Annotated in this window: 69 protein-coding genes and 3 pseudogenes (2 of these 72 running past the window's edge); 8 read left to right on the forward strand and 64 right to left on the reverse strand. The window is 41.7% G+C overall.

Annotated features, from left to right (window positions below):
- The 18 genes and pseudogenes from PRIP_RS04295 to PRIP_RS17110 all read right to left on the reverse strand — a co-directional run.
- A protein-coding gene (locus PRIP_RS04295; protein WP_036099726.1) for a right-handed parallel beta-helix repeat-containing protein crosses the window boundary here: on the reverse strand, window positions 1-450 show its start. 495 nt of this gene lie to the left of the window's left edge; the window shows 450 of its 945 coding nt (coding positions 1-450); its start codon is at window positions 448-450; the stop codon falls past the left edge of the window.
- A 106-nt stretch (window positions 451-556) separates the two neighbouring features.
- Window positions 557-2,191 (reverse strand): peptide ABC transporter substrate-binding protein, encoded by a 1,635-nt coding sequence (locus PRIP_RS04300; protein WP_077912900.1) that lies wholly within the window; start codon window positions 2,189-2,191, stop codon window positions 557-559.
- A gap of 129 nt (window positions 2,192-2,320) precedes the next feature.
- Window positions 2,321-2,935 carry a DUF1648 domain-containing protein gene (locus tag PRIP_RS04305; RefSeq protein WP_036099729.1) on the reverse strand — a complete coding sequence of 205 codons (615 nt, stop codon included), beginning with the start codon at window positions 2,933-2,935 and terminating at the stop codon, window positions 2,321-2,323.
- A 21-nt stretch (window positions 2,936-2,956) separates the two neighbouring features.
- A complete protein-coding gene (locus PRIP_RS04310) occupies window positions 2,957-3,592 on the reverse strand; it encodes an isochorismatase family protein (protein WP_036099732.1) in 636 nt (211 codons plus the stop codon).
- A 6-nt stretch (window positions 3,593-3,598) separates the two neighbouring features.
- Window positions 3,599-4,117, reverse strand: coding sequence for a dihydrofolate reductase family protein (locus PRIP_RS04315; protein ID WP_036099734.1), 519 nt, complete (start codon window positions 4,115-4,117; stop codon window positions 3,599-3,601).
- A 1-nt stretch (window position 4,118) separates the two neighbouring features.
- Window positions 4,119-5,132 (reverse strand): zinc-binding alcohol dehydrogenase family protein, encoded by a 1,014-nt coding sequence (locus tag PRIP_RS04320; protein ID WP_036099736.1) that lies wholly within the window; start codon window positions 5,130-5,132, stop codon window positions 4,119-4,121.
- A gap of 271 nt (window positions 5,133-5,403) precedes the next feature.
- On the reverse strand, window positions 5,404-6,075 hold the full coding sequence (locus PRIP_RS04325; RefSeq protein ID WP_036099738.1) for a ribulose-phosphate 3-epimerase: 672 nt from the start codon (window positions 6,073-6,075) through the stop codon (window positions 5,404-5,406).
- A 1-nt stretch (window position 6,076) separates the two neighbouring features.
- Window positions 6,077-6,730 (reverse strand): transaldolase family protein, encoded by a 654-nt coding sequence (locus PRIP_RS04330; protein WP_036099739.1) that lies wholly within the window; start codon window positions 6,728-6,730, stop codon window positions 6,077-6,079.
- A gap of 10 nt (window positions 6,731-6,740) precedes the next feature.
- The gene (gene rpiB, locus PRIP_RS04335) at window positions 6,741-7,190 is read right to left on the reverse strand and encodes a ribose 5-phosphate isomerase B (protein WP_036099812.1); all 450 of its coding nucleotides are present in this window, start codon (window positions 7,188-7,190) and stop codon (window positions 6,741-6,743) included.
- An 11-nt stretch (window positions 7,191-7,201) separates the two neighbouring features.
- On the reverse strand, window positions 7,202-7,372 hold the full coding sequence (locus tag PRIP_RS17105) for a hypothetical protein (protein WP_159101514.1): 171 nt from the start codon (window positions 7,370-7,372) through the stop codon (window positions 7,202-7,204).
- Window positions 7,373-7,389: 17 nt separating this feature from the next.
- Complete coding sequence (locus PRIP_RS04340; RefSeq protein ID WP_036099742.1) at window positions 7,390-8,421, reverse strand: zinc-binding dehydrogenase; 1,032 nt, start codon at window positions 8,419-8,421, stop codon at window positions 7,390-7,392.
- A 7-nt stretch (window positions 8,422-8,428) separates the two neighbouring features.
- Window positions 8,429-9,475 (reverse strand): galactitol-1-phosphate 5-dehydrogenase, encoded by a 1,047-nt coding sequence (locus PRIP_RS04345; protein ID WP_036099743.1) that lies wholly within the window; start codon window positions 9,473-9,475, stop codon window positions 8,429-8,431.
- A gap of 24 nt (window positions 9,476-9,499) precedes the next feature.
- Window positions 9,500-10,780 (reverse strand): PTS galactitol transporter subunit IIC, encoded by a 1,281-nt coding sequence (locus tag PRIP_RS04350; RefSeq protein WP_036087958.1) that lies wholly within the window; start codon window positions 10,778-10,780, stop codon window positions 9,500-9,502.
- 85 nt (window positions 10,781-10,865) lie between these two features.
- Window positions 10,866-11,144: a PTS sugar transporter subunit IIB gene (locus PRIP_RS04355; protein ID WP_036099745.1), complete on the reverse strand. Its 279-nt coding sequence runs from the start codon at window positions 11,142-11,144 to the stop codon at window positions 10,866-10,868.
- The gene (locus tag PRIP_RS04360) at window positions 11,141-11,629 is read right to left on the reverse strand and encodes a PTS sugar transporter subunit IIA (protein WP_036099747.1); all 489 of its coding nucleotides are present in this window, start codon (window positions 11,627-11,629) and stop codon (window positions 11,141-11,143) included. Before PRIP_RS04360 ends, PRIP_RS04355 begins: the two co-directional genes overlap by 4 nt.
- A 19-nt stretch (window positions 11,630-11,648) precedes the next feature.
- Window positions 11,649-13,735, reverse strand: a pseudogene (locus PRIP_RS04365) (BglG family transcription antiterminator).
- Between the two features lie 373 nt (window positions 13,736-14,108).
- The gene (locus tag PRIP_RS04370) at window positions 14,109-14,468 is read right to left on the reverse strand and encodes a hypothetical protein (RefSeq protein WP_149023751.1); all 360 of its coding nucleotides are present in this window, start codon (window positions 14,466-14,468) and stop codon (window positions 14,109-14,111) included.
- Between the two features lie 21 nt (window positions 14,469-14,489).
- Window positions 14,490-14,642, reverse strand: a complete 153-nt coding sequence (locus PRIP_RS17110; RefSeq protein ID WP_159101515.1) for a hypothetical protein — start codon at window positions 14,640-14,642, stop codon at window positions 14,490-14,492.
- A gap of 476 nt (window positions 14,643-15,118) precedes the next feature.
- Between PRIP_RS17110 and PRIP_RS04375 the strand changes: the two genes are divergently transcribed.
- The 4 genes from PRIP_RS04375 (at window position 15,119) to PRIP_RS04390 (ending at window position 18,653) form a co-directional block, all read left to right on the forward strand.
- A complete protein-coding gene (locus PRIP_RS04375) occupies window positions 15,119-15,991 on the forward strand; it encodes a helix-turn-helix domain-containing protein (protein ID WP_036099750.1) in 873 nt (290 codons plus the stop codon).
- Window positions 15,992-16,505: 514 nt separating this feature from the next.
- The gene (locus PRIP_RS04380; RefSeq protein WP_036099753.1) at window positions 16,506-17,381 is read left to right on the forward strand and encodes a helix-turn-helix domain-containing protein; all 876 of its coding nucleotides are present in this window, start codon (window positions 16,506-16,508) and stop codon (window positions 17,379-17,381) included.
- Between the two features lie 399 nt (window positions 17,382-17,780).
- A complete protein-coding gene (locus PRIP_RS04385; RefSeq protein ID WP_036099754.1) occupies window positions 17,781-17,972 on the forward strand; it encodes a helix-turn-helix domain-containing protein in 192 nt (63 codons plus the stop codon).
- Between the two features lie 30 nt (window positions 17,973-18,002).
- On the forward strand, window positions 18,003-18,653 hold the full coding sequence (locus PRIP_RS04390; RefSeq protein WP_277620075.1) for an Rgg family transcriptional regulator: 651 nt from the start codon (window positions 18,003-18,005) through the stop codon (window positions 18,651-18,653).
- Window positions 18,654-18,836: 183 nt separating this feature from the next.
- Here the strand turns inward: PRIP_RS04390 and PRIP_RS18180 are convergent, their stop codons facing one another.
- Entirely contained in the window at window positions 18,837-19,397 is a 561-nt protein-coding gene (locus PRIP_RS18180; RefSeq protein ID WP_036099758.1) for a VanZ family protein, read from the reverse strand.
- A 17-nt stretch (window positions 19,398-19,414) separates the two neighbouring features.
- A complete protein-coding gene (locus tag PRIP_RS04400; protein ID WP_036099759.1) occupies window positions 19,415-19,864 on the reverse strand; it encodes a lipase chaperone in 450 nt (149 codons plus the stop codon).
- Between the two features lie 352 nt (window positions 19,865-20,216).
- Between PRIP_RS04400 and PRIP_RS04405 the strand changes: the two genes are divergently transcribed.
- Window positions 20,217-21,086 (forward strand): helix-turn-helix domain-containing protein, encoded by an 870-nt coding sequence (locus tag PRIP_RS04405; protein ID WP_036099760.1) that lies wholly within the window; start codon window positions 20,217-20,219, stop codon window positions 21,084-21,086.
- Between the two features lie 79 nt (window positions 21,087-21,165).
- Here the strand turns inward: PRIP_RS04405 and PRIP_RS04410 are convergent, their stop codons facing one another.
- The gene (locus tag PRIP_RS04410) at window positions 21,166-21,993 is read right to left on the reverse strand and encodes a class I SAM-dependent methyltransferase (RefSeq protein WP_036099761.1); all 828 of its coding nucleotides are present in this window, start codon (window positions 21,991-21,993) and stop codon (window positions 21,166-21,168) included.
- Between the two features lie 135 nt (window positions 21,994-22,128).
- On the opposite strand from PRIP_RS04410, the gene PRIP_RS04415 reads away from it, so the two are divergent.
- Window positions 22,129-23,022: a tyrosine-protein phosphatase gene (locus PRIP_RS04415; protein ID WP_036099762.1), complete on the forward strand. Its 894-nt coding sequence runs from the start codon at window positions 22,129-22,131 to the stop codon at window positions 23,020-23,022.
- Window positions 23,023-23,088: 66 nt separating this feature from the next.
- On the opposite strand, the gene PRIP_RS04420 is transcribed toward PRIP_RS04415, so the two are convergent.
- Genes PRIP_RS04420 through ulaG form a run of 10 tightly spaced genes read right to left on the reverse strand, consistent with a single transcriptional unit; the run spans window position 23,089 to window position 31,878 of the window.
- Window positions 23,089-23,346, reverse strand: a complete 258-nt coding sequence (locus tag PRIP_RS04420; protein ID WP_036099763.1) for a hypothetical protein — start codon at window positions 23,344-23,346, stop codon at window positions 23,089-23,091.
- 49 nt (window positions 23,347-23,395) lie between these two features.
- A complete protein-coding gene (locus PRIP_RS04425; protein WP_149023752.1) occupies window positions 23,396-24,226 on the reverse strand; it encodes a Cof-type HAD-IIB family hydrolase in 831 nt (276 codons plus the stop codon).
- The gene (locus tag PRIP_RS04430; protein ID WP_149023753.1) at window positions 24,223-26,277 is read right to left on the reverse strand and encodes a BglG family transcription antiterminator; all 2,055 of its coding nucleotides are present in this window, start codon (window positions 26,275-26,277) and stop codon (window positions 24,223-24,225) included. Before PRIP_RS04430 ends, PRIP_RS04425 begins: the two co-directional genes overlap by 4 nt.
- A 51-nt stretch (window positions 26,278-26,328) precedes the next feature.
- On the reverse strand, window positions 26,329-27,048 hold the full coding sequence (locus PRIP_RS04435; RefSeq protein WP_036099765.1) for an L-ribulose-5-phosphate 4-epimerase: 720 nt from the start codon (window positions 27,046-27,048) through the stop codon (window positions 26,329-26,331).
- Entirely contained in the window at window positions 26,996-27,904 is a 909-nt protein-coding gene (locus PRIP_RS04440; RefSeq protein ID WP_277620076.1) for an L-ribulose-5-phosphate 3-epimerase, read from the reverse strand. The genes PRIP_RS04435 and PRIP_RS04440 overlap by 53 nt, the downstream gene beginning before the upstream one ends.
- A 1-nt stretch (window position 27,905) precedes the next feature.
- Window positions 27,906-28,544, reverse strand: coding sequence for a 3-keto-L-gulonate-6-phosphate decarboxylase UlaD (locus tag PRIP_RS04445; RefSeq protein WP_036099815.1), 639 nt, complete (start codon window positions 28,542-28,544; stop codon window positions 27,906-27,908).
- Between the two features lie 9 nt (window positions 28,545-28,553).
- Complete coding sequence (locus PRIP_RS04450) at window positions 28,554-29,033, reverse strand: PTS sugar transporter subunit IIA (protein ID WP_277620077.1); 480 nt, start codon at window positions 29,031-29,033, stop codon at window positions 28,554-28,556.
- Window positions 29,034-29,035: 2 nt separating this feature from the next.
- Window positions 29,036-29,326, reverse strand: a complete 291-nt coding sequence (locus PRIP_RS04455) for a PTS sugar transporter subunit IIB (RefSeq protein WP_036087982.1) — start codon at window positions 29,324-29,326, stop codon at window positions 29,036-29,038.
- A gap of 24 nt (window positions 29,327-29,350) precedes the next feature.
- The gene (locus tag PRIP_RS04460) at window positions 29,351-30,775 is read right to left on the reverse strand and encodes a PTS ascorbate transporter subunit IIC (protein WP_036099769.1); all 1,425 of its coding nucleotides are present in this window, start codon (window positions 30,773-30,775) and stop codon (window positions 29,351-29,353) included.
- Between the two features lie 38 nt (window positions 30,776-30,813).
- Complete coding sequence (gene ulaG, locus PRIP_RS04465; protein WP_036087984.1) at window positions 30,814-31,878, reverse strand: L-ascorbate 6-phosphate lactonase; 1,065 nt, start codon at window positions 31,876-31,878, stop codon at window positions 30,814-30,816.
- A gap of 399 nt (window positions 31,879-32,277) precedes the next feature.
- Here ulaG and PRIP_RS17905 point away from each other — a divergent pair, with 399 nt between their 5' ends.
- Window positions 32,278-33,789 carry an LPXTG cell wall anchor domain-containing protein gene (locus tag PRIP_RS17905; RefSeq protein WP_052008710.1) on the forward strand — a complete coding sequence of 504 codons (1,512 nt, stop codon included), beginning with the start codon at window positions 32,278-32,280 and terminating at the stop codon, window positions 33,787-33,789.
- Between the two features lie 41 nt (window positions 33,790-33,830).
- On the opposite strand, the gene PRIP_RS04475 is transcribed toward PRIP_RS17905, so the two are convergent.
- The 7 genes and pseudogenes from PRIP_RS04475 to PRIP_RS17375 form a co-directional block, all read right to left on the reverse strand.
- The gene (locus tag PRIP_RS04475; protein WP_036099771.1) at window positions 33,831-34,334 is read right to left on the reverse strand and encodes a hypothetical protein; all 504 of its coding nucleotides are present in this window, start codon (window positions 34,332-34,334) and stop codon (window positions 33,831-33,833) included.
- A 75-nt stretch (window positions 34,335-34,409) separates the two neighbouring features.
- On the reverse strand, window positions 34,410-35,201 hold the full coding sequence (fdhD, locus tag PRIP_RS04480) for a formate dehydrogenase accessory sulfurtransferase FdhD (RefSeq protein WP_036099772.1): 792 nt from the start codon (window positions 35,199-35,201) through the stop codon (window positions 34,410-34,412).
- Between the two features lie 60 nt (window positions 35,202-35,261).
- A complete protein-coding gene (locus PRIP_RS04485; RefSeq protein WP_036099774.1) occupies window positions 35,262-35,738 on the reverse strand; it encodes a helical membrane plugin domain-containing protein in 477 nt (158 codons plus the stop codon).
- A pseudogene (fdhF, locus tag PRIP_RS04490) lies at window positions 35,738-38,724 on the reverse strand (formate dehydrogenase subunit alpha). The gene PRIP_RS04485 and the pseudogene fdhF overlap by 1 nt, the downstream one beginning before the upstream one ends.
- A gap of 375 nt (window positions 38,725-39,099) precedes the next feature.
- The gene (locus PRIP_RS17365; protein ID WP_052008711.1) at window positions 39,100-41,829 is read right to left on the reverse strand and encodes a putative mucin/carbohydrate-binding domain-containing protein; all 2,730 of its coding nucleotides are present in this window, start codon (window positions 41,827-41,829) and stop codon (window positions 39,100-39,102) included.
- Between the two features lie 28 nt (window positions 41,830-41,857).
- A complete protein-coding gene (locus PRIP_RS17370) occupies window positions 41,858-42,613 on the reverse strand; it encodes a M60 family metallopeptidase (protein ID WP_052008712.1) in 756 nt (251 codons plus the stop codon).
- On the reverse strand, window positions 42,594-42,857 hold the full coding sequence (locus PRIP_RS17375) for a hypothetical protein (RefSeq protein WP_206538183.1): 264 nt from the start codon (window positions 42,855-42,857) through the stop codon (window positions 42,594-42,596). The genes PRIP_RS17370 and PRIP_RS17375 overlap by 20 nt, the downstream gene beginning before the upstream one ends.
- 245 nt (window positions 42,858-43,102) lie before the next feature.
- Between PRIP_RS17375 and PRIP_RS04505 the strand changes: the two are divergent.
- Window positions 43,103-43,414, forward strand: a pseudogene (locus tag PRIP_RS04505) (FtsW/RodA/SpoVE family cell cycle protein); the annotation flags it as partial.
- A gap of 21 nt (window positions 43,415-43,435) precedes the next feature.
- Here PRIP_RS04505 and aroD read toward each other — a convergent pair.
- The 26 genes from aroD to rplB all read right to left on the reverse strand — a co-directional run.
- Window positions 43,436-44,197: a type I 3-dehydroquinate dehydratase gene (gene aroD / locus PRIP_RS04510; RefSeq protein WP_036099779.1), complete on the reverse strand. Its 762-nt coding sequence runs from the start codon at window positions 44,195-44,197 to the stop codon at window positions 43,436-43,438.
- A 314-nt stretch (window positions 44,198-44,511) separates the two neighbouring features.
- Window positions 44,512-44,919, reverse strand: a complete 408-nt coding sequence (gene rplQ / locus PRIP_RS04515; RefSeq protein ID WP_036099781.1) for a 50S ribosomal protein L17 — start codon at window positions 44,917-44,919, stop codon at window positions 44,512-44,514.
- A gap of 27 nt (window positions 44,920-44,946) precedes the next feature.
- Window positions 44,947-45,891, reverse strand: coding sequence for a DNA-directed RNA polymerase subunit alpha (locus PRIP_RS04520; RefSeq protein WP_036088078.1), 945 nt, complete (start codon window positions 45,889-45,891; stop codon window positions 44,947-44,949).
- Between the two features lie 93 nt (window positions 45,892-45,984).
- Window positions 45,985-46,374, reverse strand: coding sequence for a 30S ribosomal protein S11 (rpsK, locus tag PRIP_RS04525; protein WP_036088081.1), 390 nt, complete (start codon window positions 46,372-46,374; stop codon window positions 45,985-45,987).
- 30 nt (window positions 46,375-46,404) lie between these two features.
- A complete protein-coding gene (rpsM, locus tag PRIP_RS04530; protein ID WP_036088083.1) occupies window positions 46,405-46,770 on the reverse strand; it encodes a 30S ribosomal protein S13 in 366 nt (121 codons plus the stop codon).
- 18 nt (window positions 46,771-46,788) lie between these two features.
- Window positions 46,789-46,902 (reverse strand): 50S ribosomal protein L36, encoded by a 114-nt coding sequence (gene rpmJ, locus PRIP_RS04535; RefSeq protein ID WP_003156543.1) that lies wholly within the window; start codon window positions 46,900-46,902, stop codon window positions 46,789-46,791.
- A gap of 100 nt (window positions 46,903-47,002) precedes the next feature.
- Window positions 47,003-47,221 (reverse strand): translation initiation factor IF-1, encoded by a 219-nt coding sequence (infA, locus tag PRIP_RS04540; RefSeq protein WP_036060296.1) that lies wholly within the window; start codon window positions 47,219-47,221, stop codon window positions 47,003-47,005.
- Window positions 47,222-47,602: 381 nt separating this feature from the next.
- Complete coding sequence (locus tag PRIP_RS04545; RefSeq protein ID WP_036099784.1) at window positions 47,603-48,250, reverse strand: adenylate kinase; 648 nt, start codon at window positions 48,248-48,250, stop codon at window positions 47,603-47,605.
- A 67-nt stretch (window positions 48,251-48,317) separates the two neighbouring features.
- Window positions 48,318-49,619 carry a preprotein translocase subunit SecY gene (gene secY, locus PRIP_RS04550; protein ID WP_036099785.1) on the reverse strand — a complete coding sequence of 434 codons (1,302 nt, stop codon included), beginning with the start codon at window positions 49,617-49,619 and terminating at the stop codon, window positions 48,318-48,320.
- Window positions 49,619-50,059 (reverse strand): 50S ribosomal protein L15, encoded by a 441-nt coding sequence (gene rplO, locus PRIP_RS04555; RefSeq protein WP_036065517.1) that lies wholly within the window; start codon window positions 50,057-50,059, stop codon window positions 49,619-49,621. Before rplO ends, secY begins: the two co-directional genes overlap by 1 nt.
- Before the next feature lie 60 nt (window positions 50,060-50,119).
- On the reverse strand, window positions 50,120-50,299 hold the full coding sequence (gene rpmD, locus PRIP_RS04560) for a 50S ribosomal protein L30 (RefSeq protein WP_003720933.1): 180 nt from the start codon (window positions 50,297-50,299) through the stop codon (window positions 50,120-50,122).
- A gap of 16 nt (window positions 50,300-50,315) precedes the next feature.
- Window positions 50,316-50,819 (reverse strand): 30S ribosomal protein S5, encoded by a 504-nt coding sequence (gene rpsE, locus PRIP_RS04565; RefSeq protein WP_036060286.1) that lies wholly within the window; start codon window positions 50,817-50,819, stop codon window positions 50,316-50,318.
- A gap of 21 nt (window positions 50,820-50,840) precedes the next feature.
- The gene (gene rplR / locus PRIP_RS04570) at window positions 50,841-51,200 is read right to left on the reverse strand and encodes a 50S ribosomal protein L18 (RefSeq protein WP_036088088.1); all 360 of its coding nucleotides are present in this window, start codon (window positions 51,198-51,200) and stop codon (window positions 50,841-50,843) included.
- A gap of 34 nt (window positions 51,201-51,234) precedes the next feature.
- Window positions 51,235-51,771 (reverse strand): 50S ribosomal protein L6, encoded by a 537-nt coding sequence (gene rplF, locus PRIP_RS04575; protein ID WP_036088090.1) that lies wholly within the window; start codon window positions 51,769-51,771, stop codon window positions 51,235-51,237.
- Between the two features lie 29 nt (window positions 51,772-51,800).
- Window positions 51,801-52,199: a 30S ribosomal protein S8 gene (gene rpsH, locus PRIP_RS04580; protein ID WP_036065514.1), complete on the reverse strand. Its 399-nt coding sequence runs from the start codon at window positions 52,197-52,199 to the stop codon at window positions 51,801-51,803.
- A gap of 32 nt (window positions 52,200-52,231) precedes the next feature.
- Window positions 52,232-52,417, reverse strand: coding sequence for a type Z 30S ribosomal protein S14 (locus PRIP_RS04585; protein WP_036099787.1), 186 nt, complete (start codon window positions 52,415-52,417; stop codon window positions 52,232-52,234).
- Between the two features lie 38 nt (window positions 52,418-52,455).
- The gene (rplE, locus tag PRIP_RS04590; protein ID WP_036088092.1) at window positions 52,456-52,995 is read right to left on the reverse strand and encodes a 50S ribosomal protein L5; all 540 of its coding nucleotides are present in this window, start codon (window positions 52,993-52,995) and stop codon (window positions 52,456-52,458) included.
- A gap of 26 nt (window positions 52,996-53,021) precedes the next feature.
- The gene (rplX, locus tag PRIP_RS04595; protein WP_036088094.1) at window positions 53,022-53,342 is read right to left on the reverse strand and encodes a 50S ribosomal protein L24; all 321 of its coding nucleotides are present in this window, start codon (window positions 53,340-53,342) and stop codon (window positions 53,022-53,024) included.
- A gap of 38 nt (window positions 53,343-53,380) precedes the next feature.
- Window positions 53,381-53,749 (reverse strand): 50S ribosomal protein L14, encoded by a 369-nt coding sequence (gene rplN, locus PRIP_RS04600; protein ID WP_036088097.1) that lies wholly within the window; start codon window positions 53,747-53,749, stop codon window positions 53,381-53,383.
- 77 nt (window positions 53,750-53,826) lie between these two features.
- Window positions 53,827-54,090, reverse strand: coding sequence for a 30S ribosomal protein S17 (gene rpsQ / locus PRIP_RS04605; RefSeq protein WP_036088100.1), 264 nt, complete (start codon window positions 54,088-54,090; stop codon window positions 53,827-53,829).
- A gap of 26 nt (window positions 54,091-54,116) precedes the next feature.
- Entirely contained in the window at window positions 54,117-54,308 is a 192-nt protein-coding gene (gene rpmC / locus PRIP_RS04610) for a 50S ribosomal protein L29 (protein WP_036060270.1), read from the reverse strand.
- On the reverse strand, window positions 54,295-54,732 hold the full coding sequence (rplP, locus tag PRIP_RS04615) for a 50S ribosomal protein L16 (RefSeq protein WP_036088101.1): 438 nt from the start codon (window positions 54,730-54,732) through the stop codon (window positions 54,295-54,297). Before rplP ends, rpmC begins: the two co-directional genes overlap by 14 nt.
- 2 nt (window positions 54,733-54,734) lie before the next feature.
- A complete protein-coding gene (rpsC, locus tag PRIP_RS04620; protein ID WP_036088104.1) occupies window positions 54,735-55,391 on the reverse strand; it encodes a 30S ribosomal protein S3 in 657 nt (218 codons plus the stop codon).
- A gap of 3 nt (window positions 55,392-55,394) precedes the next feature.
- Window positions 55,395-55,739 carry a 50S ribosomal protein L22 gene (gene rplV, locus PRIP_RS04625; RefSeq protein ID WP_036088106.1) on the reverse strand — a complete coding sequence of 115 codons (345 nt, stop codon included), beginning with the start codon at window positions 55,737-55,739 and terminating at the stop codon, window positions 55,395-55,397.
- A gap of 19 nt (window positions 55,740-55,758) precedes the next feature.
- A complete protein-coding gene (rpsS, locus tag PRIP_RS04630) occupies window positions 55,759-56,037 on the reverse strand; it encodes a 30S ribosomal protein S19 (protein ID WP_036065502.1) in 279 nt (92 codons plus the stop codon).
- 90 nt (window positions 56,038-56,127) lie between these two features.
- Window positions 56,128-56,352 carry the 3' end of a 50S ribosomal protein L2 gene (rplB, locus tag PRIP_RS04635; RefSeq protein WP_036088108.1) on the reverse strand. It continues 609 nt past the right edge of the window, so the window shows 225 of its 834 coding nt (coding positions 610-834); its start codon lies beyond the right edge, outside the window — the gene reads right to left on this strand; its stop codon occupies window positions 56,128-56,130.

Here is a 56,352-nt window from a genome sequence, read left to right on the forward strand (position 1 = left end):
GTTTAGTAGGTTGTCTTTGTAGAAATTGGTTGGATTGGTTAGGTAGTTGTATTTTGACATGTTGGGGTTGTATTGCAAGGTGAAATTTTGGAGGGTTATATCTGTTGCGGATTCTTGACTTGTTGCGGTGGTGTCAGTTGTCATCGAAGCATTGTTCATTGTGAGCCTTGTCGCTGCTGGAGATGCTGATGCTCCTTGTAAAAGAATATGTGATTTTAAAATGATTTTGCCGTTAATATAAAATGTACCTGTTGGGAGAGTCACTTGTTTCTTGCCGGATGTGGAGGCTTGATTGATGGCATTTTGGAGGGTAACTGCGTTTTGTGTGGCGATTGCTGATGTGGTTCCTTGACTTAGTGGTACAGCGCTTGCTTGTGTATTATTCGGTAATGAAAAAAGAATCAAAAAAATGAGAAAAAAACCTGTAATATACATGATGGTTTTTGACATGGAAACCACCCCTTACTAAATTCCTATTGATTTACGCATATAAATTCTATACCGCAAAAAAATACATTCCAAACTCGTTTCCTAGGTTTGAAATGTATTCTTGATATTACTTATTTTTTGACATCCATTTGTAATTTTCGGAGCCAATTGGGTACATGATGTAATTCTTTAGCGTGTCTCGTTGCATGTAAGCGCGACCACCTTGGTAAAGTGGGACAAGTGCGGCATTATCTTTGAGCAAAATTTGTTCAGCTTTTAGTAATGCTTGCCAGCGTTTTTCTGGGTCATTGGATAGACTTCCTTTGGCACCTAAAACGAGTTTGTCGTATTCGGGGTTAGAGAAGCCTGTGTGGTTTCCTGGGCTGTCTGTTAGAAATAGGTTCAGGTAGGTTAATGGATCGGAATAATCACCGCTCCAGCCGCCCAGAAGCATTTCGTAGTCTTGGGTTACGTCTGCTGTGAAACTTGCTTTTTGTGTAACTGTTTTAATGTTGATTTTTAAGCCTGGCAGATTCTTTTGTAGCTGGTCTTGCATGAATTCGGTTTGTTGTTTTTGTAGGGAGGAATCGCCTGCTGTTAGGGCAATCGTTAGGTCTTTTTTGTCAATTTCTTTGAGACCCGCTTCCCAATACTTCTTCGCCTCGGTTGGGTTGTAACTCAGTAAATCACCATTTTGTGTGCGAAAGTCTTTGTTGGTTTCTGGGTCGAACATGATTTTAGCTGGGACATTGCCGTTCAGGGCAGATGAACCGTTGGCTAGAAGTTGGTCGACCATTGTTTGTTTGTCGATGGACATTGCTAGTGCTCGTCTGATGTTGAGGTTGGCTAAGTCTGTTTTTCGGCCATCTTTGCCTTGATTCATTTTCAGATAGACGGAGCGGCCTGTGAAAGTTTTGTGGAATTCTGGTTCGTTTTTGTATTTGTTGACAAACTCGCCGTCTAGTTCGATGTGATCGAGTTTATCGGTTGTGTAGAGATTGATTGCTTGGTTGGTGTCTTTTACTACTTGGACGTTGATTTTGTCGGCTTTAACGTTCTTTTTGTCCCAGTATTTGTTGTTTTTGACGTAATCCCATGTTTTTTTCGTGGCATCCCAGTTTTCTAGTTTGAAAGGACCGTTGGAAATAAGGTTGTCGCTGGATAGTGCGTAGCGATCGCCTTGTTTCTCGACGAATGCTTGATTTTGTGGGAAGAATGTGCCGGTTGTTAGTAAGTCTTTGAAGATTGGCACTGGGTTTTCTAGGTCGACTTGTAATGTTTTGTCGTCTAGGGCTTTGACGCCTAGTTTGTCAGGGTCCATTTTACCATTTAGGATGGGGGTAGCATTTTTGATGATTTCCTCCATTTGTGGACCGTATGCTGCGACGGATTTTGGGTCAACGACTTTTTTCCACGCGTATTCGAAATCAGCGGCGGTTACGGGGGTTCCGTTTGACCAGTTGGCGTCATCGCGAATTTTAAAAATAAGTGTTTTGCCGCCGTTCTTTTCTTCTGGTTCTGCGGCTGCCATCGCGAGTTCTGGCTTGCCATCTCTATCTAAACGATATAATCCTTCGTAAATTTGATTAATTGCTCGAAAACTTACGCTATTGTCTGCGGTTGTTGGGTTAACTCCTGGTATTTCTCCTGTTTCCATCAGATGAATCGTACTGGTTTCTACTTTCTTTGTTTCGTTGACTGCATCTTTTGACTGACAAGCGGCAAGTAATAATAGTCCTAAAAGCATTAGAACTGCTAGCATTTTTTTGCGCAAAATCATGTCCCCCTTTAGTTTTGGCCTCGAAAAAAAGCCAAAGATTAGTCTGTTTTTCAAGACTTCTCTTTGGCTTTATTAAACCATAAACTGTACCTGTTGTAAATATGAACTGTACTATTTCTTGTTTAAGTAGACGCCTGATCCGATGATTATAATTGTCATCGATAATAGCGCTGCAAGCATGAAAATAGATGGGTCGTTGAACATGAAAATACCAAGTAATAGGAATGTGAAACCCACGACAGACAAGGTTATAACAGTTATCTTTTTCAAAATATTACGTGATCTTGCGTCTATCTTTTTAAAGCCGATGATGGTGAGCCACAGGAAGACTTTTTTTGAGTTTGAGAGGTATAGTGCTGTTAGAACTAGTAGTGCGCCGACAAGTAACAGACTGTAGCGACCGGTCGGTATTTCGTAGCCTAGACTAAAGGCAATAATGGTTACTTGAATAATGGCTAACAGGATTAGTAATGCATAAAACATGTACTCAAACTCCAAGCGATTATCGGGTTTTACCTTCTCTTTCCCATAATATTCTGTACCGGTAAACATGACCATCAGGAAAGGAATTAAAATCAAGCCAAGCCACTTTTGGACGAACATATCTGGTGAAAAATCCGTTCCAAAATGTACCGCTACTTCGCTTGGTAAGAGTGGGTACGTTGCTAAGGTTAAAACAACTGTCGAAAAAATAACCATGCTTGGAAACATTCCAATTCTTTTCATTCGTCTCGCCTCTTTCCTAAATTAAAATTGGCGATACGTAGCTAAGTCAGCTCGGTCCTTGGCTATCCTGACATTTTTTAAAGTTCCAAGATGCGCTGCTGTGTCGTGATAACCGCGCTCTGTCAAAGCACGCGTCGCAGGCAAATAGACAACAACCGCGAAACCGGCTCGTGAAAGCTGTTCCACCGTCGTCTTTACACAAAAATCAAATGCTAAACCACCAACAATAACAAGGTCCACTTCTTTTTCTCGCAAAAATTCAATGACTCCTGTTGATAAATTTTCGCGAATATCGTGATAACATGCGCCGTATGGGTGTAGGTCGGGTTCCATACCTTTCCAAACGAATAAATCGTAATCGGAAGGGTGCGGCATGCCGTCTAGTAGTTCAAATCCGGTCGTACCTGAGACGCAATGTTTTACCCAAGTGAGATCTGCATCAGGAAATGTGAGTGGTGCCAGCATCTCATCGGGGCTTGTAACTGTCCAGACGGCTTGTTCGGGATGGGCATCTTTACTACCGATGCGAATCGTTCCGAAACTCGCCATATACTGTAGTTCAGGGACGATGAGATGTCCTTCTGGTACGGGTAATTCGTCTGGACAAAGTGGTGTAAAACCTTTTTGTACGTCAACATCAAAAGTTGCAATTTTCATGATTCATTACTCCTTTTTGCGATAAGTCATTTGTGTGAATTGGCCGTATTGGGTAACTTCTTCGAGATATAATTGTTCGCGAGTACCTTTTTCGAAAAGCGGGATGCCGTCGCCGAGAATGATTGGAGCTACAGTGATAATGAAGCGGTCGATGAAACTTTCTTCTAGGAATTTCTTGACTAGTTGCGCGCCACCGACAAGCCAGATGCTTTTGCCTTCTGTTGTTTCTAGCCAGTTTTCAACGGAGCCGTTAACGAACGCTGCATATGCGTCTTTTGTACCCGCTTTTTCGTTGGAAAAAACATAGACGTGTTTTTTGCTATACGGGAAAGTGTCGGTGAGTGTGAACAGTTGCTTATAGGTTGTGTGCCCCATCACGACAGTATCAATTTCGTCTAAAAAGGCCGTGTAGCCATTGTCACCTTCTCCTTCAATTTCTTCCAGCCATCCGACGCTACCCATTTGGTCAGCGATATATCCGTCTAAGCTCATTGCGATAAATAAATCGATTCGTTTTTCTGTCATGTCATTCAAATCCCTTCACTACTAGTTTTCCGATGGATTTGCCGGATTCGATAATGCGGTGTGCTTCTTTGATTGTCGCGGCATTCATCGGCTGGAGCGTTTGGTTCCATGTCGACTTTAAAAAACCATTTTCGAAAAGTTGAGCGGCTTTTGTTAGGATGTCGTGTTGTCTGACTTTGTCTATTGTATCGTATTTGGAGCGGGTAAACATGAACTCATAGCTTACCGTCACGCTTTTGTCTTTGATAAGGCTCATGGTTACTGGGTTTTCAAGTTCTACTATAGAGCAAATATGGCCTTCTGGTGCAATAATTTCCTGCATCGTGTCCCAATAGGCATCTGTATTATGTAGGCATAAAATATAGTCCACATTCGCAAAACCTAGTGCGTTTAGTTGTGGCAAAAGGGCTTCACGATGGTTGATAATATGCGTCGCACCCTGCTCTTTACACCAGTTCACCGTCTCGTCTCGTGATGCCGTTGTGATGACTTCAAGTCCCGCCCAAACAGCAAGTTGCGTCGCGATTGATCCGACCCCGCCAGCACCATTGATAATCAAAATGTTCTTGCCTGCATCCGCATCAGGAATAAGTCGGATTCGGTCAAACAAGGCTTCCCATGCAGTAATAAGCGTGAGTGGCATGGCAGCTGCTTCTTCAATAGACAAGTTCTTCGGTTTTAGTCCAACTAATCGTTCATCAACCAATTGGAATTCGGCGTAACTGCCTTGGCGTGTAACATCTCCTGCATAATAAACTGCATCGCCAACTTGGAATAGCTCGACTTCTTCTCCAATTTCTGTAATGATTCCAACTGCGTCCCAGCCCAATATTCTTGGCGTTGTTTCGACTTTGTCTTTTGGAGCGCGTTGTTTTGTATCGACTGGGTTGATAGAAATGGCTTGTACTTGAACAAGAATGTCATGACCACTTGGTTTTGGCGTTTCAAGCGTGACATCAAGAAAACTATCTTCGGCTTCAATTGGCAAATATTCGTATAATCCTACTGCTTTCATTTTGCAACACCTCGTTGTTTATTATTCCCCGTCTTTTGAGAAATAATGCGTAAAATGCATTATTTTTTACATAAAAAAATAAGAACATGAAGGCTTATCAAAACTTTCATGTTCTTATTATTTCATACTGGCAATGGCTTCGATTGGGTTGGCGTTCTTAAAAAGATGTGAGGCTGCGACTAGAATGTCTACGTCGAATTTTGTGATGGTTTGTTCAGCTAATGTTTTTCATTGATGTCATTCCTCATTATGACTTTTCGCGTATGTGTATTTAGCTTTTTACTTGAGACCAGATTTGAACGATGCGCTCGGAATAGGCTTTATTGTCATTACGGTGGAATAAGGCGGAGGTGCCTAGCACAAATACGTCCGGTAAGCATTCGCTCATTTTGCCAATTGTTGTGGCGTTTATATTGCCATCGACCTCGATAAGTGGCGCATAGGCGTTGTTTTTCAGCAGAGCTTTTAATTCGTGTAATTTCTCCAAAACGGCTTCTTGAAAATTCTGACCTGCAAAACCTGGATTTACCGTCATCATAAGTACCATTTCCACATCATTTAGGTACGGTAAAATGGCTTTTAGTGGCGTTTCTGGATTTAAAGCAATGGCTGGTTTAATGTGATAGCTACGGATTTTTTGAATCACCGCAGGAACATCTTCGCAAACTTCTACATGAAAAGAGATGTATTCTGGCTTTATTGACGCAAAAAGGTCAATGTGCTTGATAGGATTTATGGTTGCTAAGTGAATATCTAATGGGATATTGGTCGCGTTTTTTACTTTGGCTAGCCATTCCGGTCCGATTGCAAGGTTGTTCACATAAGCACCGTCCATCACGTCACAGTGCAACATGTCTACGCCTGCTGCTTCTAGTTTTGCTAATTCATCTGCTACGTTTAACTGGTCCGCGCACATAATTGATGCTGCAATAAGTGTTGCCATGTCAGATTTTTTCCCCTTTCGCATCTTGATTAAATACATGAATGCTGTCGGCGGCTAATTTGTTATGCATAATCACTTGGATGAGATTGCTTGGAATCGTGACATCCGTTGCCCCAGCTAAAAGCGTGTCTATTACTTGCGCCGTATTTTTGAAACTCGCTCCAAGGATTTTAGTCGGTGCTTCAAGCTGTTTGAAAAGTTCCGCCGTGCTTGCTACTACTTGTTTGGCATCTAAACCTTGATTCGCCATTCGATTCACATAGGGCGCCACCCATTCACAACCTGCTAAAGCCGCTAAGTAACTCTGTTCCACAGAAAAAATCGCTGTCGCTAAAATTTCAATGTCTGGCCGTTCTTGTTTCAGCTGTGTTATGACGCGGAATCCAATTTCATCGGCTGGGATTTTCAAAGCAATGCGTGTGTCTAGCGAGAGAATCGCTTGGGCGTCATCGTATAGCGCCTCTTGCGTCTCACCTGTCGCCTGAACAAAAAGACGTTGCTCATCGTGAAGAATCGATAATATTTCCCGGGAAATAACGGCGCGTGACTTCCCAATTTCTTTTGCTAAAAGCGTCGGATTAGTTGTGACTCCAGTTAACCAGTGAAAAACTTGCATGGCTTCTATTTCTTTGACATTTGCTGTGTCTAAAAACATTGTTCCCACCTCACATTTCGTTTTTTTGCTCGAGTTCTGTAATCATTTGCAACCTGCGTTCGTGTCGTTCCCCATCAAAAGTAGCGCCTAGCCAAGTATCGACAATTCGTAAAGCTAAACCTTCGCCAACCACGCGTTCCCCAAGGCATAAAATATTGCTGTTGTTATGTTCACGTGTCGCTTGGGCGCTGAAACAATCAGAGACAACTGCCGCGCGGATTCCTGCCACTTTATTGGCTGCAATAGACATGCCAATTCCAGTTCCACAGCATAGAATACCCAAGTCTGCCTCGCCACTAACCACTTGATGTGCCACTTCTTCTGCGTAAGATGGAAAATCGACGCTAGCATCACTATATGTGCCAATATCCGCTACTTGTATATATTGTTTCGCTAAATGTGCCACGATAGCATCTTTTAACCTGCGGCCGCCATGGTCACATCCAATTGTTAATTTCATGTTTTTCACCCTCATTCTATATATTTAACCCCTTTATCGTGTATAATTAAGTAGCAACGAATCGGAAATGGTACGCCAATACCATTTTTGATTCGTTGCTTAGAAAGGATAGCGATACGCTTAAACGGGCCTGCCAGCTTTGTTTTGGGCATTTGTTGTCCTTTTTTTGTTGTTTTTAACATGTCGCCATCCTCCTTGTTTATGATTTTACTAATACTTTTATTTCGTTTCCTGCCATGACAGCATCAAAACCTTCGCGCCACGCGTCTAACTCATAAACTTTCGTAATCATTCGATCGGTGTCGATTTTGCCATTGGCTAGCAAGTCAAGCGCGATATGCCACGAACTTGGTTTTTGCGATCGGCTACCGATGTATGTGATTTCCCGCTGAATAATTGATTCTTGGTCAATTGGATTACATTTCTCAGCGAAAAGCCCGACTTGACCGAATGTTCCTTTTTTGGCAGTGAGTGGTAGGCCTTGATTTACTGCGGGTACAGCGCCTGAACAGTCAAATACTTTATCTGCACCATATCCGTCCGTCATTGAAAACACGACTTCTTCTAGGTTTTCTTGCATCGTATCAACCGTTCGGTCCATTCCGATTTCAGCAGCAAGTTCTAATCGATCACTATCCTTCGTAATCCCTGCCATAATCACCCTCGCACCTTGCGCCTTCACGACTTGCGCTAACAATAATCCAATCGGTCCTGGTCCAAAAATCAGCACCACATCTGTCGGCTCAATCGTCGTTTTCTCAAGCGCCGCATGCACACAACAGGCCAGTGGCTCCGTAAGCGCCGCAGCTTGATAAGTAATCGAATCCGCCAGCTTATGACAGCTCTCTTCCCGCGACAACACATACTCCGCAAAGCTACCATCCGCCTGCGTCCCAATTCCGCGCCGATGCGAACATAAATTATATTCCTTATTTAAGCAAAACTTACATTCCCCACATGTTTCGAATGTCGTTTCACTCGTTACACGATCACCAATTTTCAAGTCCTTCACGTCCGGTCCAACTGCTACCACCGCCCCTGAAAACTCGTGTCCCAGCGTCACTGGTATTGTCGGATTGCCATATTCACCTTTAAACGTATGAATATCCGATCCACAAATTCCTGTATAGGCTACCTTGATTTTGACACAATCACCATAAACCACTGGCTCTGCAACGTTTTCCAATGCCATTTTGTCAAATCCAGGTTCTTTTTTTACTACTGCTTTCACGCTTTTCTCACTCCTCTTGTGGTAAAATCATTACTTTGTTATAGTCTTCCTCGCGCCCTAGAATCATCGCGAAGGCATCGCCAACTTCCTCCACTTTATAGCGATGGGAAATCAATGGTTTCAGCTGAATACGGCCTTGGTTCACAAAAGCAATCGAAGTCGTCCACTCTTCACCCGGAAACGGCGCTGAATAAGAATTCCAAAAGCCTTTCAATGTCAATTCGCGTCGAAAAATGTTCTCGAAAGCTTCTTCTGGAAGCAGTACATCCGCGTAAGCTATACCTAAATAACCGATTTTGCCTTTCTTCTTCGTCACGCGCAAACATTGCTCTTGCGTCACTTTAGAACCCGCACATTCCAGCGCAATATCAGCACCACGCCCACCTGTGTATTCCAGTACTTTTTCCGCAAGATTGTCTTCGCGCGGGTTAATCGTGTAACGGCAACCAAATTTGCGCGCCTCGGCTAACTTCCCATCACTAATATCGACCGCGATAATATCCTTCACACCAGCCAGCTGCAAGCATTGCACCACGAGAATTCCAATCGTTCCTATTCCAAAGACAACGGCCGTATCACCCAATTCAGGCTGGATTCCAAGTACACCATGCATCGCCACAGCAAGCGGTTCCAACATCGCGCCTTCCTCAAAATCCATGTCACCAATATCGATCACATTCGTCGCCTTCATCACAACATTCTCCGCAAAAGCACCATAAAAATGCGAACCAACCATCCGATAATCCTCACATAAAGAAAACTCGCCGGCCTGACAATACTCACACTTCCCACAAGGTACAAGCGGAATCCCAGCAACGCGACTTCCAACTTCGACATGCGCCACATCCGCGCCTTTTTCCACAATCACACCTGAAAATTCATGCCCCATCACGGCTGGCAATGGGTATTTCCACCGCGTCTGCATTTTGTGAATGTCCGAACCGCAAATCCCGGCCGCCATCACCTTAATCCGTACTTCATCCGCGCCACACGCTGCTTGTTCCACCTGTTCCGCACGAATTTCATTATTTTCATATAAAACTGCTGCTCGCATCACGTTAACTTCCTTTCAAAAAACTTAATTTCCAAAAAGTGCTTGATAAGCTTCAGAGAATTTCAAAATGGCCCAGTTCAAGAAGTTTCCGCCTAAATCAAGACTCGATACTTGCGTCGCACCATCCGGCATCTTAAAGTCTGCCCCGTTCATCATCGCCGTATGCACATCCGCAAAATTCGTCGCCATCAGTAGCGAGAACGCGATAACAATCGTACCGGTAATCAAAGATTGAATAATATTCCCTTTCCGCGAAGCAACAATAAAGGCAATGTAAAACGGAATCGTCGCCAAATCACCAAACGGCAAAACACGATTTCCTGGCAAAATAACAGCTAAAAACAACGTAATTGGTACAAGCAAAAGCGCCGTAGACATAACTGCTGGATGCCCAACAGAAAGTGCAGCATCAAGCCCAATATACAACTCACGACCTTTGAAACGCGATTTCATAAACTCGCGCGCTGCTTCCGAAACTGGAATCAAGCCTTCCATCAAGATTTTTACCATCCGTGGCATCAAGAGCATAACGGCCGCCATCGACATACCAATTTTCAAAATTTCGCCGACATCATAACCAGCCAGCAAACCAATCGCAACCCCTAGAATCAAGCCCATCATCATTGGTTCCCCGAAAATACCGAACCGTTTTTGAATCGACTCAGGGTCCGCATGTAATTTTCGTAGTCCTGGAATTTTTCCAACGACCCAACCGATCGGAATCCCTATCGCCCCGAACGCCGCCGTAGAACCTGTTGGCATCGAAATACCTTTTAGACCATAGAAACGTTCCACCATCGGAGCCGTTTTATCCGCAATAATAAGTACGGCAACTTCATACAAAATCGCACAAAGAATCGCGAACCACCAGTTACCGCCAGTGACAACATAGCCTGTCGCCCCAGCCGCAATAAAGTGCCAATAGTTCCAAATATCAATATCCAATGTTTTTGTGATTTTAAAGAAAATTAATATTAAATTAACTATCAAACAAACCGGTATTAAAATCGCAGCAACCGGAGAAGCCCACGAAGCCGCAGCCGCGGAAGGCCAGCCCGTATCGATAATTGTCAAGTTCAGACCAAACCGTTCTACCATCTGTTGCGCGGCCGGACCAAGATTCGTTACTAATAAATTAATGACCAAATTAATACCTACAAACCCAATACCAATCGTAATCCCCGAGCGAAATGCCTTTTTAAAACCTGTCCCGAAAATCATCCCGATAATAATAATCGCAATTGGCAAAATAACCGTCGGCCCCAGATTCAACACATACTGCACACCATCTAACAGCTTATCCATACCCTTTTCTCCTCCTTAAAATGGCAGAACATCCGCTCTAGCACACGAAATTCCGTCCAGCGCTAGAGCCTTCGTTCCTCTCTCTTTATTTCAAATATTTCAAAATTTCATCGTCCAGTTCTTCCATACCAATCCCCGAAATATACGCCGTTGCAATCAATGTCGGCACACTATACGTTGTTGGCAAAATCGTTGTAGAAACAATTAAGTCCGCGCCGTCTTGCAATGACGCTGCCTCAGCAATCTTAATTTGGCGAACATCTGCATCGATACCATTGTCTTTCAATAAGTTCTCCACACGATCCATAACTACCGTCGACGTTGCGATTCCTGCTCCACATGCTACCAATACTTTTTTACTCATAATTTTTCCTCACCCTTCAAATGTAATACAACTTGCGATAACGTTTCGATGACTTCATCCTCGTTTTTCGCCGCAAGAAGTTCCTTGACATGTTTCTCATTTTGAATTGCACCCATTAATTGTTGCAAAACTGCCAGCTGACTGTGCGGTTCATTTAGCCCCAACACAAAAATTAAATTCGCCCTTGTTTCTTGGCTTGCGTCCGCCATTTGTTTGAAGCGAATCCCTGGCTCACTTGTCAAAACCGCAATAAATTGTTCCGTGACACATTCTGGATCTGTATGCGGTAGCGCCACACCATACTGCTCCAGCTGTAGCCCCGTCGGAAACACCGCTTCCCGCTCCGTCAATTTCTCTAAAAACTGATTACTGATTCTATTTTGCGATGCCGCACGTTCCGACACCATTTCAAAAAGCGCATCCTGATCTCGGCAAGGCGTCTGCACCCAAATCATGTCTTTTGTAATGAATTGTGTTAAATCCATTCCCATTCCTCCCTTTTCGTTATTTCATATCTTCCGTGTCTTTTTTCGCTAGTTCCATGATGAATTGTTGAATCGTTTGATGGATGTTTTGCGGTTCTTGTTGCTTCGCGATTTTCTTCAATGTTTTTTTTATGTCCAGCAAGTTCCATCAATTGCAGTAACGCCTGGAAGTGAGCATTTTTATCAACGGCCGCAATGACGACGACAACGTGTACCCGTCCGCCTGACGAAAGCGCCAACCCTTCATCGATATAAAGCAAGCTCATTCCAAGTTCGTTCACGCCTTTTTCAGTTTCCGCATGAGGAATAGCAATGGTTTGTCGCAAAATAATATGAGTAGAAAGTGTCGCGTGTTGCTTAATCATTTCGTGAATATACATATCTGAAATCGCGCCTTTTTGAAGTAACGGCTCTGCAGCCACCCTAATTGCAGCTTGCCAATCCGTCACTGACTGGACGCATTGAATCATTTCTGCTGGTAATAAATCCGCCAATTGTTTCTTCTCACCTACAAAGCGCTCCGTGGCTTGCATTGGCTGCGTCAAACAATCCGCTAACGCCTTGGCGAGCCTCGTTTTATCTGAAATCGTGGCATGTTTTTCAATCGTGCGTATTAACTGTTCCACGCTCACACCATTTTCACCAATCATGTAAACTGCACGCATCACACGCCGCCGCAACTCCAACCGTTCTTGCTCCCCCATCAACTGGTTAATCAAGAACATCTTCTTCTCCGTCTTCAAAGGCACCGCTGAAAAAATTAAATCATACCGCACATTCGTCCGCTCGAATTCCCGAATCGACATCGCCTGGTAAAAAAAAAATTTCGGGAAACAAACTCCGCAACGTCTTCTCCATCAAGCGCGAAATCGACAATCCGTTCGGGCAAACAACTACTGCCTTCAGTCGCGTCTGCAACCGTTCTGTCGTATCTATCAAATGCCCACCAATAAACAGTGTAATGAAAATACTCTCGTTTTCTGGAATCTTAGCCCCGATAAAATTTTCCAACGGCTTGAGAGATTGCTTCACAATATAATGTACCGCTTGAAATTCCTGATCGATTTTATCCAAGAGACTGTAATCCGTCGTCAAATGATATTTAATCCTGTAATATGCTGGCTTAATATGCGCAAATAATTTTTCCAAAAGCTGTTCTTTGTCTACAAATTGAATACAAGCTTTCTTTTCAAACTCGCTTAGCACTTTATTTACCGCCATTTTCAAACGTGGCGACGCTTCATTCGTCAAATCACTATTTGGTAACACATTCGACGTTAATAGTTGCAACGAAATATACAATCGCTCCGTCTTCGAAATATACGGCTCATCCTCAATCAACAACTGCACCGCGCCATATTCCTGCGTATCCGACAGCTCATTAAAATCAATAAAAAATTCCGTCGTAATCCGCTGTCCAGCCCGAATTCGCCTGAAAATACTCTCCAGAATATAAGGTAAAATCTGCATTTTGTTATCAATAAACGTCAAGTTTAGCCGTACCTCCACAGCAACCAACTGATCTCTAATCTTGTCCACTTGGCTCGCTTCAATCTGCATGAAATGTCGCAACAACTGCTCCCCGTGATAGCTCGCAATAATATGTTGCGCCGCATAAATCAAAGCCGACCGCTGGTTCCACTCATCCCCTCGAATCTGGTAGCCCTTCATCCGCGAATAATGAACCTCCAAGCGAAATGTATCGAATATCGCCTGCACACCTTTCAAATCCCGCAAAACTGTATTTTTACTAACTTCAAGTTCACTAATAAAATGATTTAACGACAATTCCTCTCGATTCGTAGCCAGCATTAAAATAATCAAGCTTATCCGCTCTTTCTCGGATAAAATATATGCGTCACCTTCCTTTTCACTCGCATTTATTTCGACTAACTGAAACAGATCGGGTTCTACAACGAAACGCCCATTTGCCGACCGATGAATTTTTGGATAGGCTTGCTCATCTAGCCAATGATTTACTTTCTGAAAGCTGTAATCCACCTGCCTACGAGTCAATCCGAACTTTTCTTGCAGCTTGGTATTTGATATATTAGGATGCCGCAAAATCTCTTTTAACAACAAATTGCTCCTTTCATCCAAATACATGTTATCCCTCCTGTTCTCTTTTATTATAAATTGCCTTCCACAAAAATTGTACACGCTTTCATCCCAAAATCTTGTTACCCGATTGTACAACGTGGGGCTTTACTTGTGATTTAATTAACACGCGCACCGTTCAAAAAACACAAAAAAGCCCGTCTGGCGCCCAACTTGCGTGCCACTACGAGCAAATTAAAAAACCACGTCTGCCTTAACTATACGAGGCTAACGTGGATATTTCAATAAGAATCATTTAACATGAAAAGCAAATTAATAAAACTGTGTAAAGAACGAATTCAGATTAACTAATATAACCATTAGAATGCATGTATAAGCCAGAGAATGAAGAACACAAGCGAGAGCGAAGCCACTCCCCAAATCAACTTAGAATCTTTCCAAATCGCTTTATTCTGCTGTTCCCTATATGTTTCAACATCCAGCTAGCCGTCCCATCTGTCACAATATTAACCACGATTGGCGCCTGATTATACGTATCCATTTTCTCCCGTAATGGAAAACGGTACTCCTCGCCATAAATCGTAAATTTCAGTTCACAAGCCTTAGAGTTAGAGGCAGGAAGATATAAACTTCTCTTCTCTCCAATTTGAAAATCATACCCCTGCTCACTTTGGTTTCCGCTCACTAAGTATGTATTCATGATTGTATGCCGCGTCTTATTTTCTATTTTTATTTCATGAGCAGCAACCGGCCCCACAAATAAATGCATCAAACTAGACATCGCACTCCACCCTTTCGACATTTATCCTTTTTTATTTCCAAGAGATTTGCCACCATGATGCGGGCATCTCATCTGGCACCAAATGAATAGTACCAACCAACGCAGAAACTGACCAGATAGAACAACAGCCGTTACGATTAAATCCCCTAGCGCTCCCATTAAGCTTCTCTTCATATGTATCCGTTCTCCTCTATTTTGAATCAATTATAACAAAAGAACTCGAACTAAGTTCACTACGATACATAGGAAACTTGTTGAGCTCTCTTTTTTCACGTAACCCTATTCATTCATCTCATTATCTAGTAATTCTATCTTTATTTAACAAATAAGACTTAAATATATCATTTTAGTATACTAAGTGCTAGCCGAAGTAAGTGTTTATGTTATATAATGGATTTAAGTCTTATTTTATTACTCACTATTGTGTGCATCTAATATCTCTTCATAAATTATTAACATTTAAATGATTATAATTTGTGAAATAGTCACATTTCAGTCCCCATGATTATCCAAATAAGTGGTTCTGCCATATGTGTTTCCCTCCTCTGTTTATCCGTTAGTGTTACCATCATATTATAGCTAATTTGTATAGTTTTTGTTGTTTTTGTTCCTTATTTCCATCAATCAACTACAAGTTTGGAGGCGCTATCTTGAATTTTGGAGAAACCATTAAGAAGATTAGAAAAGATAAAAATTTCACGCAGAAAGAACTATCAGAAGGAATTCTCACTCGTTCACATCTCTCACAAATTGAAACGAATAATTATTACCCGTCCTACGACAAGTTTTTCTTACTTCTAAACAGATTAAATATTGTTTTCGAAGAATTCTTATTTGTTCAAAATGATCAACAGATGCTTTTCAGTCAGCAAATACGTTCGAAAATTAGCGAAGCAGCAAATTTAAATGATACAAAACAGCTTGAGAATCTTGCCACTACAGCCCAAGATTTACATGCAGAGACAGACAATATTATGTACTATCACTATATGCTAATTTGTAAAGCTTTGATTTCGTACAGCATCAACCATAAAGTGAACGATGACATGATAACCTATGTGACACCTATCAAAGAATATTTATTTGGGATGGATAACTGGTATCTATATGAATTAAAATTGTTCAACAATATTATCTATGCTTTAACCATAGATGAAGCCCTATTATTCTCGCGTACCTCATTGAAAAGATTAGGTAATTTTCAATACTTCCTAGAGTTTCAACACATCGAGCAAAATATTTATACGAATTTATCTACATTTTGCTTGGAGTACAGAGATTTCAAAGCTGCCAAAAACTTTGCAGAAATTGCTATTGAAAAAGCGAAACAACATACATTAGTTTACCAGAAGGTCTGCTCCGAGTTAAACTATGCTATTGCTTGTATTAATCTTGGCGAAGACGGGCATCCATATGAAGTAATCAAGAAAAATATGCTTATCATCAAGTATTTAGAGTTTGATAATTTGCACGAACATTTTTTAAACTTTTTAAAGAAATTCAAGATTGAAGTAGATTTGTAAACATTTTATACGACGCACGAAAGAAGCCAATACACGTATTACTAAGATACGTTGCTGGCTTCTTTCTGTATCCCTTTTTGCTATTAACCTATTCATAGAGGTGTACATTGTTTTTCTTTCTAATCTGATTTCGTTTCACTAGGCGATGTGCATCCCGAAATTGCACCCGCAAGAACCAACGAGATCATACCAGCTACTAAATACTTCATGACATATCCTTATTCGAGAGGTTTGTTTGAATATTTAGCTGTAAAGTTACTGAAATTGGCATACATTACACTCCCACACAAATTTTATTCACTCCGCTTCTACAACCTCACCCCATAGTACGTTAGATTTAGACTTCATATATAAATTTGATATTTTTCTCAATATTTAGTATAATTAGTTAGTAATAACCATAATGCTAAATAATGATTGATATCTAGTCTATAATTTTATACTAATCGTTTTATTTACAAAATAGTCAGTGTGTTATCTATCTCTATCAAAAACTTATACTGGAGGTTTCAAGATGAAATTTGGAGAAACAATAAAACAAATTCGCACCGATAAAAACCTGACACAAACACAGCTATCAGAAGGTATATTAGCTAGAAACCATTTATCGCAAGTCGAGAATAATAACTATTTTCCATCCTACGATAAATTTTTCTCACTTTTGGATAGATTAAATGTTACGTTTGAAGAATTTCTCTTTATACAAAATGATAAAAAAGTACATTTCAAACAACGAATTCGCTCACAAATCGCAGAAGCAGCAAACTTAAATGACATAAAAAAATTAGAAGACTTGGCCATATCAGCAAAAGATCTGCATGAACAAACCAAAAACATTACCTACTATCACTATATGTTAATAAGCAAAGCTTTAGTCACCTATAACATTGATCATACTGTTAGTGACGATATGGTCAAATTTGTAACACCAATCAAAGAATATTTACTTGGGATGGATAACTGGTATTTGTATGAACTAAGATTATTCAGTAACATCATTTTCGCCCTAACCGTGGATGAAGCTCTTCTTTTTTCACGCAGAGCATTAAAGAGGCTGGATAATTTCCGATACTTCACAGAATATCAGCACACTGAACAACATATCTATCATAATTTATCGAGGCTTTGTTTAGAATTCGAAGACTTTGGCAATGCCAAGATGTTCGCTGAAAAAGCAATTGATATAGCAAACAAATATACATTAGTTTATGAGAAAGTTTGTTCAGAGATGAATCACGCAATTGCCTTAATCAAGCTCGGTCAAGATGCCTACGAAATCATCAAAAAGAAAATGCTTATCATCGGCTACCTTGAGTTTGATAACCTGTATGAGCATTACATGATTGTCTTAAAAAAATTTAATATTGACGTTAAACTTTTAAAAGCATAACAATAATCAAACTAAAGTAGGTCGTTTGTTGTATTAAAATATCAGCAAGCGGCCTATTTAGCGTAAACTATAACTCGAATTATTAGTAGGAAACCTAAGTTATATAAACCAATCTCCTAAAATGCGCCTGCAATATGCGTAAAATAGTAGCAATCTGCTCACACTTATCCCTCCAATCATTATCTCTAGCTAGGGTATACCTTGAATTTAAAATAAATTCTAAATTTTTATACTATTAATTGAATTTATTTTCACTTAATAGTATACTAATCAGAATAGCTACTTTAAATTAATCACTATGTATGCTTCCCAACTCTACTATCTAATATTAAACGTTTACGGATAATATTTGTTATTGTGTTATCTATCTCTATCAAATACATACACTGGAGAGACACTATGAATTTTGGAGAAACAATTAAAAAAATACGTACAGATAAAAACTTGACCCAAACGCAACTATCTGAAGGTATACTAGCTAGAAATCATTTATCACAAGTTGAGAATAATAATTATGTCCCAGCCTATGATAAATTTTTTTCACTCTTAGATAGACTGAATGTTACTTTCGAAGAATTCCTATTGGTTTAAAACGATCAAAAAATTTTATTTAGAAGAAAGTTGCGTTCACAAATAGGTGAAGCTGCAAGCTTGGCTGACATAGAAACACTCAATGCTCTATCCCTTGAAGCAAGTATGTTATATGAAAAGACAGATAATATTATATATTATCACTCTATGCTAATCTGCAGAGCATTAATTGCTTATAATACCGATCTTACCATTAACAACGAAATGATTGAATTTGTTACTCCTATAAAAGAATATTTATTTAGTAGGGATAACTGGTATCTTTATGAAATGGAATTATTTAACAATATCATTTATGCATTAACTATTGAGGAAGCCCTATTATTTTCACGCACGTTGCTGAAACGATTAGATAGTTTTCAATATTTTGCGGAGTGTAGACATATTGAACAAAATATTTATACCAATCTATCCACACTTTGTTTAGAGTATAATGACTTCCATTCTGCTAAAAGATTTTCAGATATAGCCATCGAAAAAGCAAAAAAATATACTTTGGTTTATGAGAAGGTCTGTTCTGAATTAAATCACGCCATTGCTTGCATCAAACTAACCGAGGATAAGACTGCATATGAAGTTATTGAGCAAAATATGCTTATTATTCAATACCTAAAGTTTGATGATTTACATGAGCATTTTTCAAACTTTTTGAAGAAATTCGAGATTGAGATAAATGTTTAAACACAATTACTTGCCTATGTGTTATTTTATCAGCACCTTATGGAAACATGAAAGAAGCCGACACACGTTCGTAGATACGTCATCGGCTTCTTGTTTTATCCCTTTTTCATTATCATTTCTAGTATACAAAACACGAGAACCTTTTGTTGTTTCTATTTTCTAACCCTCACAAATACAACTTACCTAAATAACATGCCTAAATAGTACAGGTGTTTGATTTGGTTCTCCCTTGTAGAAGTATCTAAGAACTTTCCTAAACAATATAAATAATACATATCCTATCATGCATCCTATAAAATTGAATATAATATCATCCACATCAAAAATTCTGTACATATATCCGACCATTGCACCAATAATAAATTGACTCGATTCAATTAATAATATGAACAATACACTCATAACTATCGTCTTTTTTCCCGATGCTTTCATTAAGAATGGGAGACCAAAACCAAAGGGAATTGTCATACATATGTTCAAAATATACGTCTTAACATCTACTGTAGCAAACGGAACAAGTGAAATCCCCTCCCAAACGGAGTTCCCTTGACTCACCATTGCTTCAGTTGCATAGATTGGGAATTGCGTTAAATTAACTACGCCCGCAAGATAGATATAAAAAATAGTAAAGTATATCATGAACACCCAATTTTTATGAAAAAAGAATCTGAATGCAATAACGCATAATAGATAGATAATAATGATAGAGGTTATTACTTCCCAGTAATCGAAATAAATAATCATGATTCACCTTCTGCCTATTAGTTGCTCACCGTTCCTGAGCCTTTCACATTATTCCCATCATTGCTACCCTTCCAAATGATTAAGTAGTAGTTAGTTCCTCCACCAACCGATTTCGAAAATTTAGTTTTACTAATCTTTGTTGGATAAGCTGAACTTCTACTTGGCACTGCTTTAAAGAAAGAACCGAAACTATTTCGAGTCGTTTTATTGCGCAACTCATACCCTATGGACAACGGATTTTTTGCATAACCAGAATCAGTACTATAAACATATTGTGAACCTGTTAAATATGCGTTTCCGCTAGAAAGCTTATGATATTTACCTGTAACAGAACCATCTACTACTCTATTATCCATTTTGAAAGAATAACTTGTTGATGCCGCTTCTACCAAAAGAGGCAAACTAAACACAGAAATAAACGCCAACACAAAAAATCCCATAACTACTTTTCTTAATTTATTTTTCATACTTATACCACCCTTTTATTTTTTATAGGAACTACAAATGCAGCTAACCATAAACATCACAAATATATTTTTCAATACTATATACATTGCTTTATAACTAAAGAAGCTATTAGAAGCTATTTCTCTGACTACACAATTCACCTCACTATTTTATTTTTGTTTAGAATCATATCTATCGATTCCTGCAAACGGATTAATATAGATTTGATATTATTCTTAATATTTAGTATAATAGCCGAATAATATATTTCCTAAATAAAAATGATGCCTATACACTCATATTAATCGTTTACAGATAAAAATTGTTATTGTGTTATCTATATCTATCAAATACATAACCTGGGGGAAAATTATGAATTTCGGAGAAACAATTAAAAAAATACGTACAGATAAAAACTTGACGCAGACACAGCTATCTGAAGGTATACTAGCTAGAAATCATTTGTCTCAAGTTGAAAATAATAACTACTTTCCATCCTATGATCGCGTTTTTATGCTTTTAGATAGACTAAATGTAACTTTTGAGGAATTTTTATTTGTTCAAAATGATTTGCAACCTCACGATAAGCAACAGTTTCGTGTTGAAATTAGTGATTCAATAAATCTTCATGATTATGAACAGTTAAAACATTTATCTAAAGAAGCATATAGCCATTACGAAGAGACTACTAATATCATTTATTATCACTATACGTTAATTTGTAAAGCTATGATTGAATACGGTCCTGACAATACTATAAATGAGGCGATGGTTCAGTATGTCGCGCCAATCAAAAAATATTTGCTAGATATGGATAACTGGTATCTTTATGAATTAAAATTATTCTCAAGTATTCTTTTTGCCTTGGAAGTCGAAGAAGCTGTTTTCTTCTCAAGAAAAGCATTCAAACGGTTGCATGCTTTTCGGTGTTTCATGGAATACCAGCACACGGAACAACACCTCTATTTAAATTTGTCGACACTTTGTTTGGAGCACGGGGATTTCAGGGCGGCCAAAGATTTTGCCAAAACTGCTGTCGACACCGCAACAACTTACAGGCTTATTCATGAGAAAGTCTGCTCCGAATTAAATCATGCCATCGCCTGCATTAGACTCGGTGAGGATTCAGAGCACTATGAGACGATTAGAAAAAACATGGTTGTTCTGGATTACTTAGGATTCGATACGTTGCACAGGCATTTCATGTTGTTTTTAAAGAAATATGAGATTGAGGTTAAGTAGCCATTCATAAAACTCCAACATGCCTCTAACGAAAAAAGCCAGATCCGCAAATTATCGCGTCTCTGGCTTTTCTATGCTGTTAGCTAATCACGCAACAATACGAACTCATCGGTAATAGGTCATCTAGTTGTATTAACTTGGTTTGTGTTAGTAGCAGCTCTTTAAACTTAGTGGGCAATGCTTCTTGTTTCGCGATTTCTTCTGCGATATTCTGTGTCACGAATGAAGCTTCCCAGCGCGCGTCTTGCATTTCTTTGGTCCAAATATCGCCTTCACTCGTTATTCTCCAATCTTGTTCTTGCGCCATTTCTTGGATGTCTGCTGGGGTGATGAATGTTCGGACGTTGGACTTGGTTTCGGATTTGAACGCTTCGTATTGGGCTTGTACAAGGACTGCGAGTAAGTGGGATTGTTGGCGGGAGTCGCTGATTTGTGGATTCCATTCCGCGAAGCAGATTCGCTTTGCCCATTTTTTCAAGGTTGTGAGCATTTCTAAAAACTCGGATTTGGTGCTGAAATACCAGGATGCGTACGAGATCACTGCGACGTCGAATGTGTTTGCTTCAAAAGTTATGTCGCCGCGTAAAATGTCGGTTTCTAGTTGAAATTCGATGCGGCTTCCTAATTCGGACTGTTTCAAATGTGTGGTGGATTGGGCTAGTGTGAACGGGGCGCCGTAGTCTGGGGATGCGATGTCAATGGCGTGAACGGAGCCTGATGTGCCAACGTAATGTGCTAAAACGGCGGTGGTGTCTCCTTGTCCGCAGCCGACTTCGAGGACGTGCTCGCCTTCTTTTATCTGCCAAAATTCGGCCAATTTCATACGGTGTTCGGTTTGTACTAGCTGAATGTCATCTGATGCTGCGTCGCGCAACATGCAGGATACGATTTTTTCAAGGTTTTTCATTTTTTTCACTCCTGTTTTTGTGTTTTTAACGCCTTACTTTACAATTTTAAGCAGTTTCTTAACGTTCTCTTTACTAAACCTCCAAACAAATCGGCTTTTTGATGGCTATAATAAAGCTCATGAGGAGGGGAAAAGATGAATAAATTTGTAACTGTTACTGGTGTTATTGTTGTTAGTAGTTCGTTGTTGCTTGCGGGGTGCAATCCTGGGGATATCGATTCGTTCGCGGCGAAGCAAACGCAAAATCAAGTGAAGCCTGGTGCTCAGATTAAGCTGGATGGCGCGGTGAATATTCGTGATTTAGGTGGCTATAAGGCGGCAAATGGGAAAACGATTAAGCCTCATAAGCTGATTCGTGCGGCCGAACTTACCAATCTTTCGAAAGATGATATTAAAAAGCTGACTGCTACATACAAGTTGGCGACGATTGTGGATTTCCGGACGGATTCGGAAGTAAAAGCAAAGCCTGACCCAACGATTAAGCATGTAGACTATATTCATGATTCGATTATGAAAGACAATGGCGCGTCCACTAGCATGGCTGACTTAATGAAGAGCTTGGCGACAATGGATAATCCGGAAGATTTCTTGATTGCTGCGAATAAAAGTTTCGTGACAGATCCACAATCTATCGCTGGTTACAAATTATTTTTCCAAGAGCTGTTGGATAACAAAAATGGTGCGGTTCTCTGGCACTGCACGGCTGGTAAAGATCGGACTGGTTTTGGTACAGCGCTCGTTCTGTCTGCACTTGGCGTGAAGCAGGACACGATTATGAAGGATTTCTTGCTTTCCAACAAATATCGCGCGGCTGAGAACAAACAGACGCTGGATGCCCTTGCCAAACAAACCGATAATAAAAAGGTGCTGGATGGCATGAAAGCGATTCTTGAAGTTCGCCCGGCTTATCTGAACGCGGCGTTTGACGAAATCAAAGCCAAATACGGTAGCACAGACGCATTCCTCAAAAAAGGACTCGGACTTTCCTCGAAAGATATTCAAAAACTACAAAAAATGTATTTACAATAAAGGAAAAAATGTGATTGGCAAACCCGCGCAAAACAAAGCGCAAATTGCCAGTCACATTTTTGTTTATTATTCGATTTCTTCTCCGTAAAACTTAGTTTTGGCACGACAAATTGGGCATTTTACTTTGTGTTTCTCGCTTTTGCAATGACCTTCGTTGTCTCGTGATACTAAACGATATGCTTTTTTAAGTAGCGGGATGGCGATGACTACGCCGATTAGTGTCATTAATGCGATGAAACCTAAGAAAATCAGGCTTGCTGCTACACCAATCACAAAGATTTTCTTTATTGTATGTCCTAGATCAAAGCGTTCTTCCTCTTCCATTTCGAATCAGCTCCCTAGATAATTTTTCTTCCAATTTCAGCATAACACGTTACTCCTCAAAATCAAGCAAAAACTGACCAAGGCCACCAGTATCATGATGTCCTGCGATATAATCAGCAATCGCCAATGTTTCGGGAATGCTGTTTTCCATCGCAACGCCCATTTTGGCAAGTTCAATCATGCCAATGTCATTTTCATTATCGCCAAATGCAATTGTTGTTTCTAAATCTAGCCATCCTGCTTCGTCTAAAAACGCTAATCCATGCGCTTTATCAATTCCTACGTTCATGATATCTACTAAAGTTTCACCGGAAGACATGACCGATAATGGGAGTTTTTCCAAGGCATCGCGTACTGCTTGGCGTGTTTCTGCTTCATCTGATAGTACGAGAACTTTTAGTGGGAACTCGCCTGCTTGAACAATTTCGCCAACGACGTCATCTGTAATTGTTAGTGGAACTTGTTCGTTTTCTGGAAGTGTTTTGTTCGCTTTGAGAAATCCGGCAATTTTCCCAGTTGGGGTTGGGCCTAGAATACGCTCTGTCGTGTAGACGTGATAATCGACACCATATTCGCGAACCGTTTCGATGACTTGCGCCAATAAATCATAGGAAATATCGCTTTTCATCAGGATTTCGTTATTAACAAAATCACGTACTAGCGCGCCGTTACACGAAATAACTGGCATCTTGATATCTAGCTCATGCACGAACGGCATTATCGCTAAATCAAGCCTCCCCGTCGCTAATACTAGCTTCTTGCCTGCCTTCTGCCAATCCAATAATACTTCTTTATTCAGCGGCTGAATCTCTGCTCCACCTTTTGCAAGCAGCGTGCCGTCCATATCCGTTACAACTGTCTCCATTTTCACAAAAATCACCTTCCAACACTCATTTGAAACGCCTCAAAAAGCTTCACGCCATTTTCCAAGTTTGCCAAAAACGAAGAATTTAGTAGCACATCGAGCTCGAATAAAAGCGGGACATGCGTCATTTTTTCCTCGGTCGCTAGCAAAATAAATAAGTTTACCGATTCACCGTGTATGCAAAATGGCTCCTTCACGTGCAACATGCTAATGCCTGGCTGGAAAGAACCGTTTCGATAGTCCGTATGTAACAAAATCACGCCTTGAAACAAAATCATCAAACGCTTGTCTTCCATTACGTCATGCGCGATTTGCTCCATATATTCCGTCCTGATCCACTTACGATCAAGTAGCGGTTTGGCAAGCAGCGACAACACATCCCTAAGCGACTCCACCTGCCCCTCTTCGAAAAACAATTCCTCTTTCCGAAAATCAGCTAGCGTCACTAAATCTGAATGCACCACTGCGCGATCCTCATCGGTATACAACAACTCCACTTGGTCAAGCAATCGCTCATCCGGGGCGCCATTACTACTCGAATTATAAAGCAGTTTGCGTAACTTGTCACGCCTTCCCATCACCTTATCCGGACTCTTCTTAATATTAAAAAGCCGCCGCTTATCCTCCTCAGACAGCACAGCCCCAACATAAATCGTCTGCCCCGTCGTATGAATATACTGCATATCCGTCGTCACACAAAAATTAATTTTTTGATTCAAAAATGGCGCCATTCCCGTTGGAAAAATGCCTTCCAATACCATCTCGGGCAACAATTGCTTAATTTGCGTCGCTAAAAGCGAATTTAGCACATCTGAATAATCCGACACAATAATCCATTTCGCCGGCGCCTTTTTGGACTGTTCTTTCACAATCGCCTCTTCAAAAAACAACGCAATGCCCGCAATTTCTTGTTTTGTTAAACCATAGGCAAAATATTTCTGGAAAAGCCAGTTCGGCGATAAGGTTTGGACCATTTTTTCAGTAAGACGGTATACTTTTTGATATTGTTTGGAGACTTCATGTAGGACCGGTGGGTGGATTTTGATTTGGAAAACATGGCGGTAATGAATGACTTTGATGTGGGTTTGAATGTTTTCTACCAGGCGATAGCGTAATTTGAAGTAGATTCCTGAAATTTGTTCGAAGATGGTGACCATTGTTTCGGTCAACTGGACGAGTTCTTCAAATGGGGAACTTTTGAAATGGCCGTCTACGTTTTTTTCTACGCAAAGAAGAAGCATGCCGTAATAGAGTGCCTCTTCTTGGGGAACGGGCTGCTGGAACACTTGGGAGACAACACTTAGCATCGTGTCTGCCGCTCGGTATTCTAGCCGTTCCATAATTACAATTCGTTCGGAAATTTGCCATTCTGGATGTTTTCCGGCATCACTCCGCCGCGCAAAAAGCAATATTGCCTGCGCCAGCCGCTTCACATCGTTTCCCGAAATCTCCTTGTTCAAAATCTGTTCCGTCTGCCGCAAAGCCGCCTCTAAGTCCGCCAATTGCGCACAATCTAAAGCCGCAACCCGCGCTAAAAAAGCAAAAGTCTGCTCTTGGCCACCCTCACCCATTCTGTGAATCACTTGGTAAATCTGCGTCCGCCGCTCCCGCTCCGACATATCTAAAAAATAGCCACGCGCCTTGTTCGACAACACTTCTCGGCTCTCCTTTAGCGACGCAATGTCCTTTACAATCGTATTTCGCGAAACATCGAAAATCTCCATAAAATCTCGCAAAAACCATTTTCTTAATTCCAGTAAGATTAATAATTCCAAAACTTGTCTACGTTCGCTCGTTTTTAACGTATATTGGTGCGTTTCACTTTCTGCCAGCCAGTCTTTGATTTGGTCGGCTTGTTCTGCATTAATAACCAAACCACCACCTGTTTTGCGGTAAACAGGCGGTAATTTGACATGTCGCAACATCGTATCTAATTTTTCGGTGTAGTAATAGATCATTCGGCGGGAAAGCCCTGCTGCGTTGGCCATCGCCGTAATACTCGAAATCTCTAGGCGTTCGCTTAAAATTTTAAGGAATAAGCAGTAATTCGTATCTAAATGTAGCATTTTCTTCGCCTGCCTTTGCAAGTAAGGTTTCTAACACCATCATATCACAAACTACTCCTGGCCATAGTATGCGTCCGCGCCATGTTTCCGGTAGTAATGTTTGTCTAAAAGATAACTCGGAATCGCCGTCAAATCATGCTCCAATTGCTCCGATTGGAACGCCATATCCGCTACTTCATCTAAAATCAAGCTATGTTCCACCGCTTTTGCCGCCGTTTTGCCCCATGTGAAGGGACCGTGACTGCTCACAATCACACCTGGAACCGCAGTTGGATCAAGTCCGCGATTTTTGAAAGTTTCTACAATCACGTTCCCCGTCTCCGCTTCATAATCTTGCGTAATCTCCGTCGCTGTCAATTCGCGCGTACAAGGAACTTGACCGTAGAAAGCATCGGCATGCGTTGTCCCATAAGCCGGAATATCGCGTTTGGCCTGTGCCCAAGCCACCGCCCACTTCGAATGCGTATGCACAACCGCTCCGATTTCAGGAAATTCCCGATACAAAATCACATGTGTCGCCAAGTCCGACGAAGGCGCCAAAACATCTTCCATCAGCGTTTTGCCGTCCAAATCCGTCACGACCATGTCTTCTGCCCGCATCACGTCATACGCGACACCACTTGGTTTTATCACAATCACGCCGAGTTCCCGATCAATCACGCTCACATTTCCCCACGTTAATTTCACGAGACCTGCTTTTGGTAACGCTAAGTTCGCCTCAAACACCTCTTGCTTCAAAACTGTCAAACGCTTGCTGTCCAATGTAATCATAGCCTGCCTCCTTCCATTTTGCCGTCAAAAAGGCTACTGCATCTTTGATTTCTTCCCGCGGATTGTCACTCGTCTCACTCCACATTTCAATCAAGAAAGATCCCGCGTAGTTCTGATTTTTCAGTGTTCGGAAACAGCCGACAAAATCAACGCAGCCAGTGCCGAATGGGACATTTTTAAATTTTCCAGGCGAATCCGCCGTCACTGCAAGCGTATCTTTCACATGCACCGCCGCAATTTGCGTCATGCCGAGTGCTAGCTCTTGTCCCGCGTCATTTTCAGGCCAAGCCGACAAATTTCCGATGTCCGGATAGACGAGCAACCACGGCGAATACACTTGCGTCTTAATCTCCATATATTTCGAAATCGAGCTCATAAACGGATCATCCATAATTTCGATAGCCAGCGTCACTTGTTTTGCCGACGCCCAATCACACGCTTTGCGCAAATTCTCGATAAAAAGGGCTCGCGTTGCCACACTTTTAGTCTCATAATACACATCATAGCCCGCCAGTTGAATCACGCGAACGCCGATATCACTCGCCAAATCAATCGCTTTTTTCATCAAAACAAGCCCAGCATCGCGCACCGCCGCATCATGCGAACCGAGTGGAAAACGGCGATGACCGCTCAAACAAATCGTCGGAATCCGCACACCCGTCGCAAAAACCGCGTCCACAATCGCCAGCCGTTCCTCCTGCGACCAATCAAGCCTTGCCAGCCGCATGTCCGTCTCATCAATCGACATCTCCACAAAATCAAAACCAAGCTCCCGTGCCATTTCCAATCGCGCTAACCATGTCAAATCCGCTGGTAATGCTTTTTCATAAATTCCAAGAGGGTTCACCATTCGCATCTCACCCCCAAATCCGCGCAATTTCCGCTTTGAACTTTCGAGCCGCCTGTCTAGGATCAGCCGCATCACGAATCCCACGTCCCGCAATAAACGTAAACACATCGATCCCCGCAAAAAGTGGCAATGTTTCCACCTCGAGGCCACCCGTCACCGAAACCTTGAATCCCATCTCGACCAACCGACGAATCTTCGCCAAGTCCTTCTCGCCCCAAGTCTCACCAGCCAAAAGCGCATCACGACTTTGATGATACACCACTTGCGTCAAGCCCGCCTGCTTCCATTCCGCGGCTAGCTCAAACGTCCAATCACCATAAAGCTCCACCTGCAAATCCTGCACTTCCTTCAAAGCCGCCTGCATCGTCGGAATCGTCGCACAGCAAATCACTGTCATCCAATTCGCGCCTGCATCCGCGCAATTTTTGGCCACCGTCCCGCCAGCGTCCGCACATTTCGTATCCGCCAAAATCGTTTTTTCAGGGTACAGCGCCCGCAAACAACGCACCGCTTCCATCCCTTCCGCGAGGCACAGAATCGTCCCTGCCTCAATCACGTCCACCTCATCGCCGACCTGCGAAATCGAAGCCAGCGCCTCACTTAACACGCCATTATCCAGCGCAATTTGTAATTTTGGTAAAGCCATTCCATTCACTCATCCCTTCTCCGTCACGTACTGCGTCACATCCGCATCATCAATCATCGCCAAAACCTCCGCAACATCCCGCATCGCACCCAATCGCGCAATCACGTCCGGCATCTCAAACACCGCCACAATCTGCGGAATCGCAACACCCGTATGAATCTCCGCCGACGTCGCTGCAAGCGTCACCAATACCGACACCGCTTTCCCATCCGAAAAAGTCACCGGCTCCTTCAACGTCACCAAACTAAACGCATCCCGATTCACACCATCTTCCGGTCTCGCATGCGGCATCGCCATCCCCGGCATCAACACATAATACGGCCCATAATGTTCCGTCGAATCAATAATCGCCTGCGCATAGTCCGCGTCCACCGCACCACTTTTCACAAGCGGCGACACCGCCACACGCACTGCTTCCTGCCAAGAATCCGCGTCTGCCTGCAACAAAATCGAGTCATTATCCACCAAAGCCTGCTTCAAAGACAACATCGTCACACCTCCTCACTCACCAAACCGCTCAATTTCTCCTTAATTTCCGCATCATCCATCAAGTTATCCAGCCCAACAAGCGAGCCCTGCGTCCGCCCATCCAACTCATGAATCAAATGCTTCGAAGCCACCACAATATCATAGCCTCCCGCCTGCGATTTAGCCTCGCCAACACTACAATAATCGACCTTAAAGTCCGCCACACCGATTTCCCGCAACGCCTTTTCAATCTTCATTTTAATCACCATACTAGAACCCATTCCATTCCCACAAGCCGCTAAAACCTTCAACATTTTCATCATCCTCTTTTCTTATTTTTATTCTAACCCTTGATCGTACGCATTTCTGTCTTTCGCACGCAAATATTGCAACCACGGAATCGCCAGCAAGAACACCACAACAATCAAGAACCCGAAGCGACCTAAGTAATCCATCGCCACACCAGCCCACGGCCAGAACAACTCGAAATCAATGTTCCCATGCCAACCGCCGAACTTGTACAGCCCGAAAAACACAACCGCAAAAGCACTAATCGCCACCTGCAAAATTCCCGAAACAAACGAGCAAATCATTGCAGCCCGCGTTCCACCACGCTTATTCGCATAAATCGCAATCGTCGCATTATCAAAGAACACCGGCACAAATCCCGTAATAATCAAGACTGGCGAATGAAACACCATCAACCCAATAATCGTGATAAACTGCCCAACCGCTCCAAAAATAAAGCCAAACAAAATAGCGTTCGGAGGCGCAAAATTATACGTCGCCGCACAATCCACCGCAGGAAGTGACCCAGGCAAAATCCGATTCGAAATCCCTTGGAAAGAAGTCGTTAATTCCGCCACAAACATCCGCACCCCTTGCATCAAAATCGCTAAGTAAACCGCAAAATAAAGCGACTGCGACAAAATATACATTGGAAAAGAAGTCGTCGGCGTAAACAACGGATTAATCTCACGTAAATAATCCTCACCAAGCACCGACATAATAATCCCGAAGAACAGCAACATCAACGTCCCCGTCGCCACGATATTATCATGAAAAATCGACAACCATTTTGGCAATTTTATATTTTCAAGGTTCTTCTTAGGATCACCAAGTTTTCCAGCGACCTTATCCGTAATCCAAATCGCAAACATCTGCTGATGACCTACCGCAAAACCCGCATTCCCAGTCAAACGCTGCGTCGGACCAACCGTCAAATTAGAAGCAACCGCCCAGTATAGCCCAACGAGCACACCAACCATAATCGCCCCCGTCATATTCCGATACTCAGGGAAAATGAAGAATACTATCCACGTCACCGTCGTCGCCTGCTGCACCATAATATGTCCCGTAATAAACAACGTCCGCAACTTCGTAAACTTGCGCAACAACACAACGACAATATTAAGAACAAACCCGATTAGCAACGAAATCATCGTCCACGAAGTCGTCAAACCAATCGATTCCAACGCCGCATTCACCGCATTAAGCCCGAAATAAGGATCAATAACCGCCGCGTCCAACCCAAACCGATCCGAAAGCCCCGCTAAGATTGGCCGAAACGTCGTAACAAGCCCAGCCGCCCCAACGTTCAAGATCATATAACCAACCGTCGCCTTCACAAATCCCGCAAAACACTCATAAATCGGTTTTCGCAGCAACACATACCCAATAAAAACAATAATCCCCACGAAAAATTCCGGCTTCTGCAAAATATTATTCGCAAACCACTCAAACCCATTCAACAAAAAATCCAAGCTCACCCACTCCTTTTAAGTTTCATCAAGCTGAACATTTACAAGAACGAAGGGAACGGCATATCCGCATCCACCGCAAAAACATCGTCAAAACCACGCGGATAATGGTATTCCAACTTATCCTTATCCAGCGGGAACGTAAATTTCCCACCAACTTGCCAAATAAATGGCTTAAACTGATAATCCAAGCGGTGCTTCTTCGCTTCCCACAACATCGTAATTTCTTTCGGGTCCGCCTGAAAATTCGCCCAAATATCGTAATGCACCGGAATCACGACTTCCGCATTTAGCGACTCCGCCATCCGCAACATGTCAACAGACGTCACCTTGTCCGTAATCCCGCGCGGATTCTCGCCATACGCACCAAGCGCCACATCAATTTTGTGGTCATTTCCATGTTTAGCAAACTGATTCGAATAATGCGAATCCCCAGCATGATACAGCGAACCACCCGACGTATTGAAAAGATAGTTCACCGCCACCTCATCCATATCCATCGGCATTTTGCCAGCAAGCGTCACATCTTCCGGAACCGTCACCAACGCCGTCCGATCAAACGCCTCCAACACAACGATTTCCACATCCTTCACCTTCACAACATCGCCAGGATGCACCACAATACAGCGCTCTTTCGGCACACCCCAACCAGTCCAAATATCCACACACGCTTGCGGCCCAATAAACGGCACATCCTCCGCACAATTTTGCATCACCGCAGCCGCCGTATTAATATCAATATGATCCGAATGAAAATGCGTCACAACAAGAGCATCCAAATCCTTAATCGCAAACGGATCAATCACAAATGGCATCGTCCGCAAATTCGGCTGTAACTTCTTGCACCCGCTCATCCGCTGCATTTGGTGCCCATCCTTCATCCACTGATTCTTGCGCGTCTGTTTCCCAGTCCCACACCACAAATCCACCAACAAATTCGTGTTCTCATGCGTCTTCAACCAAATCCCCGTACACCCAAGCCACCACATCGAAAAAGTCCCCTGTTCCACAACAGTCTCCTCAATCTCCTCATTCAACCAAGTTCCCCACTCCGGAAACGTATTCAAAATCCAAGACTCTCTAGTAACCTCATTAATTTTCGCCATCTTCCCAACTCCTCATCTATTTTAGTAAGCGCTTTATTTTTTGCTATACACTTATCTTACGAGAACTAGGCACACAAAAAAAGACCAACCTATACACAGTGAGGGTGTACGTGGGTGGTCTTGTATTTGTTTAAAATCAAAAAAACCAGTCTAGCAGGGGAACTAGACTGGAAAAAAGGAGTTAAGGATTGCACCTTATAAAAAAGGGGGGAAAAATAAGGTGTTCCTTGTTTACAAATACTATATTACACAATCTTTTTAACAGACGCCCAAGAAAAAAATGAGATTTCCCTAAGAATTAGATTTTATTTTTGCCATCTATAGATATTTTGACCCTAGTAAAAAAAAAATACAACACGGTATAATGGGAACTAAGCATATTAAAAAGGGGAGACACTCATGTACATGAAAGAAAAAACGATTAGCATCATGCTTGTATGTGGACTGACGTTCTCAACAGTGAGTCCCGTATTTGCCGAAGAAATGACATCCCAACAGGATACGCAACAACAACTTGTTTTGGGAAACCATGGTATTGAAGCCAAACAGAATGTTCAAATTACGCAAGATCGACACGTCACACCTACTGACTTTGTTCAAATCTACAACCAAAAATATAAACCACAACTAACTTTTAAAGACGGTGTTGTAGCCTCGACTGAGACAGTTGGAACATTCGAAACAACCATTGTAGCTGAATACAATGATGGCACTACCGAAGAATTTGCGGTTAGCTATACTATTTTAGCCGACCCAAGCATCACACCAAATCCAGACCCTGTAACACCTACAGACCCTGAAGAAGGTCAAGACCCTGCAACACCAGTTGATCCAAATCCGGAAACACCCGTGACTCCAGATCCTGAGCCTACCAATCCTGATTCAGAAACACCGGTAACACCTGAGCAACCCGTTGATCCAGATCCAGTAACACCAGTTGATCCAGTGAAACCTGATCCAAAACCGGAAGTAACCGTACTTGCTACGGCGAAAACAAATGTGACTGTAGAACTAAACGATTCTGCGCTTGACCCAAGCCAATTCGTAAGTAGTAATGTACACAATGTGAAACTAAGCTTTGACACACAACCCGTAACAAACACACTCGGTACACATTCTGTACAAATTTTAGCGTCTAAAGGTTCTGCAACACAGACAATTACAGTGAATTACACAGTTGTAGATACAACGAAGCCGTTCATTCAACCACAACAGGACATCTTCTATGTGTGGCCAAATGACGAATGGACTGCCGATGAACTTGTAACAGCAACAGATAATTCAGGATTCGTGAAAGTTTATTTCCAAAATGGTCAAACATTGTTAGACACAACAACGCCCGGCGCTAACAGCACAGTTATTGTCGCTGAAGATGCGAACGGCAATATCTCTACAATTGATTTCCAATATCAAGTTATTTCTGTAGCGGGAATGATGCTCTACTCTTCGCCAACTGTTAACTTCGACCAGAGTACAGACACAGATATCTACGGCGGTACTGAGCCAGACACAACACTTTTCGTTATTACAGAAGATAGTGAGGAATTACTAGCTGATACACGCGTTGACTATTCTGGTGCATACCATGCTGTCCTTTCTCGTCCATTACAGCCGGGCGAAACAGCATACCTAATCGCAGTAGATGATAACGGCGGTGTCAGTGACGTAACACACTACACTTACGGTTCCAAACAAATTCCAAAAGTAAAAGCAGAGTCTATCGTTAAGTCTGCCACAAATTCACAAACAACAACAACAACGACACCTAACAACAGCCCATCGAACGAAGTCGTCGCTACAAAAGTTGACAAAGACTTGCCAAAGACTGGCGATTCCAATTCGAAAGGCCTAACTGTTATCGGATTATTACTTTCCGCAACAGCACTTCTTTACTTGAGAAAACGTTCATAAGAAGTTAAAAACCTAGATTCACTCGCGAATCTAGGTTTTTTCTATGTGAAACTGCTAAGTCTTCCTACCCAATGCTCTCCAAAACCAACTGCATGCGTCTTACTCCCCATCTCATCGAAAAACAACAGCAATTCCTCTTCCTCGATGTCAACCCACAACTGTCGCTTCACTTTCTTCCGCATTAATAAAGTCGTCGTCACAACTTCTTCTTCCCAACGCAAGTTCATATGATTCGTTAAGAAAATGTACATTTCCAAACCAGAATTTTGATAAATCTCCATCAAGTGTAGCATTTTAGGATAGTTTGACGGCACATTTTTAACAAGTATGTACTTCTTTTTGAGCTGGACTTCCTCGCAATCAAGCTCTGGGAATTCCATTTCGAAGTCCGCTAACTTCCAGATTTTTGACGTGAATAAAATGGCTAAATTGCTTTCATGAAAAGTTTGTTTTTGGAGTTTTTTCAGGATGTGAGGTTCTTTGGAAACTAGGTGGAAGTGGTCTGCGGGGATTCGGAATGGGAAATATTTGTCCAATGGGTTCATCAAAAACGCCTCCTAACTTCTTTATTAGAACGAAAAAAACGCCAAACTCCCAAAAATGAAATTCAGCGTTTTAGGCTAATTTTCTATAATGCGTTCGTGCCCACTGTAAACACTGAAGCCATCCCCGCGAATAAAACCAACTGCCGTAATGTTCAGTTCTCGTGCCATTTCAATCGCGAGTTCCGTCGGTGCCGAGCGTGATAAAATGATGCCACAACCAATTTTCGCCGTCTTTACGAGAATCTCTGAAGAAATTCGACCACTAAAAATAATCGCCTTATCGCTCATCGAAATATCATTTTTCAAACAGTGTCCGTAAATCTTGTCCAGCGCGTTGTGCCGTCCAATGTCCATTCGCACGCAAATGACCTCATCACGACTGCAAAGCGCGGCGTTATGCACACCACCAGTTTGCCGAAAAATATCCGAATCCGCTTCAAATCGTTGCATCAAATCAAAAATCTCCGCTGGCCGCAACTGCAAATCCGTCTCATTCCGTGACTCCACCAATGACGCGTCCGACTGAAAATAAAAGTTCTCCCGCGATTTCCCGCAGCAAGACGTGATATAGCGCTTCGCACGGTATTTCGCATTGAATTTATTCACAAAATTCGCTGTCACCTTAACGTGCCCCGTCGCCTCAATCATCTCAATCCGATCAATGTCCGCTATCCCTCGCACTATCCCCTCTGAAGTCAAAAATCCAACAACTAAATCCTCCGTATATTCCGGCGTACAAACAATCGTCACCAACTCATCATCGTTCACATAAATCGTCATCGGGTATTCCACAGCCACCGTCGCCACATCATCAAACATATGCCCCTCTTTAAAACGCCGAATCCCAAGCCCTGCCGTCGTTTCCATTCCCATCACCGCCTATTAAAAACCCCAGATAGCGTTTGTAAGCACCATCTGGAGTCCTAATTATTTCAGTTCCTGACCGACACCCTTCAAAAATGCCAAACCATAGCGTAGCGCCCGATTTACATCAGGATCTTTCATCGCCTTCGCCAAGCCAAAAAGTCCAAGTGTTGTATCGTCCTTCAAGCTTTCGTTCGCTTTCGCTTGCGCATTTGCAAGGCCTTCCAGCAATTTCTCCGTCTGTTCCGGTTTTGTATCCGTTAATAATTTTCCGCTAATCATCAAATTATTAATTGCATTCGTTGCAGGTTCCTTACGCGCCTCGTTTAAGAAGGTCGTCGCAATGTCTTCTTTCGCTTTCAAAGCGCTAGTTATCATGTCCAGCGCACCAGAATCGTGCAGTGCCTTCACAAGCTCCAAAGCCTCTAAGAAAGCCGCGTCTTCCGTCACAATCTGATCTTTAATCGCCGCCATTTTCTCTTGTTTTACTTCATCTTCCGTCTTTTCCACTCGGCGGATTTTAGAAATCGGTTCTGCCATCACGCTTCACTCCCTTTCTTACAGCCGCAGCTACCACCACATGCACAATTATGTTTTGAAATCGGTTTATAATCCGCACGCGCCCATTTACGCTCAATTTCCACACCATTTTGCGGGAAACGTTTCGCATTACGTGGATTATGTTTTGGCAACGGATTATCGCCACATTTTTGCAATACTTCTAGGGATACTTTCGTTTGTTTATAAGCTGGCGTCTTCGTTCTCACATCGCCCGCACTAGACGTCAACAAGTTCACTGCAGTTTCATGGCTGACCGAGTGCATCGGCAAGTAAACCTCGTTTTCGCGAACCCGATCCGTTACCACCGCATGAACCTTGATATGCCCATAAGGCGAACTCAAGCGAACAAGCGATCCATCTTCCACGCCACGTTTTTGCGCAAGTTCCTTCGATACCTCAACAAAAACTTCCGGTAATTTATAATCCAAGCCCTTCGTTTTATGCGTCAAATTCCCTTCATGGAACTGCTCCAACAAACGACCATTATTCAACGTCAAATCAAATTCTTTCGGGAACTCAATCGGCGCAATGTACGGCAATACCGAGAATTTCGCCTTGCCATCAGGGAAGTTAAAGCGTTCCTCATAAAGTAACGGCATATCTACACCATCCGCCGAAACTGGCCAAACCAAGCTATCAAAGCCTTGCATTCGGTCATAGCTCACACCAGCAAAGAAAGGCGCCAAACTTGCAATCTCATCCATAATTTCGCTTGGATGACTAAAGTTCCAATCACCACCACACGCATTAGCCACTTCTTGAATAATCCACCAGTCCGGTTTCGAATCACCAAGCGGTTCCAACACTTCATATAGGCGTTGAATCCGACGCTCCGTATTCGTAAATGTTCCTTCTTTCTCAAGCGAAGGCGATGCCGGTAAAACAACATCAGCAAACTGCGCCGTCTTCGATAAAAAGACATCCTGAACCACGAAGAAATCAAGTTTTGCAAGCGTATCTTGAACATGGTTCGTATTCGAATCTACCCAAGCCATTTCTTCCCCAATTAAATACATCGCTTTAAGCGTACCTGCCTCAATTGCATCCAGCATTTCGTTATTTTTAAGACCTGGTACTTCCGAAATTTCCACGCCATAAGCTTCCGCAAAACGAGCGCGAACTTCCGGATTTAGAATCGACTGCACACCGGGTAAAACGTTCGGCAATGAGCCATATCACAAGCCCCTTGCACATTATTGTGCCCACGAAGCGGATACGCACCCGCACCATGACGACCAAAATTCCCAGTCACAAGCAGCAAATTCGAAATAGCCGCCGACGTATGCGACCCCGCAATATTTTGCGTCACACCCATACCCCAACAAACCGCTGTGCCGTCTGCTTCATGAACCATTTGCGCCACATTTTTCAGCGTTTCAATCGATAAGCCAGTTTCTTTTTCCGCGAATTCTAGCGTGAATGGCTCCAAGAACGACATGTATTCCTCTACATTCGAAATCCGTGCCTCCATGAATGGCGCATCATGCCATCCTTGGTCGATAATATATTTCGCAACCGCCGTCAACCATACAAAATCCGTGCCTTGTTTTGGTCGAATAAACAAATCGGCGCGTTCTGCCATCTCATGTTTCCGCAAATCAGAAACCATTAATTTCTGTCCGTTCAATTTCTGCGCGCGTTTCATTCGGCTCGCTAAAACAGGATGCCCATCCGCAGGCGAACAACCGACTAAAATAACAAGACCAGCCGTCTCAATGTCTTCTGCCGTTCCAGAATCCGCCCCAATACCAACCGTATTCGTTAAGCCATCCGAAGCTGGCGCCTGACAATAACGCGAACAATTATCCACATTATTCGTTTCAAAAACCTGACGCGATAATTTTTGCATCAAATAATTCTCTTCATTCGTTGTTTTCGAAGATGAAATAAAGCCGAGCGAATCACTGCCGAACTCATCACGCAAACTACCAAGACGTTCCGCAATCAAAGCAATCGCTTCTTGCCATGACGCCTCAACAAATTCATCTCCTTGGCGAATCAACGGTGTTGTCAAACGTTGACTACTGTTCACAAAGTCCCAACCAAATTTACCTTTCACACATGTTGCAAACTTGTTCACAGGGCCTTCACCAGTCGGCTCCACTTTCAAAATTTGACGCCCCTTCGTCCAAACTTCAAACGAGCAACCAACACCACAGAACGTACAAACTGTCTTCGTTTTCTTCATACGCGTATCCCGCATCGATTTCTCCATCTCAGACAACGCAAAAACCGTTTGATACGGCGGTTCCACTTTTTTAACCATATCGATCATTGGTTCCAGAACTTCCTCACCAATTCCCGTCATAAATCCAGCTTGACCAAGCATCGATTTCTCCATCATCGCGTTACACGGACAAACCGTCGAACAAAGCCCGCATGACACACACGACGAAAGGTTCGCTGGACGATCATCATCCCAAATAACACGAGGCTGCGGCCGATCCCAATCAATCGACAACGTCTCGTTCACCTGCACGCTTTGGCAAGCCTCCACACAGCGCCCACAAAGAATACACTGATCCGGATCATACCGATAAAACGGATGCGAGAAGTCATTCAAATACCCCTTCTCACGGAAAGGCCGTTCCTGCGTCTGCACACCGAGCATTTCTGTCGTATTATGTACCCGGCAATTCCCATTATTATTATCACAAACCGTACAATACAGCATATGATTTTCCAAAATCCGATCCATCGCCTCTAATTGCGCCTCTTTAGCCTTAGGCGAATCTAATTTAATATCCATACTATCTTTAAATTCCGTACTACAAGCACGCATCAATTCCCCGTCGACCTCACACATACAAGTGTCACAAGACTGAATCGCACCCATCTGCTTGCTATAACAAATATGCGGATGCGCCACGCCCTCATCATTCAAAAAATCTAAAATCCGAGTCCCTTCGTCGACCTCATGCGCCTTATCGTTAATCTTCACCGTAACTTTCACCTTCGAACCCATCCAAAATCCCTCCTCGAAAACTAAAAACTAGTACCTTCTAGGAAAACCATTAGGAAACGTTTCCACTCGCCTACCATTATATCAGTTATTGTGAAAAAGAGATAGTCAAACGTTAATTGATAATCGTTCTCAAACATACAGCTATGCGTCTTTAGCACCCATCCACCACTTTGTGAAAAAATCTCAAAAATCTTTGTTTTAGCCATTACAAAATCATATTGCATTACGCCTAATTACCGTTCAATCGCACAGATTTAGCTTTATTAGCTAGTTCCTTCCAGTGCAACATATTAACGCAAAAGCAACACGCTTCTAAACTTTATAGAAACGTGTTGCTATATTATTACTATTATCCTTTGTTGCTACTAATGAGATTCAACTCACTTTATATTCTGGACTAATTAGTTGCACTCCTGCATAAGTGGATATAGCGCGAACCATTTCTCCTCTTATTAAGGCTGGAACGGTAACTTTCCATGCTCCTAAATCGTCTGCTTTTACTGTTTTCGCTGATGTAGCGTTTCCTATCCATACCTCAACACTAGCGCCTGGCATTGCTTTGCCTTGTATGGATGTATCACCTTCTCTAAGCAAAGAGGTTACTTCTGGTGAATCTTGCGCCAGTTTGGGAACATCTGCTTCTGAAACAACTTTTATGCCATCCTGTGCTAGCTGATATCTAACGATTTTTTGATTCGCTAACCGCTTTTGGCTCTCTATATTTTGAATAATTAGTCGATGGCCTGCGCCCTCTTCATGAACAACCGTGATATAGTCGCCTAAGTTTAGATTCACTTTATCAACAGAAGCTGCGTACTCTTTCCTGCCCCAATAATTTTTCACATATTTTTTCGCTCCGTCCGCACCTTGCACAAGGACTGTAGCGTATCGTTCTGCGAAATACAAATGCGGCGCCGTTTTATTAGTATTTACGGTCAGTTGTCGCTCTTTTGTAGAAAGATTCATTGTAGCGAAAACGGCATTGCCCAATCCTTGTAAAGTAAATTTAAAATTATCTCCAAGATTCATTGGGTCGACATGGTATATTTCACTATCTGTGTAAACATCATCTATTGTCGCTCTTAGTTGAACTGTTTGCTTCAATGTCAGTGCTGGTATAGTCGCTTCCCAGTTGCCTGATGCATCTGCGGATACCGTTGCTTTTTTCACTCCATTCACCAGTACATCTATCGTTGCTTCTGGTGCTGCTGTCCCATTTATTCTTGTTTCACCAACTCCAAGCCACGATTGGATAGTCGGCATCACAATCACTTTATATATTGGGCTAACTAATTGCACACCATCATAAGTGGCTGTAAATCGAACTATCTCTCCTCTTACTAAGGCTGGAACGGTGACTTTCCATGCTCCTAAATCGTCTGCTTTTACTGTTTTCGCTGATGTAGCGTTTCCTACCCATACCTCTACACTAGCGCCTGGTGTCGCTTTACCTTGTATAGATGTATCGCCTTCTCTAAGCAAAGAGGTTACTTCTGGTGAATCTTGTGCCAATTTTGGAACATCTGCTTCTGAAACAACTTTTATGCCATCCTTCACTAACTGATATCTAACCGTTTTTTGATTCGCTAACCGCTTTTGGCTCTCTGCATTTTGAATAATTAGTCGATGGCCTGCGCCCTCTTCATGAACAACTGTGATGTAGTCGCCTAAGTTCAAATGCACTTTATCGGCAGAAGCTGCGTATCCTTTACTACCCCAATAATTTTTCACATATTTTTTCGCTCCGTCCGCTCCTTGCACGAGGACTGTAGCGTATCGTTCTGCGAAATACAAATGCGGTGTCGCTTTATTAGTATTTACGGTCAGTTGTCGCTCTTTTGTGGAAAGATCCATTGTAGCGAAAACGGCATTGCCCAGCCCCTGTAAAGTAAATTTAAAATTGTCTCCATAGTTAGGTGCGTCAAATAGCGCTTTATACTTATCTAAATATTCATTCTTATTTTTTTCATCTAGTAGATTAATAGCATGTAGTAAATTTTTCTTCTCAGTCAGATAAATCAATGCTATATCACTTATATTTTTATCTTGCACTAAAACATCACCATACGCATTGATTTTCTTTATTAAATCTTGTTGCGCATCATTTTGCAATTGATGGTTCACAAGTCCCCATTTGGTCATTGTCCAAGTGTTCATTCGTTCTCGAACACTAATCGCCTCATCTGTGGTTAAACGTGAAGGCTCCACATGTTCAATTTGGATTCGATATCCTTCTTTTAAAGAAAACTCAAAAGTCCCCGTTTTAACACCTATTCCATTCATTCTGTTTTGATAGACGACATTCCCTTGTGTATCTTTTACTTCTATAGCGGCATAAAGATTTTGACCGAAATAAACATGTGGATCAGTAGCAAAGATTGATAAAACACCCTGTTCTTTTTGCATATTTGTATTAAATTCTGCAAATTGCACATTACCTAGTCCTAGAAACTTGATTTTTTGATTTGTTAAATCCGTTTTCTTACTATTTTCGATTGGAATTTTAGCTTGATTTTTGGCTTCTTTGACGTAAACGTAATGCTGTTTCACCGAATAGTCTTTCATGATATCACCAATGAAATTAACCGTATAGACTCCATTAGGAAGATTTTTAAATTGTACTTGCTTATCCTGAATAAATTGCTCCTGAACTATGTGTTTCCCATTTTTAATTTGAATTTTTGTCCCTTTTAAATCTTGCAGGTTTTCCGTATCAAGCTCAATATCTAAGTCTCCTGCTAAATTAAGTGCAGCAATTTCTGCATTAGTTACCATTGTGAAATTGGAGCGTATCGTAACATTAGGATCAACAAGTAGACGAGCTCTCGGCAACTCATTTTCAGGTATGATATCAGCAAGAGAAGCTATCGGTGTGTATTCCCTACTGCGATTAGTTGCAGGCTGATTATCCGTTAATTTAGTTCCCCACCGTTCTAATACAGTTGTAAAATCAAAACCACTATTCTCACTATAGTAATGATTTAGTAGATTAGGCAACGTATACCGGCTAATATCAAAACCAGCCTTATTAGCATCCGCGCGATATCCTTGATACAGCTTGGTGAACGCCTCATTTCCAGCTTTTTGTTTTAATAATGCGAGCAAAATTAGTTGCTCTCTGAGACTAGCAGAACTATATGTCCCAAAATTTTTTAACCATTTTTGTGTACAAATTATTTTCTATTTGTGTCTTATAGCCTATCCCGAACATCCAGCCAATGCGGTCTGCTTCGTCTTTACCGTATGTGTCATACTCATATTGCGCACCAAACAAGTTGTTAGATACTTCTCCTGTGTACATCCCTCGATTATCAAGACTTGTTTGATACCCGTGAGCAATTTCATGTAACGCTCCCCAGCTACCTTTTGTCAGCCACATTCCAACTGTATTACTACTCTGCGCTGTCCAGTATGGACCATAGTATGCGCCACCAGCTCCATTTGCATCAGCTTTCATGAAATATCTATTTTCCCCAACTCGATTAACAGGAGAGGAATTATCAAACCCAGCCATATCATTATTCAATTTAAATATGCCATTAAAATACTCAATTAAGGCATCTAAATTAGGAAAACCACTCAAGTTTCTAGCCAAGTTTTTATCTTTTTTCGGGATAAGTAGCTGAAAATCTTTGTCTGTAATTAAACCATACTCTCCATCGTGATTATCCCAAGTGTTAAAAAATGTAGCTTGATTACCACCATATTTGTAAATTGGTAGTGGCTTTTGTTCAACATCACTATCAACTTCATATTCTAATGTAGCTCCTATTTCTCCATAAGGCGTATCAACAAATGGCACCAATGCCTTTCCTGCTTCAATAGTAACCCAATTAGAACCAACTATTACAGACTTCTCCGCCTTACTATCATCTCCAAGCAACCGCAAAGTTAAAAGAACCCTTAAAATTTACATTAACTTGTCTTACTTTTAATTTCGTATTTTCTTTTAAAATAAACCCTAAGTCCTGGCGATCATGATGTTTACCTCTCCCCATTCCCGACTTAAATATCCATGTCGGCTCCTCTAAACTAAATATTTCTCTACTATGAATTTCGCCAGCTTCCACCCGTATATTTCCCAAAACTAAAAATATACAAGAAACAAAAAATACTACTATCCATTTTCTCATTTTTTTCACTCCTCCCATTTCTCCCTTCTAAAATATATCCTTCCTCTACATCTAAATTATCATAATTGTCCTCACATTGCTGTAGCGTAAATATGTATTTTAAACCTACCTGCACAGATATGATAACGCTTACTATAAAAAATGAAATAAATTTTCACATTCAAAAAAACAGCCTCCGCTCTACTCCCACATTCCCAAACATCATTAGGGAAACTCCCTTGACACAAAAATCGATGCTACGCTAGAGCTATCAGTTCACACGCGTCTACACATGGCTGGATCCTGCGAATGATCCGAATACCTTCTATCAAATCATAGTCACAGCTCTCAGCATGAAAAATAAATTCTCTACCTACGTTATCGCTGGTTTTGCCATGATGTTCGCATTCAACATTTTCGAAAACATCGCCATGACAATCGGCATGATGTCCCTAACTGGAATTCCGCTTCCCTTCATCAGTTACGGTGGTAGTTCCATACTCGGTAACGTGCTTGCACTTGGTACCATGCTTGCCGTCATTAAACCTGACAATAAAGAAACCCTGCATAACGCATAATAACGCTTTGCAGGGCTTTCCTCATTTATTGCTATGTAGCACATCCAGCACTTTCTGTAACGTCTCCACCTCTATCTGACCTGGCGCAGAGGCTTCTCCAACACTGGCAAAGGTAAGTGCGGAACCAAAGATTTCACCACTCAGACGTGACACCAAGCCAAGGCCTCCCATCGACATCGTAATTACAGGCCGATTCGAAAACTCTGTCATCATCCGATTCGTCGCACAAAGTAATATTAGAACGTCAGCGGCATTATGAGGCATTACAGCAACTTTTGGTAAATCCGCGCCGAATTGTTGCATTTTGACAAGCCTTCCGACGATTTCTGCCTCACTCGGTGTTTTTTCAAAATCATGGCTAGACATAATAACTTTCACATCGTATTTCTTCGCTTCTGCAACGAGTTCTGCTACCTCCATATCGCCCATAAACAATTCAACATCTACCGCATCAGCATAACCTGAAGCGATTGCCATCTTAACGAGCGCCATATAATGTTCTAAACAAAGTGTCCGCTCGCCGCCCTCTGCCTCACTGCGGAATGTGAAGATCAATGGCTTCTCAGGTAGCACTTTTTGAATCTCTCTCAAAACAACACGAACCGCCTCCAAATCCTCCACAAGATTATAAAAGTCAGCGCGCCACTCTATTACATCGAACTCCACATCCCGCAAAGCCTTCACTTGCACCAAAATGCCGTCCAATGTTCTACCAACAACAGGTACACAAATTTTTGGCTTTCCTTCACCAATCACCAAGTTCCTCATGATTACTGGCTTCATTCCATCACTCCCAATCCCTCTATCATTTTCTCTATTATATCTAAGCTCCACGCTTTCCACAACACAAAAAACCGATCTCATCACAAGACCGGTTCTCCACTATGTAGCAAGACAAGCTTTTATCGAGTAACATGTTTGCCATGGGACTAAACGCCGCTCATCACGTACTCGCACTCATTTAAAAGAAACTTCTAAACAAAAAAAAAGCCTGCGCTCCCCTTACAACCACATTTGGCGAAGGGGAAACACACAGAGCTAGACAAAATAGCGCAACGCTACTTTATCATAACACTCCACTTGCTTTAACACATGAATTATACTAATTCAATGATAACCATTGGCGCACCGTCACCGCGACGAGGACCTTTTTTCAAGATACGAGTATATCCGCCTCGACGTTCCGCGTAGCGTGGAGCAACATCATCAAATAATTTTTGCAAAGCGTAAACTGGACGATTCTTAGTCACAGTGTTACCATCTTTGTCTTTCACTTCTTTTTGTACCACGTTAACAACTTCGTGACGTACAAAAGCAGCTGCTTGACGACGAGCGTGCAAGTCTCCTTTTTTACCAGAAGTGATTAGTTTTTCAACGATTGAACGAATCTCTTTAGCTTTTGCTTCAGTAGTTTCGATACGTTCGAAAACGATTAAATCAGTCGCTAGATCACGTAGTAGTGCTTTACGTTGAGATTTAGTACGACCTAATTTTCTGTAACCCATGGATTTCCCTCCTTCACAAAGTAAAAATTAATTTTCGTTACGTAATCCTAAGCCAAGGTCAGACAGTTTCACTTTGACTTCTTCTAAAGATTTACGACCCAAGTTACGAACTTTCATCATATCATCCTCAGATTTGTCAGCTAATTCCTGTACCGTATTGATTCCAGCGCGTTTCAAGCAGTTGTAAGAACGAACTGATAAGTCCAATTCTTCAATTGTCATTTCAAGCACTTTCTCTTTATGGCTTTCTTCTTTTTCAATCATGATTTCTGCTTTTTGTGCTTCGTCTGTTAAGTCAACAAAAATATTTAAATGCTCTGTAAGAATTTTTGCTCCCAAGGAAACAGCTTCTTCAGGGCTAATACTTCCATCCGTCAAAACGTCAAAAGTTAGCTTATCATAATTCGTGGATTGTCCAACGCGTGTTGTTTCTACTTGATAATTGACACGGATAACCGGGCTAAAAATCGAGTCTACAGGCAACACACCGATTGGCATATTTTCACGTTTATTTTGATCCGCAGGTGTATAACCACGACCACGTGCCGCGTTTAGGCGAACATGGAATTTCGCGTTATCACTAAGCGTAGCAATATGAAGGTCTGGATTCAGAATTTCAACATCGCTATCATAGTTAATATCGCCAGCAGTTACTACTCCTGGGCCTTGCATATCAATTTCCAAAGTCTTATCGTCTTCGGCATACACTTTAAGTGCAAGTTTCTTGATATTTAAAATCATCGTTGTTACATCTTCTACTACACCTTCGATGACAGAAAACTCATGAAGAGCTCCATCAATTTGGATAGATGTCACTGCAGCACCAGGAAGAGAAGATAACAGAATACGACGTAAGGAGTTACCCAAAGTTGTACCATATCCACGCTCTAGTGGCTCTACAACAAACTTTCCATACTTGGCATCATCGCTGATCTCAATCGTCTCGATTTTCGGTTTTTCAATTTCGATCATTCAAATTTACCCTCCTTCAAAACGTCTCTTTTGCTAGATCCTTATGAAGAATCTCGTGACAATAGTTCAAGTTGCAAACAAAAATACGACTACTTATACACGACGACGTTTTGGAGGACGACATCCATTATGAGGAACTGGAGTTACATCTTTAATAGCAGTTACTTCTAAACCAGCAGCTTGAAGAGCACGAATTGCAGCTTCACGTCCTGCGCCAGGTCCTTTAACTGTTACTTCCAAAGTTTTCAAGCCATGTTCTTGTGCTGATTTTGCAGCAGTTTCAGCAGCTAATTGCGCCGCGAAAGGAGTTGATTTACGTGATCCTTTGAAACCTAATGCTCCTGCACTTGACCACGCTATTGCATTACCGTGAGTGTCAGTAATCGTTACAATTGTATTATTGAATGTAGAACGAATGTGTGCAATACCAGCTTCGATATTCTTTTTCACACGACGTTTACGAGTATTTGTTTTACGAGCCATTCACTAACTACCTCCTTTACTTACTAATGATTATTTCTTCTTACCTGCGACCGTTTTTAATGGGCCTTTACGAGTACGTGCGTTGTTCTTCGTGTTTTGTCCACGAACTGGTAGACCACGACGATGACGCATGCCACGATAAGAACCGATTTCGATCAAACGTTTAATATTCAAGTTCACTTCACGACGAAGATCACCTTCAACTTTGATTTTGTCAACTAGTTCACGGATTTTACCAAGTTCATCCTCAGTCAAATCGCGAGTACGAGTATCTTCAGAAACTCCTGCTTCTTTTAAAACATCTTTAGCCGTTTGATTACCGATACCATAGATGTAAGTCAAAGATATTACAATGCGCTTCTCGCGCGGAACATCAACACCTGCAATACGTGCCATTTACAAAAGCACCTCCTCTTATCCTTGTTTTTGTTTATGTTTCGGATTTTCACAAATTACCATTACTTTACCTTTTCTGCGAATAACTTTACATTTCTCACAGATTGGTTTTACTGATGGTCTTACTTTCATGTAGATATACCTCCTTGTTTAGTAGAGAAAATGTCTCTATAAACCGATAAAAACTAGCTGGCGAACCAGACCGGTATATAATTTCATTTCCGACAAATTATTATTTGAAACGGTAAGTGATTCGACCACGTGTCAAGTCATACGGGGAAAGCTCAACCGTTACTTTGTCACCTGGTAGAATACGAATATAGTGCATACGGATTTTGCCAGAAACTGTAGCTAAAACAGTATGACCATTTTCTAGTACAACTTTGAACATCGCGTTAGGCAATGTGTCTTCCACTGTACCTTCCACTTCGATTACATCTTCTTTTGCCATAGGTTGCTACCTCCTAACTTCTTTATAACTGGACCATTTACAGGTCTGCCATTTCTTTTCGCGTAAAAATTTATTACATGAAAAAACGCTAGACATACCAAAATTGTTCCCCACGACAAGGAATTAATTTTATACATCTTCAGACAATCGGTAAGTACGGTCCCGCAAAAATGGAAGTACAAGTGCATCTGGCTCGATTTCGAACGCCTTCTTCACTATTTCCAGTAGCATTCCTATTTATCCAGATGATCTTCAGACAATCTCTCGTTCATCATGTTTCGCATAGTTGTTACTCATTCTACTGCCAATTATCCATTATACTACAAAACAAAATATTTTGCACTACCTAGACACCGACGGCAGATAAGCGATGATTCCTTTTTAGAATGAAGTAAGAATCTTATTCACATCTTCGAAAACAAGATTGATATCTTGCTCACCGTTGACTGCAAACAACGTTCCTTTTTCACCATAAAAATCTAATAATGGTTGCGTCTGTTTGATATTAACATTCAGGCGATTTTCGACAGTTTCTGCTTTATCGTCTTCCCGTTGGTAAAGTTTCGCACCATCCACATCACAAATCCCCGCTTGTTTCGGAGGATTGAATACTTCATGATACGTCTTACCACACGTTGGACAAATCCAACGGCCAGTTAAACGAGTCATCAGGCTATCTTTATTCACTTGAATATTAATAACAGCATCAAGCTTCGTTCCTAGATCAGATAAAATCTTCTCTAGTTCTTCGGCTTGTTCTACCGTTCTCGGAAATCCGTCAAGCAGGAATCCATCTTTAGCATCATCTTCGGCTAAGCGTTCACGAACGATACCGTTTGTCACATCGTCAGGTACTAAATTACCGCTGTCCATGAAGGATTTAGCTTTTAGTCCTAATTCTGTGCCATTTTTTATTGCTGCGCGGAACATGTCCCCAGTTGAAATGTGAGGAATATTGTATTTCGCAACAATCTTTTCAGCTTGCGTACCTTTACCGGCACCGGGCAGTCCCATTAACACTAATTTCAACTGTATCGCCCCTTTTATTAGTAGCACGTCGGAGCACCAAGGATTCATCCCCAGGCGTCCCGCGTGTTTATTTGATAAATCCTCGGTAATTTCGTTTCACAAGTTGTCCTTCTAATTGTTTTGTTGTATCAAGGGCTACCCCGATAACAATCAGCAAGCTCGTACCACCAATGGCGATCGATTGCGGTAGACTGAATACGGAAGCTCCGATTGTAGGCAAGATTGCTACTACAGAAAGGAAAATCGCACCAACAAAAGTCAGACGGTAAAGCACACTCGTAAGATACGCTTGTGTTTCACGACCCGGACGTTTACTTGGGATATAGCCGCCTTGTTTCTTCAAGTTATCTGCAACTTTCTCAGGGTTAACTTGGATAAACGCATAAAAGTAAGTAAATGCGATAATCAAGGCCACATATAGACACATACCAATCGGTTGCGTATAGTCAAAAATTTGTTTTAAGACTTTTACAACTTGGCTGGTTGAGTCAACGAACGCAAAGCTCAAAATGGTTTGTGGTGTAATGATAAAGGCACTTGCAAAGATTACCGGAATAACCCCAGCAGAGTTAAGTTTCAATGGTAAATGCGTTGCTTGCGCTCCACCAGTTTTTGCACCAGCGACACGTTTTGAGTATTGAATTGGAATCTTACGCAACGCTTGTTGGAAGTAAATAACGAGCACGACGATCGCTAAAACTGCCACCACAATTGCTGCAAGAATCAAGATGTGAATAAATAACTGATCGCCCGCGTCTTCAATTTGCGATGCATAGAGAGAACGTACACCGTCAGGAATACGTGCTACGATACCAGCAAAGATAATAATGGAAATACCATTACCAACGCCACTTACAGTAATTTGTTCACCTAACCACATCAAGAACATTGTACCCGTTGTAAGAACAACTGCAATTGCCAAGTATTGAGGGATAGAAGGATTAATAATAAAGCCAGAACCACTCAATCTATTGAACCCAAACGCCATACCGAAAGCTTCGATAAGACCAAGTCCAATCGTTAAATAACGCGTCAATTGATTTGATTTCTTACGACCCATCTCACCTTGTTTTGACCACTCAGTGAGCTTAGGCACTACGTCCATCTGTAATAATTGTACGATAATCGATGCAGTAATGTAAGGCATAACGCCCATCGCGAAGATCGAGAAGTTCTTCAGCGCACCACCGTTGAAAGTGTTTAGAAATCCTAAGATTCCACTTTCCATCGATTTTTGGATTGTAGCCGCGTCTACTCCCGGTACAGGAATAAATGTCCCGAGACGGAAGATGACAAGCATAGCTAATGTAAACATGATTTTTTTACGTATGTCAGCAACTCTGAAAAAATTGATCAACGTCGAAAACATTAGATCACCTCAGTTTTTCCACCAGCAGCCTCGATAGCTTCCTTAGCAGCCGATGAGAATTTGTTAGCTTTCACAGTAAGTTTTTTCTCGATAGCTCCGTTAGACAAAATCTTAATTCCGGATTTTGCATTACGAACGATACCTGTTTCAATTAATAATTCAGGTGTTACTTCTGTACCTTCTTCAAAGCGATTTAAAACATCAATATTTACAACAGCATACTCTTTGCGATTGATATTTGTAAAACCACGTTTTGGAATACGACGGAACAATGGTAATTGTCCACCTTCGAAGCCTAGGCGTACACCGCCACCTGAACGTGCTTTTTGACCTTTGTGACCGCGTCCTGATGTTTTACCGTTACCAGAACTCATACCACGACCAACACGATTACGCTCTTTACGAGAACCTTCTGCAGGTTTAAGTTCGTGAAGTTTCATGTCAAGCACCTCCTCCTAATTTACGATTTTATTCGGTATTTCTTTTCATTATTGAATAGCTTAAACTTCTTTAACGTCCACTAAATGACTTACTTTAGTGATCATCCCACGAATTGCAGGATTATCTTCTTTTACAACAACAGAATTAGTTTTTCCCAAGCCTAGAGCTTGAACTGTTTTGCGTTGTGGTTGAGGGCGTCCGATTAAGCTACGTTTTAGAGTAATTTCTAATTTCGCCATAACGTTGATTCCCTCCTTATCCTAGCAATTCTTCAACTGTTTTGCCGCGTAATTTCGCAACATCTTCAGCTTTTTTAAGTTGTTTAATACCGTCGAATGTAGCGCGAACCATATTGATTGGTGTGTTAGATCCTAGTGATTTACTAGACACATCAGCAACACCGGCAAGCTCAAGGACAGCACGAACTGGACCACCAGCAGTTACACCAGAACCGGCACTTGCAGGTTTTAGGAGAATTTCTCCACCACCAAAATGACCGATTGCTGTGTGTGGGATTGTAGTGTCAACAGTTGGTACGAAGATCATATTCTTCTTAGCGTCATCAATTGCTTTACGAATCGCATCTGGTACTTCTTGTGCTTTACCAGTACCGAATCCAACATGACCGTTCTTATCTCCAACGACTACGAGCGCTGAAAAACGGAAACGACGACCACCCTTAACTACTTTCGCAACACGGTTGATAGTAACTACGCGTTCTTCTAATTCTAATTTGTTTCCATCGATTTGTTGAGGCATGTAAGTTGTCCCTCCTTCTTATTAAAATTCCAATCCATTTTCACGAGCAGATTCAGCTAAAGCTTGTACACGACCGTGGTATAAGTAACCTCCGCGATCAAATACGACAGCTTTAACGCCTTTTTCTGCAGCGCGTTTTGCAACGATTTCGCCAACTTTTGTAGCAGCGTCAACTTTAGACTCAGCTTTAGGGAAATCTTTATCTACGTTAGATGCGCTAGCGATTGTTACACCGTTAACATCATCAATAATTTGAGCATAAATGTTTTTGTTTGAGCGGAAAACGTTCAAACGTGGACGAGCTGCAGTTCCAGAAATCTTAGAACGAACACGGCCATGTCTTTTTTTACGCACTTTATTTTTGTCGATTTTGGTAATCACACGACTCACCTCTTCTCTTAGCCTTTATGCGGCATTATTTACCAGTTTTACCTTCTTTACGACGTACAAATTCGCCTTCGTAACGGATACCTTTACCTTTATACGGCTCTGGTGGGCGTACGGAACGGATATTTGCAGCCAATTCGCCAACATGTTCTTTGTTAATACCGCGAACGATAACTTTCGTATTCGCAGGTACTTCTACTTCAACACCTGGACGAGCTTCGAATTCTACTGGATGAGAGTAACCTACGTTTAAAACAAGTTTAGTACCTTGTTTTGCAGCACGGTAACCGACACCAATAAGCTCAAGAGTTTTTTCGTAGCCTTCAGATACACCGACAACCATGTTATTTAAAATAGCACGTGTCGTACCATGAAGCGCACGGTGTGTTTTATTGTCAGAAGGACGAGTTACGTTAATCTCGTTTCCTTCGATATTGATTGAGATATCTGGGTTAAAAGTTTTTACTAATTCACCTTTAGGACCCTTAACAGTTGCTGTTGAGCCATCTAATGTTACAGTAACACCAGCTGGAATAACAATTGTTTTTTTACCTATACGGGACATTTATTGCACCTCCTTGTGATTTTCTGTTCTTACCAAACGTATGCTAAAACTTCTCCGCCCACTTGTTTCGCGCGAGCTTCTTTGTCTGTTAACAAACCTTGAGAAGTAGATACAATTGCAATACCTAAACCGTTAAGTACTTTTGGTACCTCATCAGCTTTAGCGTAAACACGAAGACCTGGCTTACTGATACGCTTAAGTCCAGTAATTACACGCTCGTTTGCTGCACCATATTTAAGGAAAACACGGATTGTACCTTGTTTGTCGTCTTGAATATATTCAACATCACGTACGAAACCTTCTCTTTTAAGGATTTCAGCGACTTCTTTTTTGATTTTTGAAGCAGGAACTTCTAATTTATCGTGACGTACCATATTGGCATTACGTATACGAGTTAGAAAATCTGCGATAGGATCTGTCATCACCATGAAAAATTTACCTCCTTCCCATTATTGGGTTTTTACCAGCTTGCTTTTCTTACGCCGGGAATTTGTCCTTTATAGGCAAGTTCACGGAAGCAGATACGGCATAGTTTAAATTTGCGAATAACGGAATGTGGACGACCACAACGTTCACAACGAGTATATGCTTGAACAGCGTACTTAGGTGTACGTTTTTGCTTCGCGATCATTGATTTTTTAGCCACGTTTTCGCCTCCCTACTTAATTATTGATTACTTTTGGCTTACTTTTGAAATGGCATACCGATTTGTGTCAGTAATTCTTTTGACTCTTCGTCCGATTTAGCAGTAGTAACGATTACTACGTCCATTCCGCGAACTTTGCTTACTTTATCGTAATCAATTTCAGGGAAAATTAATTGCTCTCTTACACCTAGCGTGTAGTTACCGCGACCGTCGAAGGCTTTTTTAGAAACCCCACGGAAGTCACGAACACGTGGTAGGGAAACAGTAATTAATTTGTCTAAGAAATCATACATGCGCTCACCACGAAGCGTTACTTTCGCACCGATTGGCATTCCTTCACGTAGACGGAAACCAGCGATTGAATTTTTTGCTTTCGTGATAACAGGTTTTTGACCAGTGATTTGAGCTAGCTCTTCCACTGCACTGTCTAAAACTTTCGCATTTGCTGTTGCATCACCAACACCAGTGTTGATTACGATTTTATCGATTTTTGGTACCTCCATTACGGAGTCATAATTGAATTTGCTCATTAAAGCAGGAACAATTTCCTTAAGATATCTATCTTTAAGGCGATTCATGTACTATTCCCTCCTTCCTCAGATACTTATTTAGTTGCGTCTTTTATAACTTCACCGGATTTTTTAGCTACGCGTACTTTTTTACCGTCTTTGACTTGGTAGTTCACACGAGTTGGTTCACCAGTCTTTGGATCGATAAGCATTACGTTAGATACGTGAATCGGTGCTTCAACATTTAAAATTCCACCTTGCGGATTAATGTTCGATGGCTTTGTATGTTTTTTCACCATGTTGATTCCTTCAACAATTACGCGGTCTTTTTTAGGAAACGCAGCGATAATTTTGCCGGATTTACCTTTATCTTTACCAGTAATAACTTGTACTTTATCACCTTTTTTGACATGCATTGGGTCTAGCACCTCCTTGAGATTGAAACTAGTGTATTTTAAAGAACTTCTGGAGCTAAAGAAACGATCTTCATAAAGTTGTTTTCACGAAGTTCGCGAGCAACAGGTCCAAAAATACGTGTTCCACGAGGACTTTTATCATCACGGATTATAACACATGCATTTTCATCAAATTTGATGTAAGAACCATCTTGACGACGTGCTCCACTCTTAGTACGAACGATTACCGCTCTAACTACTTCACCTTTTTTGACAACGCCACCTGGTGTTGCTTGTTTAACAGTACACACGATTACGTCGCCAATGTTCGCAGTTTTGCGTCCTGATCCACCTAGTACTTTAATTGTTAAGACTTCACGCGCACCAGAGTTATCAGCCACTTTCAAACGACTTTCTTGTTGAATCATTAGGACACCCTCCTTCCAGACATACAATCAGGAAATTTATTTTTCCTATTAAAACTTTTATTATTTCGGTTCATAACTTAAATGATTACCGCTTCTTCAACAACTTCTAATAAGCGGAAACGTTTTGTTGCAGATAGTGGGCGAGTTTCAGCAATACGTACTACATCGCCAGTTTTTGCAACGTTGTTTTCGTCATGAGCTTTGAATTTTTTTGAATACTTCACGCGCTTGCCATAAAGCGAGTGTTTCTTATACGTTTCAACAACGACAGTGATTGTTTTATCCATTTTGTCGGATACAACACGTCCTGTATAGACTTTACGTTGGTTACGTTCAGACATGTATTAAAACCTCCTCTTGATTAATTTTAGGCAAGTTCTCTTTCGCGAACGATTGTTTTCATGCGAGCGATTGCTTTGCGTACTTCACGAATACGTGCAGTGTTTTCCAATTGGCCAGTAGCTAATTGAAAGCGCAAGTTGAAAAGCTCTTCTTTTAGAGATTTTTCTTTATCTTGAATTTCAGTAGTGGACAATTCACGGATATCAGTTGCTTTCATTTGCTTCACCACCAATTTCTTCGCGTTTCACGATTTTTGTTTTCACTGGTAATTTGTGTGCTGCAAGACGTAATGCTTCACGCGCTACTTCTTCAGGCACACCAGCGATTTCAAACATAATTTTGCCACGTTTAACTGGGCTTACCCAACCTTCCGGAGCACCTTTACCTTTACCCATCCGAACACCAATTGGCTTAGATGTGTAAGATTTATGAGGGAAAATTTTAATCCAAACTTTACCGCCACGTTTCATGTAACGAGTCATCGCGATACGGGCAGCTTCGATTTGACGGTTAGTGATCCATGAAGCTTCAACAGCTTGAAGACCAAATTCACCAAATGCTACTTCTGTGCCGCCTTTTGCGCGTCCACGCATGTTACCACGGAACTCACGACGGTATTTTACACGTTTTGGAACTAACATTATTATTTTCCTCCTTCCACATTGTTTTTCTTCGTAGGAAGGACTTCACCACGGTAGATCCAGACTTTAACGCCTAGTTTACCATAAGTTGTGTCAGCTTCTTCCCATGCGTAATCGATGTCGGCACGCAATGTATGAAGAGGAACTGTTCCTTCACTGTAGTGTTCCGCACGAGCGATATCTGCTCCACCTAAACGGCCGGAAACTTGAGTTTTAATACCTTTAGCTCCTGCACGCATTGTACGTTGGATTGCTTGTTTTTGTGCACGTCGGAAAGACACACGGTTTTCCAATTGACGAGCAATTCCTTCAGCAACCAATTTAGCGTCAAGGTCAGCTCTTTTGATTTCTACAATATTGATATGAACTCGTTTACCTGTAAGTTCATTCAGATTTTTACGTAATGATTCTACTTCAGATCCACCTTTACCGATAACCATACCAGGTTTGGCAGTGTGGATAGTAATATTTACACGGCTAGCCGCGCGTTCGATTTCAACACGTGATACAGAAGCATCTGATAAGTTCTTCGCGATATATTCACGGATGCGTAAATCTTCATGTAAGAAGTTCGCGTATTCTTTACCAGCGTACCATTTTGAATCCCAATCACGGATTATACCGACACGCATACCAATTGGATGTATTTTTTGACCCACGAATTATCCCTCCTCGATTTCAGATACCACGACTGTAATGTGGCTTGTACGTTTATTAATTGCACTTGCGCGTCCCATCGCACGTGGACGGAAACGTTTCAATGTTGGCCCTTCGTCAACGAATGCCTCAGAAATTACCAAGTTATTTACATCTAAATCATAATTATGCTCAGCGTTTGCGATTGCTGATTTTAAAACTTTTTCGATGATTGGAGAAGCTGCTTTTGGTGTAAGTTTCAAAATAGCAACGGCTTCACCGACTTGCTTACCACGAACTAGATCCATTACGAGTCTAGCTTTACGAGGAGCAATACGAACAGTTTTTGCAACGGCTTTTGCAGTTGTCATCAGGATATCCTCCTCTCAATTAGCGTCTAGTTTTTTTATCGTCGCCCGCGTGACCACGGTACGTACGAGTTGGTGCGAATTCACCTAATTTATGTCCAACCATATCTTCTTGGATATAGACTGGAACGTGTTTGCGTCCATCATATACAGCAATTGTTTGACCAACAAATACTGGGAAAATCGTTGAACGACGAGACCAAGTTTTGATAACTTGTTTCTTCTCGCTTGCATCAGCTGCTTCAACTTTCTTCATCAAATGATCATCTACAAAAGGTCCTTTTTTCAAGCTACGACCCATGTCGGAACCTCCCTTCGCATAGTCAGGAATCGGTAAGCCAACGCTTGCCCGTTCCTGCTACCTATAAATTCGTTAAAATGACAAACCCGATTATTTCTTCTTACGACGACGTACGATAAATTTATCGGAGTTATTGTTTTTCTTACGAGTTTTGTAACCAAGTGTTGGTTTGCCCCAAGGAGACATTGGTGATTTACGTCCGATTGGTGCTTTACCTTCACCACCACCGTGTGGGTGATCGTTAGGGTTCATGACAGATCCACGAACTGTTGGGCGTTTACCCATCCAACGTGAACGGCCTGCTTTACCAATGTT

The organism is Paenilisteria riparia FSL S10-1204, assembly GCF_000525995.1.
In the GTDB taxonomy this organism is placed as follows: Bacteria; Bacillota; Bacilli; order Lactobacillales; family Listeriaceae; genus Listeria_A; species Listeria_A riparia.

Excerpts from the sequence above, each read along its gene's own strand:
- infA (WP_036060296.1), bottom strand. The coding sequence starts at position 47,221 with ATGGCAAAAGAAGATGTAATCGAAGTGGAAGGTACAGTGGAAGACACA.
- PRIP_RS04305 (WP_036099729.1), bottom strand. The coding sequence starts at position 2,935 with ATGAAAAGAATTGGAATGTTTCCAAGCATGGTTATTTTTTCGACAGTT.
- PRIP_RS04330 (WP_036099739.1), bottom strand. The coding sequence starts at position 6,730 with ATGTTTTTAGACACAGCAAATGTCAAAGAAATAGAAGCCATGCAAGTT.
- PRIP_RS04350 (WP_036087958.1), bottom strand. The coding sequence starts at position 10,780 with ATGGATAAGCTGTTAGATGGTGTGCAGTATGTGTTGAATCTGGGGCCG.
- PRIP_RS04310 (WP_036099732.1), bottom strand. The coding sequence starts at position 3,592 with ATGAAAATTGCAACTTTTGATGTTGACGTACAAAAAGGTTTTACACCA.
- PRIP_RS04435 (WP_036099765.1), bottom strand. The coding sequence starts at position 27,048 with ATGATTACATTGGACAGCAAGCGTTTGACAGTTTTGAAGCAAGAGGTG.
- PRIP_RS04370 (WP_149023751.1), bottom strand. The coding sequence starts at position 14,468 with ATGTCTAGTTTGATGCATTTATTTGTGGGGCCGGTTGCTGCTCATGAA.
- PRIP_RS04410 (WP_036099761.1), bottom strand. The coding sequence starts at position 21,993 with ATGAAAAACCTTGAAAAAATCGTATCCTGCATGTTGCGCGACGCAGCA.
- rpmD (WP_003720933.1), bottom strand. The coding sequence starts at position 50,299 with ATGGCGAAATTAGAAATTACTCTAAAACGTAGCTTAATCGGACGCCCT.
- PRIP_RS04520 (WP_036088078.1), bottom strand. The coding sequence starts at position 45,891 with ATGATCGAAATTGAAAAACCGAAAATCGAGACGATTGAGATCAGCGAT.
- PRIP_RS04360 (WP_036099747.1), bottom strand. The coding sequence starts at position 11,629 with ATGGATTTAACACAATTCATTACAAAAGACATGATTTGGGTGCAGACG.
- rpsK (WP_036088081.1), bottom strand. The coding sequence starts at position 46,374 with ATGGCTCGTAAAACAAATACTCGTAAACGTCGTGTGAAAAAGAATATC.
- PRIP_RS17110 (WP_159101515.1), bottom strand. The coding sequence starts at position 14,642 with ATGAAGAGAAGCTTAATGGGAGCGCTAGGGGATTTAATCGTAACGGCT.
- aroD (WP_036099779.1), bottom strand. The coding sequence starts at position 44,197 with ATGAAGCCAGTAATCATGAGGAACTTGGTGATTGGTGAAGGAAAGCCA.
- fdhD (WP_036099772.1), bottom strand. The coding sequence starts at position 35,201 with ATGGAAACGACGGCAGGGCTTGGGATTCGGCGTTTTAAAGAGGGGCAT.
- rplO (WP_036065517.1), bottom strand. The coding sequence starts at position 50,059 with ATGAAACTTCACGAACTTAAACCTGCAGAAGGTTCTCGTAAAGAGCGT.
- PRIP_RS04300 (WP_077912900.1), bottom strand. The coding sequence starts at position 2,191 with ATGCTAGCAGTTCTAATGCTTTTAGGACTATTATTACTTGCCGCTTGT.
- PRIP_RS04325 (WP_036099738.1), bottom strand. The coding sequence starts at position 6,075 with ATGGCAACACTTATTGCAGCATCAATTATGTGCGCGGACCAGTTAAAC.
- PRIP_RS17905 (WP_052008710.1), top strand. The coding sequence starts at position 32,278 with ATGTACATGAAAGAAAAAACGATTAGCATCATGCTTGTATGTGGACTG.
- PRIP_RS17375 (WP_206538183.1), bottom strand. The coding sequence starts at position 42,857 with ATGAGAAAATGGATAGTAGTATTTTTTGTTTCTTGTATATTTTTAGTT.
- rplN (WP_036088097.1), bottom strand. The coding sequence starts at position 53,749 with ATGATTCAACAAGAAAGTCGTTTGAAAGTGGCTGATAACTCTGGTGCG.
- rplQ (WP_036099781.1), bottom strand. The coding sequence starts at position 44,919 with ATGGGTTACAGAAAATTAGGTCGTACTAAATCTCAACGTAAAGCACTA.
- PRIP_RS04405 (WP_036099760.1), top strand. The coding sequence starts at position 20,217 with ATGAATTTCGGAGAAACAATTAAAAAAATACGTACAGATAAAAACTTG.
- rplX (WP_036088094.1), bottom strand. The coding sequence starts at position 53,342 with ATGCATGTCAAAAAAGGTGATAAAGTACAAGTTATTACTGGTAAAGAT.
- rpsE (WP_036060286.1), bottom strand. The coding sequence starts at position 50,819 with ATGCCTCAACAAATCGATGGAAACAAATTAGAATTAGAAGAACGCGTA.
- PRIP_RS17105 (WP_159101514.1), bottom strand. The coding sequence starts at position 7,372 with ATGTTAAAAACAACAAAAAAAGGACAACAAATGCCCAAAACAAAGCTG.
- PRIP_RS04440 (WP_277620076.1), bottom strand. The coding sequence starts at position 27,904 with ATGCGAATGGTGAACCCTCTTGGAATTTATGAAAAAGCATTACCAGCG.
- rplE (WP_036088092.1), bottom strand. The coding sequence starts at position 52,995 with ATGAATCGCCTTAAAGATAGATATCTTAAGGAAATTGTTCCTGCTTTA.
- secY (WP_036099785.1), bottom strand. The coding sequence starts at position 49,619 with ATGTTTTCGACGTTGATCAATTTTTTCAGAGTTGCTGACATACGTAAA.
- rplP (WP_036088101.1), bottom strand. The coding sequence starts at position 54,732 with ATGTTAGTTCCAAAACGTGTAAAATACCGTCGTGAGTTCCGTGGTAAC.
- rpsH (WP_036065514.1), bottom strand. The coding sequence starts at position 52,199 with ATGGTGATGACAGATCCTATCGCAGATTTTCTAACTCGTATACGTAAT.
- PRIP_RS04345 (WP_036099743.1), bottom strand. The coding sequence starts at position 9,475 with ATGCGAGCAGCAGTTTTATATGAAAATAATGAAATTCGTGCGGAACAG.
- PRIP_RS04420 (WP_036099763.1), bottom strand. The coding sequence starts at position 23,346 with ATGGAAGAGGAAGAACGCTTTGATCTAGGACATACAATAAAGAAAATC.
- ulaG (WP_036087984.1), bottom strand. The coding sequence starts at position 31,878 with ATGGCGAAAATTAATGAGGTTACTAGAGAGTCTTGGATTTTGAATACG.
- rpsQ (WP_036088100.1), bottom strand. The coding sequence starts at position 54,090 with ATGTCTGAACGTAACCAACGTAAAGTCTATACAGGACGTGTTGTATCC.
- PRIP_RS18180 (WP_036099758.1), bottom strand. The coding sequence starts at position 19,397 with ATGATTATTTATTTCGATTACTGGGAAGTAATAACCTCTATCATTATT.
- rpsM (WP_036088083.1), bottom strand. The coding sequence starts at position 46,770 with ATGGCACGTATTGCAGGTGTTGATGTTCCGCGCGAGAAGCGCATTGTA.
- PRIP_RS04400 (WP_036099759.1), bottom strand. The coding sequence starts at position 19,864 with ATGAAAAATAAATTAAGAAAAGTAGTTATGGGATTTTTTGTGTTGGCG.
- PRIP_RS04355 (WP_036099745.1), bottom strand. The coding sequence starts at position 11,144 with ATGAGTAAAAAAGTATTGGTAGCATGTGGAGCAGGAATCGCAACGTCG.
- PRIP_RS04455 (WP_036087982.1), bottom strand. The coding sequence starts at position 29,326 with ATGTTGAAGGTTTTAGCGGCTTGTGGGAATGGAATGGGTTCTAGTATG.
- rplV (WP_036088106.1), bottom strand. The coding sequence starts at position 55,739 with ATGACAACTGCAAAAGCCGTTGCAAAAACTGTTCGTATTGCTCCTCGT.
- PRIP_RS04430 (WP_149023753.1), bottom strand. The coding sequence starts at position 26,277 with ATGCTACATTTAGATACGAATTACTGCTTATTCCTTAAAATTTTAAGC.
- PRIP_RS04445 (WP_036099815.1), bottom strand. The coding sequence starts at position 28,544 with ATGGCTTTACCAAAATTACAAATTGCGCTGGATAATGGCGTGTTAAGT.
- rpmJ (WP_003156543.1), bottom strand. The coding sequence starts at position 46,902 with ATGAAAGTAAGACCATCAGTAAAACCAATCTGTGAGAAATGTAAAGTT.
- PRIP_RS04475 (WP_036099771.1), bottom strand. The coding sequence starts at position 34,334 with ATGAACCCATTGGACAAATATTTCCCATTCCGAATCCCCGCAGACCAC.
- rplF (WP_036088090.1), bottom strand. The coding sequence starts at position 51,771 with ATGTCCCGTATAGGTAAAAAAACAATTGTTATTCCAGCTGGTGTTACT.
- PRIP_RS04415 (WP_036099762.1), top strand. The coding sequence starts at position 22,129 with ATGAATAAATTTGTAACTGTTACTGGTGTTATTGTTGTTAGTAGTTCG.
- PRIP_RS04320 (WP_036099736.1), bottom strand. The coding sequence starts at position 5,132 with ATGAAAGCAGTAGGATTATACGAATATTTGCCAATTGAAGCCGAAGAT.
- PRIP_RS04380 (WP_036099753.1), top strand. The coding sequence starts at position 16,506 with ATGAAATTTGGAGAAACAATAAAACAAATTCGCACCGATAAAAACCTG.
- PRIP_RS04485 (WP_036099774.1), bottom strand. The coding sequence starts at position 35,738 with ATGGCAGAACCGATTTCTAAAATCCGCCGAGTGGAAAAGACGGAAGAT.
- rpsS (WP_036065502.1), bottom strand. The coding sequence starts at position 56,037 with ATGGGTCGTAGCTTGAAAAAAGGACCTTTTGTAGATGATCATTTGATG.
- rpmC (WP_036060270.1), bottom strand. The coding sequence starts at position 54,308 with ATGAAAGCAACTGATATCCGTGAATTGTCCACTACTGAAATTCAAGAT.
- PRIP_RS04315 (WP_036099734.1), bottom strand. The coding sequence starts at position 4,117 with ATGACAGAAAAACGAATCGATTTATTTATCGCAATGAGCTTAGACGGA.
- PRIP_RS04385 (WP_036099754.1), top strand. The coding sequence starts at position 17,781 with ATGAATTTTGGAGAAACAATTAAAAAAATACGTACAGATAAAAACTTG.
- PRIP_RS04450 (WP_277620077.1), bottom strand. The coding sequence starts at position 29,033 with ATGTTGTCTTTGAAGCAGGCTTTGGTGGATAATGACTCGATTTTGTTG.
- rpiB (WP_036099812.1), bottom strand. The coding sequence starts at position 7,190 with ATGAAATTAACAATTGGATGTGACCATGGCGGCCGCAGGTTAAAAGAT.